At 47.7% G+C, this 57,538-nt stretch carries 55 protein-coding genes and 1 riboswitch (2 of these 56 cut by a window edge); of the genes, 19 read left to right on the top strand and 36 right to left on the bottom strand.

What is annotated here, in order from left to right; all coding sequences use genetic code 11:
* From ACYVEA_RS26235 to ACYVEA_RS26245, 3 genes are all read right to left on the bottom strand, one after another.
* A protein-coding gene (locus ACYVEA_RS26235) for an alkaline phosphatase family protein (protein WP_461116397.1) crosses the window boundary here: on the bottom strand, positions 1-171 show its beginning. 1,218 nt of this gene lie to the left of the window's left edge; 171 of the gene's 1,389 nt are visible here — the first part of the coding sequence; its start codon is at positions 169-171; its stop codon lies beyond the left edge, outside the window.
* 79 nt (positions 172-250) lie between these two features.
* On the bottom strand, positions 251-1,501 hold the full coding sequence (gene eboE, locus ACYVEA_RS26240; protein WP_461116398.1) for a metabolite traffic protein EboE: 1,251 nt from the start codon (positions 1,499-1,501) through the stop codon (positions 251-253).
* A 104-nt stretch (positions 1,502-1,605) separates the two neighbouring features.
* On the bottom strand, positions 1,606-2,769 hold the full coding sequence (locus tag ACYVEA_RS26245; protein WP_461116399.1) for a 3-dehydroquinate synthase: 1,164 nt from the start codon (positions 2,767-2,769) through the stop codon (positions 1,606-1,608).
* A gap of 207 nt (positions 2,770-2,976) precedes the next feature.
* Here ACYVEA_RS26245 and ACYVEA_RS26250 point away from each other — a divergent pair, with 207 nt between their 5' ends.
* From ACYVEA_RS26250 to ACYVEA_RS26265, 4 genes are all read left to right on the top strand, one after another.
* Positions 2,977-3,729 carry an SDR family NAD(P)-dependent oxidoreductase gene (locus ACYVEA_RS26250; RefSeq protein WP_461116400.1) on the top strand — a complete coding sequence of 251 codons (753 nt, stop codon included), beginning with the start codon at positions 2,977-2,979 and terminating at the stop codon, positions 3,727-3,729.
* Between the two features lie 72 nt (positions 3,730-3,801).
* Positions 3,802-4,503: a cytochrome c biogenesis protein CcsA gene (gene ccsA, locus ACYVEA_RS26255; protein ID WP_461116401.1), complete on the top strand. Its 702-nt coding sequence runs from the start codon at positions 3,802-3,804 to the stop codon at positions 4,501-4,503.
* A 12-nt stretch (positions 4,504-4,515) separates the two neighbouring features.
* Positions 4,516-4,662: a CcmD family protein gene (locus tag ACYVEA_RS26260; RefSeq protein WP_461116402.1), complete on the top strand. Its 147-nt coding sequence runs from the start codon at positions 4,516-4,518 to the stop codon at positions 4,660-4,662.
* Between the two features lie 11 nt (positions 4,663-4,673).
* The gene (locus tag ACYVEA_RS26265) at positions 4,674-5,423 is read left to right on the top strand and encodes a carboxypeptidase-like regulatory domain-containing protein (RefSeq protein WP_461116403.1); all 750 of its coding nucleotides are present in this window, start codon (positions 4,674-4,676) and stop codon (positions 5,421-5,423) included.
* Here the strand turns inward: ACYVEA_RS26265 and ACYVEA_RS26270 are convergent.
* The 4 genes from ACYVEA_RS26270 to ACYVEA_RS26285 all read right to left on the bottom strand — a co-directional run bounded on the left by ACYVEA_RS26270 (position 5,394) and on the right by ACYVEA_RS26285 (position 8,145).
* Positions 5,394-6,059: an alpha/beta hydrolase gene (locus ACYVEA_RS26270; RefSeq protein ID WP_461116404.1), complete on the bottom strand. Its 666-nt coding sequence runs from the start codon at positions 6,057-6,059 to the stop codon at positions 5,394-5,396. The genes ACYVEA_RS26265 and ACYVEA_RS26270 overlap by 30 nt on opposite strands.
* 13 nt (positions 6,060-6,072) lie before the next feature.
* Positions 6,073-6,582 (bottom strand): PaaI family thioesterase, encoded by a 510-nt coding sequence (locus tag ACYVEA_RS26275; protein ID WP_461116405.1) that lies wholly within the window; start codon positions 6,580-6,582, stop codon positions 6,073-6,075.
* Positions 6,583-6,626: 44 nt separating this feature from the next.
* Complete coding sequence (locus ACYVEA_RS26280) at positions 6,627-7,049, bottom strand: MarR family winged helix-turn-helix transcriptional regulator (protein ID WP_461116406.1); 423 nt, start codon at positions 7,047-7,049, stop codon at positions 6,627-6,629.
* Between the two features lie 118 nt (positions 7,050-7,167).
* Entirely contained in the window at positions 7,168-8,145 is a 978-nt protein-coding gene (locus ACYVEA_RS26285) for a Ppx/GppA phosphatase family protein (RefSeq protein ID WP_461116407.1), read from the bottom strand.
* Positions 8,146-8,203: 58 nt separating this feature from the next.
* Here ACYVEA_RS26285 and rpsU point away from each other — a divergent pair, with 58 nt between their 5' ends.
* The 3 genes from rpsU to ACYVEA_RS26300 all read left to right on the top strand — a co-directional run bounded on the left by rpsU (position 8,204) and on the right by ACYVEA_RS26300 (position 10,302).
* Positions 8,204-8,401, top strand: a complete 198-nt coding sequence (gene rpsU, locus ACYVEA_RS26290; RefSeq protein WP_093830837.1) for a 30S ribosomal protein S21 — start codon at positions 8,204-8,206, stop codon at positions 8,399-8,401.
* A 243-nt stretch (positions 8,402-8,644) separates the two neighbouring features.
* Entirely contained in the window at positions 8,645-9,547 is a 903-nt protein-coding gene (locus tag ACYVEA_RS26295) for a tyrosine-type recombinase/integrase (RefSeq protein ID WP_461116408.1), read from the top strand.
* Between the two features lie 80 nt (positions 9,548-9,627).
* On the top strand, positions 9,628-10,302 hold the full coding sequence (locus tag ACYVEA_RS26300; RefSeq protein WP_461116409.1) for an EboA domain-containing protein: 675 nt from the start codon (positions 9,628-9,630) through the stop codon (positions 10,300-10,302).
* 39 nt (positions 10,303-10,341) lie between these two features.
* Here the strand turns inward: ACYVEA_RS26300 and ACYVEA_RS26305 are convergent, their stop codons facing one another.
* Entirely contained in the window at positions 10,342-11,016 is a 675-nt protein-coding gene (locus ACYVEA_RS26305) for a porin family protein (RefSeq protein WP_461116410.1), read from the bottom strand.
* 5 nt (positions 11,017-11,021) lie between these two features.
* On the bottom strand, positions 11,022-11,690 hold the full coding sequence (locus tag ACYVEA_RS26310) for a DUF4136 domain-containing protein (RefSeq protein WP_461116411.1): 669 nt from the start codon (positions 11,688-11,690) through the stop codon (positions 11,022-11,024).
* 162 nt (positions 11,691-11,852) lie between these two features.
* Here ACYVEA_RS26310 and ACYVEA_RS26315 point away from each other — a divergent pair, with 162 nt between their 5' ends.
* Entirely contained in the window at positions 11,853-12,785 is a 933-nt protein-coding gene (locus tag ACYVEA_RS26315) for a TatD family hydrolase (RefSeq protein WP_461116412.1), read from the top strand.
* 85 nt (positions 12,786-12,870) lie between these two features.
* Positions 12,871-13,749, top strand: coding sequence for a UbiA-like protein EboC (gene eboC, locus ACYVEA_RS26320; protein ID WP_461116449.1), 879 nt, complete (start codon positions 12,871-12,873; stop codon positions 13,747-13,749).
* A gap of 75 nt (positions 13,750-13,824) precedes the next feature.
* Here the strand turns inward: eboC and ACYVEA_RS26325 are convergent, their stop codons facing one another.
* The 9 genes from ACYVEA_RS26325 to ACYVEA_RS26365 all read right to left on the bottom strand — a co-directional run bounded on the left by ACYVEA_RS26325 (position 13,825) and on the right by ACYVEA_RS26365 (position 20,979).
* Positions 13,825-14,256, bottom strand: coding sequence for a BrxA/BrxB family bacilliredoxin (locus ACYVEA_RS26325; RefSeq protein ID WP_093830848.1), 432 nt, complete (start codon positions 14,254-14,256; stop codon positions 13,825-13,827).
* A 97-nt stretch (positions 14,257-14,353) separates the two neighbouring features.
* The gene (locus ACYVEA_RS26330) at positions 14,354-14,665 is read right to left on the bottom strand and encodes a DUF59 domain-containing protein (RefSeq protein WP_461116413.1); all 312 of its coding nucleotides are present in this window, start codon (positions 14,663-14,665) and stop codon (positions 14,354-14,356) included.
* A gap of 12 nt (positions 14,666-14,677) precedes the next feature.
* The gene (locus ACYVEA_RS26335) at positions 14,678-15,112 is read right to left on the bottom strand and encodes a SufE family protein (RefSeq protein ID WP_461116414.1); all 435 of its coding nucleotides are present in this window, start codon (positions 15,110-15,112) and stop codon (positions 14,678-14,680) included.
* A gap of 1 nt (position 15,113) precedes the next feature.
* A complete protein-coding gene (locus ACYVEA_RS26340) occupies positions 15,114-15,308 on the bottom strand; it encodes a type II toxin-antitoxin system RelE/ParE family toxin (RefSeq protein ID WP_461116415.1) in 195 nt (64 codons plus the stop codon).
* 292 nt (positions 15,309-15,600) lie between these two features.
* Positions 15,601-16,839: a SufS family cysteine desulfurase gene (locus tag ACYVEA_RS26345; protein ID WP_461116416.1), complete on the bottom strand. Its 1,239-nt coding sequence runs from the start codon at positions 16,837-16,839 to the stop codon at positions 15,601-15,603.
* A 114-nt stretch (positions 16,840-16,953) separates the two neighbouring features.
* Positions 16,954-17,871: an esterase-like activity of phytase family protein gene (locus ACYVEA_RS26350; RefSeq protein ID WP_461116417.1), complete on the bottom strand. Its 918-nt coding sequence runs from the start codon at positions 17,869-17,871 to the stop codon at positions 16,954-16,956.
* A gap of 106 nt (positions 17,872-17,977) precedes the next feature.
* Positions 17,978-19,303, bottom strand: coding sequence for a Fe-S cluster assembly protein SufD (sufD, locus tag ACYVEA_RS26355; RefSeq protein WP_461116450.1), 1,326 nt, complete (start codon positions 19,301-19,303; stop codon positions 17,978-17,980).
* A gap of 82 nt (positions 19,304-19,385) precedes the next feature.
* Positions 19,386-20,135 (bottom strand): Fe-S cluster assembly ATPase SufC, encoded by a 750-nt coding sequence (sufC, locus tag ACYVEA_RS26360; protein WP_461116418.1) that lies wholly within the window; start codon positions 20,133-20,135, stop codon positions 19,386-19,388.
* A 130-nt stretch (positions 20,136-20,265) separates the two neighbouring features.
* Positions 20,266-20,979, bottom strand: a complete 714-nt coding sequence (locus ACYVEA_RS26365) for an SDR family oxidoreductase (protein ID WP_461116419.1) — start codon at positions 20,977-20,979, stop codon at positions 20,266-20,268.
* 235 nt (positions 20,980-21,214) lie between these two features.
* Between ACYVEA_RS26365 and ACYVEA_RS26370 the strand changes: the two genes are divergently transcribed.
* The gene (locus ACYVEA_RS26370; RefSeq protein WP_461116420.1) at positions 21,215-22,054 is read left to right on the top strand and encodes a porin family protein; all 840 of its coding nucleotides are present in this window, start codon (positions 21,215-21,217) and stop codon (positions 22,052-22,054) included.
* An 86-nt stretch (positions 22,055-22,140) separates the two neighbouring features.
* On the opposite strand, the gene ACYVEA_RS26375 is transcribed toward ACYVEA_RS26370, so the two are convergent.
* The 9 genes from ACYVEA_RS26375 to ACYVEA_RS26415 all read right to left on the bottom strand — a co-directional run bounded on the left by ACYVEA_RS26375 (position 22,141) and on the right by ACYVEA_RS26415 (position 37,219).
* Positions 22,141-22,863, bottom strand: coding sequence for a head GIN domain-containing protein (locus tag ACYVEA_RS26375; protein WP_461116421.1), 723 nt, complete (start codon positions 22,861-22,863; stop codon positions 22,141-22,143).
* A gap of 297 nt (positions 22,864-23,160) precedes the next feature.
* A complete protein-coding gene (locus tag ACYVEA_RS26380) occupies positions 23,161-23,370 on the bottom strand; it encodes a hypothetical protein (RefSeq protein WP_093830869.1) in 210 nt (69 codons plus the stop codon).
* A 46-nt stretch (positions 23,371-23,416) separates the two neighbouring features.
* Positions 23,417-23,893 carry a MarR family winged helix-turn-helix transcriptional regulator gene (locus ACYVEA_RS26385; protein WP_461116422.1) on the bottom strand — a complete coding sequence of 159 codons (477 nt, stop codon included), beginning with the start codon at positions 23,891-23,893 and terminating at the stop codon, positions 23,417-23,419.
* A 159-nt stretch (positions 23,894-24,052) separates the two neighbouring features.
* Positions 24,053-24,982 (bottom strand): citrulline utilization hydrolase CtlX, encoded by a 930-nt coding sequence (ctlX, locus tag ACYVEA_RS26390; RefSeq protein WP_461116423.1) that lies wholly within the window; start codon positions 24,980-24,982, stop codon positions 24,053-24,055.
* Positions 24,983-25,117: 135 nt separating this feature from the next.
* The gene (locus tag ACYVEA_RS26395; RefSeq protein ID WP_461116424.1) at positions 25,118-26,617 is read right to left on the bottom strand and encodes an arginine deiminase family protein; all 1,500 of its coding nucleotides are present in this window, start codon (positions 26,615-26,617) and stop codon (positions 25,118-25,120) included.
* Between the two features lie 221 nt (positions 26,618-26,838).
* Positions 26,839-28,338: a RagB/SusD family nutrient uptake outer membrane protein gene (locus ACYVEA_RS26400; protein ID WP_461116425.1), complete on the bottom strand. Its 1,500-nt coding sequence runs from the start codon at positions 28,336-28,338 to the stop codon at positions 26,839-26,841.
* Between the two features lie 20 nt (positions 28,339-28,358).
* Positions 28,359-31,556: a SusC/RagA family TonB-linked outer membrane protein gene (locus ACYVEA_RS26405; protein ID WP_461116426.1), complete on the bottom strand. Its 3,198-nt coding sequence runs from the start codon at positions 31,554-31,556 to the stop codon at positions 28,359-28,361.
* 880 nt (positions 31,557-32,436) lie between these two features.
* On the bottom strand, positions 32,437-34,047 hold the full coding sequence (locus tag ACYVEA_RS26410) for a RagB/SusD family nutrient uptake outer membrane protein (RefSeq protein ID WP_461116427.1): 1,611 nt from the start codon (positions 34,045-34,047) through the stop codon (positions 32,437-32,439).
* A gap of 13 nt (positions 34,048-34,060) precedes the next feature.
* On the bottom strand, positions 34,061-37,219 hold the full coding sequence (locus tag ACYVEA_RS26415) for a SusC/RagA family TonB-linked outer membrane protein (RefSeq protein WP_461116428.1): 3,159 nt from the start codon (positions 37,217-37,219) through the stop codon (positions 34,061-34,063).
* A 304-nt stretch (positions 37,220-37,523) separates the two neighbouring features.
* Here ACYVEA_RS26415 and ACYVEA_RS26420 point away from each other — a divergent pair, with 304 nt between their 5' ends.
* A complete protein-coding gene (locus ACYVEA_RS26420) occupies positions 37,524-38,882 on the top strand; it encodes an amidohydrolase (RefSeq protein WP_461116429.1) in 1,359 nt (452 codons plus the stop codon).
* A gap of 47 nt (positions 38,883-38,929) precedes the next feature.
* Here ACYVEA_RS26420 and ACYVEA_RS26425 read toward each other — a convergent pair whose 3' ends face one another.
* Both ACYVEA_RS26425 and ACYVEA_RS26430 read right to left on the bottom strand, forming a co-directional pair.
* A complete protein-coding gene (locus ACYVEA_RS26425; protein WP_461116430.1) occupies positions 38,930-39,835 on the bottom strand; it encodes a S66 peptidase family protein in 906 nt (301 codons plus the stop codon).
* A gap of 51 nt (positions 39,836-39,886) precedes the next feature.
* Positions 39,887-40,879, bottom strand: coding sequence for an ion channel (locus ACYVEA_RS26430; RefSeq protein ID WP_461116431.1), 993 nt, complete (start codon positions 40,877-40,879; stop codon positions 39,887-39,889).
* A gap of 112 nt (positions 40,880-40,991) precedes the next feature.
* Here ACYVEA_RS26430 and ACYVEA_RS26435 point away from each other — a divergent pair, with 112 nt between their 5' ends.
* The 3 genes from ACYVEA_RS26435 to ACYVEA_RS26445 all read left to right on the top strand — a co-directional run bounded on the left by ACYVEA_RS26435 (position 40,992) and on the right by ACYVEA_RS26445 (position 44,673).
* On the top strand, positions 40,992-42,593 hold the full coding sequence (locus tag ACYVEA_RS26435) for a Na+/H+ antiporter (protein ID WP_461116432.1): 1,602 nt from the start codon (positions 40,992-40,994) through the stop codon (positions 42,591-42,593).
* A gap of 308 nt (positions 42,594-42,901) precedes the next feature.
* Positions 42,902-43,906 carry a glycosyltransferase family 2 protein gene (locus tag ACYVEA_RS26440; protein WP_461116433.1) on the top strand — a complete coding sequence of 335 codons (1,005 nt, stop codon included), beginning with the start codon at positions 42,902-42,904 and terminating at the stop codon, positions 43,904-43,906.
* On the top strand, positions 43,852-44,673 hold the full coding sequence (locus tag ACYVEA_RS26445) for a polysaccharide deacetylase family protein (RefSeq protein ID WP_461116434.1): 822 nt from the start codon (positions 43,852-43,854) through the stop codon (positions 44,671-44,673). Before ACYVEA_RS26440 ends, ACYVEA_RS26445 begins: the two co-directional genes overlap by 55 nt.
* A gap of 71 nt (positions 44,674-44,744) precedes the next feature.
* On the opposite strand, the gene ACYVEA_RS26450 is transcribed toward ACYVEA_RS26445, so the two are convergent.
* The gene (locus tag ACYVEA_RS26450) at positions 44,745-45,071 is read right to left on the bottom strand and encodes a DciA family protein (RefSeq protein WP_093830891.1); all 327 of its coding nucleotides are present in this window, start codon (positions 45,069-45,071) and stop codon (positions 44,745-44,747) included.
* Positions 45,072-45,256: 185 nt separating this feature from the next.
* Positions 45,257-45,360: riboswitch (SAM riboswitch) on the top strand.
* A gap of 219 nt (positions 45,361-45,579) precedes the next feature.
* On the opposite strand from ACYVEA_RS26450, the gene ACYVEA_RS26455 reads away from it, so the two are divergent.
* The 4 genes from ACYVEA_RS26455 (at position 45,580) to ACYVEA_RS26470 (ending at position 49,485) form a co-directional block, all read left to right on the top strand.
* Complete coding sequence (locus tag ACYVEA_RS26455; protein WP_461116435.1) at positions 45,580-46,893, top strand: O-acetylhomoserine aminocarboxypropyltransferase/cysteine synthase family protein; 1,314 nt, start codon at positions 45,580-45,582, stop codon at positions 46,891-46,893.
* A gap of 93 nt (positions 46,894-46,986) precedes the next feature.
* The gene (locus tag ACYVEA_RS26460; protein ID WP_461116436.1) at positions 46,987-48,060 is read left to right on the top strand and encodes a homoserine O-acetyltransferase family protein; all 1,074 of its coding nucleotides are present in this window, start codon (positions 46,987-46,989) and stop codon (positions 48,058-48,060) included.
* Positions 48,061-48,089: 29 nt separating this feature from the next.
* Entirely contained in the window at positions 48,090-48,683 is a 594-nt protein-coding gene (locus tag ACYVEA_RS26465) for a GDSL-type esterase/lipase family protein (RefSeq protein ID WP_461116437.1), read from the top strand.
* Positions 48,684-48,756: 73 nt separating this feature from the next.
* Positions 48,757-49,485 (top strand): esterase family protein, encoded by a 729-nt coding sequence (locus ACYVEA_RS26470; RefSeq protein WP_461116438.1) that lies wholly within the window; start codon positions 48,757-48,759, stop codon positions 49,483-49,485.
* A gap of 66 nt (positions 49,486-49,551) precedes the next feature.
* Here the strand turns inward: ACYVEA_RS26470 and ACYVEA_RS26475 are convergent, their stop codons facing one another.
* From ACYVEA_RS26475 to ACYVEA_RS26500, 6 genes are all read right to left on the bottom strand, one after another.
* The gene (locus tag ACYVEA_RS26475; RefSeq protein WP_461116439.1) at positions 49,552-50,634 is read right to left on the bottom strand and encodes a lipase family protein; all 1,083 of its coding nucleotides are present in this window, start codon (positions 50,632-50,634) and stop codon (positions 49,552-49,554) included.
* 175 nt (positions 50,635-50,809) lie between these two features.
* Positions 50,810-51,994, bottom strand: a complete 1,185-nt coding sequence (locus ACYVEA_RS26480) for a glycoside hydrolase family 1 protein (RefSeq protein ID WP_461116440.1) — start codon at positions 51,992-51,994, stop codon at positions 50,810-50,812.
* A 139-nt stretch (positions 51,995-52,133) separates the two neighbouring features.
* On the bottom strand, positions 52,134-52,985 hold the full coding sequence (locus tag ACYVEA_RS26485; RefSeq protein ID WP_461116441.1) for a 5'-methylthioadenosine/adenosylhomocysteine nucleosidase: 852 nt from the start codon (positions 52,983-52,985) through the stop codon (positions 52,134-52,136).
* 18 nt (positions 52,986-53,003) lie between these two features.
* Positions 53,004-54,332 (bottom strand): NCS2 family permease, encoded by a 1,329-nt coding sequence (locus tag ACYVEA_RS26490; RefSeq protein WP_461116442.1) that lies wholly within the window; start codon positions 54,330-54,332, stop codon positions 53,004-53,006.
* 120 nt (positions 54,333-54,452) lie between these two features.
* Positions 54,453-55,184: a 6-phosphogluconolactonase gene (locus ACYVEA_RS26495; protein ID WP_461116443.1), complete on the bottom strand. Its 732-nt coding sequence runs from the start codon at positions 55,182-55,184 to the stop codon at positions 54,453-54,455.
* Between the two features lie 87 nt (positions 55,185-55,271).
* Positions 55,272-56,663, bottom strand: a complete 1,392-nt coding sequence (locus tag ACYVEA_RS26500; RefSeq protein WP_461116444.1) for an alkaline phosphatase D family protein — start codon at positions 56,661-56,663, stop codon at positions 55,272-55,274.
* A 42-nt stretch (positions 56,664-56,705) separates the two neighbouring features.
* On the opposite strand from ACYVEA_RS26500, the gene lysA reads away from it, so the two are divergent.
* On the top strand, positions 56,706-57,538 hold the 5' portion of the coding sequence (lysA, locus tag ACYVEA_RS26505) for a diaminopimelate decarboxylase (protein ID WP_461116445.1). Its footprint extends 421 nt past the window's final position; only the first 833 of its 1,254 coding nucleotides appear in the window; its start codon is at positions 56,706-56,708; its stop codon lies beyond the right edge, outside the window.

Raw genomic sequence — 57,538 nt, forward strand, 5'->3', positions numbered from 1 at the left:
GGGCCACTTCCCTGTTACGTAGGTCGATTGCACCGACGTTGTCAGGGCCGGAAGCATGGGGTCGATGGTAGCCTGATGCTTACTGGCAAACCACTGTTTCAGAAAAGGCGTGTGTTCGCCAATCAGCGAATAAGACAAGCCCACAACGTCGAGTACTACGGTCTTTTTCATAATGATGAATGATGAATAATGAATAATGAATAATGAATAATGAATGATGAAGTAAACCAGATCTGGTATTCATCATTCATCATTCATCATTCATCATTGATTTAAACACCCAGTTCATTTCTCGTTCGATCGAGTCAACTATATCTTTCTTTAAATCGTCGGGTAATACGCCCCACGTATAGGTTTCGACTTCAAGCTGGTTGGTGAAGTGCCGGTCGGCCTGTAATGTCAATACCTCACGAATATCGTCTTGTGTGGATTTCAATACGCCATAATCCGACACGAAAAGGGGTACGTGGAAATGCGCCCGCCATTCGGCATGTGTATCGTCCAGAGCTGCTAATGCTTCGGGTAAATCCGGAAAACGTAGCAGATCACCCTGTGTTGTCCGGGCCACGACCTGATGCAGATACGTTGGTTCGTTAAACTGCTCAAATGCCTGCTTCACGGCCTCGCGTCCTTCCGAATCAGTTGGAAATTCAGCTTTTAAAGCCGCGCTGACCTGAATTTTACCGACACGTAGTCCATATTTCTTAAGTTTATCCAGCACGTCGGCCGGGCGTTCGTAGCCAACGGCAAAATGGCAGACATCGTAGCATAACCGGACGTGTTCGCAGATGATGGCTTCGGCTTCTTCGTCCGTTAGGCCAAACTGCTCGCTCAATTGTTCGATGCCCATCGGTAATAAATAATCCGTAAACCAGGTAATGAACTCGTCGGCTGTTTCGATAACGCCGTCGGGTTCGGGTTCCAGATCGAGGTGCATCAACCGGTCGGTTTGTCGACGTAGGTGAATTAACTCAGCCACAACTTCGAGCACGTTTTGTGTCGTTTGCGAAAAAATATAATCGCGTGCTGCTGGTTGCTCCCACTCGAACCAATGGCGATAGGAGAGGGGCGACGTTGAAACGCCACCCTGAATGGCATTGCCCAAATCATCGACCGGCAATAAAACCGACAGGATTCGGAACAGGCGTTTGGTGTATTCAACCCGCGCTTCGGTTGTCCAGTCGGGTGCGTGTACCTGATCTTTTACAACCGTATCATGGAAACCACCGAACGGAAACCCGTTCATTGTGAAGACGTAACAGTCGTTTTGAGCCAGCCAGTGCTGAAATGCGACCAGGTTTTCGGGCAGTTCCAGTTCTTCGCTCGCTACATTGGAAAGGCGTAAGCCAAGGCCAAAGGACGTATCGGCGTCAGGTGCATCGGGCGATAACCGTCTCTTTAGTTCAGGAACCGCCTGCTGCAAAGCGGCAAAGTGATCGGCCCATGTTTCGCCCGCATGGATGTTGGTGCAATAACCGAGATGCCCTAGAGAAGTTTTCATAGAATTTTATTGAACACAGCGCCACGGAGAACACAGAGTTTTATCAATTTCTTTGTGTTCTCCGTGGCGCTGTGTTCAATAATAAAAGCGTTGATTAATAAAAACTAAACTGTAGTAGACAATTCATGTTCACGCAACGTAGCAATTGCCTGGCGAACGAGGTTGGCATCCATTTCGTGAACTTCTACACCCAGCCCAATATCTTTCAGCAACATAATGGTCAATTGTCCACCCAGATGCTCGCGGAATTCGGAAAGTCCCTTCAACACGCCTGCACTATTGTCAGCGTCGAGCATGGGTTGATACAAGGAAAAGCCGAGCGTACGGAGCGTCGTTAGAATACGGGTAGTGTCGGCGTCGGTAAGCCAGCCAAGTTGCTGGGAATAAAGGCTATCCAACGCAATGCCAATCGCTACGGCTTCGCCATGACGAAGCTCAAAGTTGGTCAACTGTTCGAGCTTGTGCGCGCTCCAGTGACCAAAGTCCAGCGGTCGTGAGGAGCCCATCTCGAATGGATCTCCACTCGAAATATGCTGTAGATGCATCTGGGCGCAACGGTGGATAAGATAGTGCATGGCGTCCATGTCGCGGGCAGCCAGCGCCTGCGCATTAGTTTCGATCCACTGGAAAAATGCTTTGTCTTTAATAAGCGCCACTTTAATGGCTTCGGAGATGCCCGCCCGCCAGTCACGATCATCGAGCGTCGTCAGGAACGTACTGTCGTTAAACACCGCAATGGGGGGGACGAACGTACCAAGGAAATTCTTTTTGCCTTTGTAGTTGACCCCATTCTTGACCCCAACACCCGAATCATTCTGCGATAGCACCGTCGTCGGAATGCGAATGTGGCGGATGCCCCGGTGCGAAATGGCAGCCGCATAGCCCACCATATCCAGCATCGATCCACCGCCAATGGCCGCTACGTAAGAGTGACGATCAATACCAAATGTATCCACCGCGTCCACGATTTTCTCGACAAATGCTGGATTGTTTTTGGCAATTTCGCCACCCGGAATGATCAGCACATCTGGCACAAGGTCAACAACATCAGCGTGTTGCGCAAAGTACGCCTTTATCTCAGCTACTAAACCAGGATGCGTGTCAACAACACCTGAGTCAATGACAACTAGGAGTTTTTTTTGCGTTGCGGAAGTGGCTTGTTGGTGAAAGAAATCGGCAAAAAGCGAATTTGTTGTATCGAAAAGTTTCTCGGTAAAAAAGACGTTGTATACGAATTGAACCGTGAAAGACTGCTGCAAATGGCTCATCTCATTATCATGTAAAAACTCAAAATTACCCAAAAAACACCAGTAGTGGCCAAAAAAGTCCACTGGATCAAACTCATTTACCAACACACCGTAGTGAAGAACGTTGCCGCCTGTTTTTCGACCTATTAGCCTGGCCCTGGCGAGTCAGGTTATTTGGGTTTATTAATCTGGTTATCTTTGCCCACTCATACGTTTTCACCCATTTTTATGTCTCGTATTGCACTCATCACTGGCGCTACGTCTGGCATTGGCCGCGCCACCGCCGAAGCCTTCGCCGATCTTGAATACCGTTTAATCCTTTGCGGCCGTCGGCAGGAGCGACTGGACGAACTAGAGGAACAACTAAGTCAGAAGACCGCCGTTACGACGCTCAACTTCGATGTGCGGGACTGGAGCGAGGTTAACGACGCCATCAGCACACTGCCCGAAGAATGGCAAGCCATTGATATTCTGCTCAATAATGCCGGAGGTGCCCGTGGCCTGTCGCCGATTCAGGAGGGTAATGTTGACGACTGGGACCAGATGATCGATGGCAATGTGCAGGGCGTTCTTTATGTATCGAAGGCTGTTATGCCCGGTATGGTCGCCCGGAAACGGGGCCACATTGTGAATCTGAGTTCGATTGCGGGCAAAGAAACATACGCGAATGGCGCGGTTTACTGCGCCAGCAAAGCGGCCGTTGAAGCGCTCAGTGCAGGCATGCGTCTTGATTTAACGCAACACGGCATTAAGGTAACGAACATTGCGCCCGGTGCTGTGGAGACCGAGTTCTCAATAGCCCGTTTCAACGGCGATACTGAGCGGGCTGCCAAGATATATCAGGGATTTACGCCCCTTACTGCCGAGGATATCGCCGATACGATTGTGTATGCCGTTACGGCTCCTGCTCACGTCACTATCGCTGATATGACGATTCTGGCTTCGGCACAGGCGGGCGCTATGACGATTCACCGGAAGTGAGTATGCGTTAGTTGGTAGACATCTTTATTGTTCATTATAAGCACAATAGGCGGTCATTCAAACGTCAGCTTTATGAGAAAACATTGGTGGAAAGCACTAACCGTTATTATTCTGGCGTATGTCTTTATCGCTGGTCTAATCCGTCCGGTTCCCAAATTGCCTATTTTACATGAAGCCATACGGAATACTTTTTTCCATCCACCCTTATGGATTGCCATGATGGTGATGTTATTTTTATCAACCATATTTTCGATCCGTTACCTTAGGAAAGGAAATAACGATGATGACATAATCGCCTACGAGTTTGTCTGCACAGCAATTTTATTTGGTGTGTTAGGCTGCATTACAGGCTCAGTATGGGCTTATTTTGCCTGGGGCGATTTATGGCCTAATGATCCCAAAACGAATGGCGTCGCCGTGGGTATGCTGCTGTATCTGGCTTATTTTGTGCTACGTGGCTCCTTCGACGACGACATGCGACGCGCCCGGATTTCGGCCGTTTATAACATATTTGCCTTCGCCGTTTTTATCCCCCTGATTCTTATTCTGCCCCGCTTAACCGATTCGCTGCACCCTGGAAATGGCGGTAATCCGGGTTTTAATCAATACGATTCAGACGCATCGATCAAGTCGATCATTCGGCCTGCTTTTGTTGGTTTTACGCTGCTGGGGCTTTGGATTACGCAGTTGCGCGTTCGGTTACGTCGGGTTGAAATTCATTTTGACGAGTTGGAAGAGAACGCAAAGCCAGTACTTGACAAAGAAGCTAATTAAACGCATTTGCTGATGGTTAATATTACGGAAGCCTTACGCAGTGACGGTAAATTATGGGTCGTCATCGTCGTCATTATGGTTGTATTGATAGGGTGGCTCTATTATTTACTGAAAATAGGCGGCCGAATTAATAAAGTGAGGAGGAGAAATGGGTTGTAATACATCGTTCCATGCCAAACAAACGAATCGAACTTGCCATTGCTGCGCCTTGTCAGCAGCGTTGGCAGGGCATGAAACCAAAAGAGTCAGGCCGTTTCTGCGATAGCTGCCAGAAAACGGTGGTGGACTTTACGGCTATGACCGATCAGCAGATTGGCGCTTATTTTTCTGACCAGCCAAAAAATGTGTGCGGTCGGTTTACGGCTGGTCAATTAAACCGGGACGTAGTACTTGCCCAAAATACCTCGAACAGTGGACTGAAACAGCGATGGCTTGGGCTTATGACAGCCGGACTACTAAGCTGGAGTTCAGCGCCCGGACAAACCACGCAATTGCCCGAACAAAATGTATTGATAAGTGAACGTGTTACGCCAGAATTACCCGCTCAAGATGGGCGTATAGAACAACACGAAACGACAGCAGCAAAAGATTCACTATGGGTAATTGAGGGCAAGGTGATCGCTGAGACAGATAAAGCGGCTTTGCCCGGCGTTCATATCATCGTGAAAGGTACGCAACAAGGTACGACAACTAATGAGAACGGAATCTTCAAACTAGCGCTGCCATCACCTAATAATCAGCTTATTTTAAGGATTGTATGGATTGGTTTTTTATCGCAGGAAATAGAAATTAGTCCAGCCCAGAAGTCACCATTATTAATTTCGCTCGCTGATGATACCACACTGCTAGGTGAGGTTGTCTGTACTCAAAAACCTACCTTCTTCCAAAGATTAAAGAATCGACTTCGTGCTAGCCATTAGGTGTTTCAATACGTCCGTTTCTACCTTATGTCCACCCTCAAAGGCCGTGAATTTCAGGTTTGGTACGTCGATTTGCAATCGGTTTAAGTAGGCACCAATATCGCTTAATTTTACTAAATATTCATCCTGCTTTCCGTAGACGTAGTGGCAATCAACGTCGGTCAGTTTAACCGGATCAATCATGTCGGTCAGGCCGTTGGGAAAGTAACCTGCCCATAAAATCAACCGATCAACGCGAATGTGACTGGCATTGAGCCAGCGGCAGGCCGTAGCAGCACCCTGCGAGAAACCCAGCAGCGAAATGTGAAATTCGGCTGGATCGCGGCCGTTCAGAACCAAGTCGAACAACGTATTCAGATACCCCAGAAAATCGTTGATTTCGTGCTCCCGATCCTCACGCGTCAGCCACGATGCGCCAATGCGATCGTATTCGCCGTTCAGATACAGCCGTGATAAACCTTCGGGTACAACGATCAGCGTTTGACCGTCGTCCATGTCCGAAAACTTACGGCTAAAGTATTTCGCCAGCTGCCCAAAACCATGTAGACAAAATGAAATGCTTTTGGTCTGGTCGGTCAGCTCGCCGATTGTATAATAACGGGCCGTGCGTTGAACGGTCAGATGGTGCTCAGTCATACCTACTGGGAGATTAGCCTTTCCACGGAAAAATCATGCAGGTTGTTGTCGCATGGGCGTAGAGTTTCCCCTGCTCATCTACGATTTTGCCCTCGGCTGTAGCAACGGATCGACCAGCGTGAACAATCGTGCCAATGGCCAGGACTTTGCCAGTTTTAACCGTTAGCGGACGAACGAGATTCACTTTCAGTTCGAGGGTCGTGTAGCCCATTCCGGCGGGTAGCGTTGAGTGAATGGCGCAGGCAAGTGCTGAATCGAGTATGGTACAAAACACCCCTCCGTGTACAGCACCAATAGGATTGTAGTGAAACTCCTGTGGTACAATCGAAAAAACGACTTTACCTTCTTCAACCGATTCAATGCCCATGTCGAGCGTATGGGCTATGGCGGGAGCCGGATATTTACCGGCCATCATTCCCTGCAAATACGCCATGCCCGACAACGTAGCGCCAACTTTAGCCCCAATCGTTTGATCTTCCCAAGAATAAGTACGTGTGCGGTGTTCCTGATCTATCTCGTTCATCGACATATAAAACTGGTTTAAACTGGTGTTTATGCGTCTGGCAGTTAGGGTAAAAAGGTAGCCAGCAACGTATCAGAAAAAATGGTCAGTCCATGAATGGCCTCGTCTCCGAGTTCCTCATGAACCTGCTGGTTCAGCGCTTTCCAGATTTTGTGGCATCGTTTGGCCAGGCGTGAACCGTCATCGGTCAAAAAAAGACCACTACGTAGATTGTCCGTGAGCCAGCCTTTTTTTTGCATTAACTGCACATCTCTGTTCATCGCCGACTTTTCAATTTGCAGCCGTTTCGATAACTCGCCCTGTCGGATACCAGGCTGCGCGAAAATGTGCATAAGCAGCCCGGCTTGTGCAAACGTGACGCCCTCGCTCGTGAAGGCACTATTGTAGCGACTCGTCACTATCCGTGCCAGCATACGCAGTCGGCCTGCAATGCAGGATGTTTGGATTAGACTAGGTGGCGTGTTCATACGGCGAAAGATACAAATCGAAGTTGTATATGCAACTTTTGCCAGCGGAAATAAGTGAGCAATCAACTGCCCGAAAGTTCAACGCTCCCGGGAAGTTCGTGCGCAATGGAAGTTATTTTTAAGCAGTTTTGTCCGATAAAGACGCCAAAACGCCTTCTTTCAAGGAGTATGTTGATGTTTTGATCTGCGAGATGCCGTAGGTTTTTAATACGTAATCAATCAGGCAAACGGCTACGACGATCATGTCGACGCGCAGTTCGATCATGCCGGGAATCTGCATCCGCTCGTCATGATTTTGGGTAGTCAGCAATTCGTAAGCACGATAAAACTCAGTGACAGGCAAGGTGAACGTAGTTTGTGCTGGATTGGGCAAATGGCCTTCCGTGTGCATAAACCACATGTCGACCAACGTATCGAACGAGCCCGAAGAGCCAACCAGAACCGTTGGCTGGTACTGGTGAATCGCATTGGCTAGCGGCAGCAATTGCTCCTGAAAATAATCATGCAGTCGCCGAATGCTGCCGGGATTTATAGGGTCGGAGCGGTCGGATTGCCGCACCACCGGCGTTTCCGGCATAAATCGTTCCATAAGCCGCTGCCCACCAATCTCGAAACTTTGTTTCCAGAATATCCGGGATTCGTTGCCTAAAATAAACTCGACGCTTCCTCCCCCAATGTCGATCACCAGACTGGTTGCGCTGCCTGTCTGACCGGTCAGTGCCCCGGCGGCCCGGATACCCTGATAGATGTAATCAGCCTCCTGATCGCCCGAAATGACAGTTATTGAAATGCCGGTTGCCTCCCGGACGCGCGCTATAAACTCAGCCTGATTACGAGCCACCCGAATCGCGCTTGTGCCAATGGCGATAACTTGTTCGGGATCTAGTGCGTATTGATCGAGTATTTGCCGGAAGTAGGTTAGGACGCTTAGCGCTCGGTTGATACCGTCTTCGGTAATAATGCCCTGATTGATACCCGCCATCCCGATTTTGGCAACCCGGCTTTCGCGGAAGAGCGTTGTATACGTATCACCGTTTCTTTCGGCAATAAATAGATGAAAAGTGTTGGTGCCTAAGTCAATAATGGCTTGTTTCATAGTCGCAAATCTATTACCTTTGCCGTCCGGTTTTTAGCTAAAACAGAAAATTTACAACATGCTTATCATTAACGTAAAAGACAACGAGTCGATTGACAAGGCCCTGAAACGCTTCAAGAAGAAATTCGAGAAGACGGGTGTGTTGCGGCAGTTGCGTTCGCGGACGGCTTTCCAGAAGCCATCAGTAAAGCGTCGCACCGAGATTATCAAAGCCACGTACAAAGAACGTATGTATGGCAATCACACCGAGCAATAGGCCGTCTGGTCTAGAACGTTCGGTAGTGAGCAGTTGGTCATAAATCGTTGAATGCGCAGTCAGCGATCTTTTTCCAGCAAAGACACGGGAGCAGCAAGCAGCTATGTTTGCTGCTTTTTTGTTGGTCAGAACCGTAATTTTTATGATTGCTATGAGTAGCATGATTAGATTTGATGGTGTTGCTACAAAACCAGGGAAATCATAGCAATCATAAAAATTACGGTTCTGACTTCCTTTAAGCCAATGAATCCCACAAATCCCGGTTCTGACTTCCTCCAGCACATTCGTTACGAAAAACGCCTGAGCCATCATACGGTAACGGCTTACGCCAACGACCTGGAACAGTTCAGTACGTTCCTGCTGGCAGAGTGTAATGTTTCGCAACCCGAACGGGCTGATTTTCGGCACATCCGGTCGTGGATTGTGAGCTTGATTGAGGGTGGAATAGATAAATCGTCGGTGAACCGGAAGATCGCTACGTTGCGGAATTTTTATGATTTCCTACTACGTCGGAAAGTGATTTCGCTTGATCCGATGACCAAGATTCAGGCGCTGAAAGCCAGTAAAAAACTGCCGCAATACGTAGAGGAAAAGCCGATGGAGATGTTGCTGAGTGACATCGAATTTCCTGACACATTTGAGGGATTACGGGACAAATTAGTCCTTGAATTACTATACGGAACCGGCATCCGGCTGAGTGAGCTAACGGGACTGAAAACGACTGACGTCAATCTCTACGACAAAACGATCATCGTGTTAGGCAAGCGCAACAAGCACCGCCTTATACCCCTTACCCAACCCCTGTTCGAGCTTATTAAGCAATATATTGACCTGAAAAACCAGGAGTTTTCGGGCGAGGACAGTGTCTATTTGATTGTAAGCGATAAGGGTATTCCAGCTTATCCGGTCCTGATTCAGCGCATTGTAAAACGACATCTTACGCTTGTCACGACGCTTGAAAAGAAAAGTCCTCACGTATTGCGTCACTCGTTTGCTACGCATTTGCTCAACCGGGGGGCCGACTTGAATGCTATTAAAGATTTGTTGGGACACAGTAGTTTGGCCGCCACCCAGATTTATACACATACGAGCCTGGAGCAGTTAAAGAAAACCTACGACCAGGCTCACCCAAAAGCAAAAAAGTAAATTCTAGCCTGGACGACGATGTCCGGGGTGATGTCAATTATTTCCTACCCGGACGTGGCCGTCCAGTTTATGCTTATCCGATGAATATTCTTTCTATGAGCCAAACGCTGTTCTATCTGATTGAGCAGCAGGCTGACTCCGAAAAAGCTGTTGCCTATCTTCGCCAGCAGACGGATGCGCTTCAACGTAATCCGCAAGTTGCTACGTTCTATCGGGTGTTTACGGCTATGCCGCGATTTGTAGGTAAACAACCCATCGATGTACCGGCGGATATGGACTTTGCCCTGAAACGGGTTCGGGCGGGGTTCTCGGTGACCAGCTGGACACTCGATCGTTTGGCGCGGGTTTGGTGGCTGCTCCAACTCCCTGCCGACGACAAATCATTTTATGTGAACACGATCAGCCAACTGTTTAAAGCGGGTGAACTGAACGAGTTGGTTGCCTTATATTCGGCTCTGCCCGTACTGGCTTATCCAGACGCCTGGTTATTTCAGGCCACCGAAGGCATTCGGAATAACATTGCCGATGTGCAATCGGCGATTATGCTTCACAATCCATACCCGGCAGATTACTTCGACGAAGCGGCCTGGAATCAGATGATTTTGAAAGCGTTTTTCACGGATAAAGACGTAACACAAATTAGTGGGCTGGACGAACGTAAAAACGCCCGACTCGCCCAAACGCTGGCAGATTATGCTGCCGAACGCCGGGCTGCCGGGCGTAGTTTGCCGCCTGCTATTGAGCTATTAATGTAATGCGGGTTTCCACGGCAACGGCTGACCGGCCGCGTTACATTAATAGAACCGGTACGAAATTCCCGCCGACAACATCAGCGATGGGGCGCTATTTTTCAATAGATCGTAATTGAAAAACACGTTCTGATATTGGGCCTGAATCTCGGCACCCAGGCCCTGCTCCCGTCTACCATAATATTTTAGACCAATGGCGGGAGCAATAGCGCCTTTAAAGCCCGTTTGCTTATCGGCCAGTGGCCCGAAGTAATTAGTGTAGTTGACAAAAGCACCACCACCTGCAAATTGTACATAAGGCCGAATAGCCGCTGCGTTATCGGCAAAATAATAGGAGAGCGAAACCATGGCTGGAATAACCGACAGCGTTCGGGTTTGTACCGCCGAAATATCCTGCCCAGAGTTGCCATCAGTATAGCTATAAATCTGTCGGTCAAGCCGTTGGTTGCTGTATTGGTAGCCTGTTTTCAGACCTATTGAAAATTGTTTGGGAAACAACCATTCACCATCCAGCGCTAAGTTGGTAGGCGATATCCGGTTGATGTACCCTTGCTGGCCGCCCATAGGGAAGGCGACACCATAACGAGCCGAAATATTGAATGTAACGTATTCCTGATACGGAGACGGAAATCCGTTATTCCCCATATTGTCGTTTTTATACTGTGCCCAGGCCGTTGTCGTTACCGCCAGAAGGGCAAATAGGGCTATTATCGATTTCATAATTCTTATTCAGTTGCCCGTAAATAAGGCGATTGATTGAAAATTGCCGTGATGGCTGTGTCTACACCTTGCACATCAGTAATGTCCGAACCGTGGATGGTCGCATCGTAAAGGACATTTAAGGGCTGTGGATTGGTGCCCGTACCAGTGGTTACCCTGTTTTTCAGGTCAACGATCTGAACCCGCCAATATTCATCCGACACTTGGTACGTGTAATATGATGGATAGTAGGGATAATAGCCACCGAATCCACCTAAACCTCCGCCCCAATAGCTTCCGTAATAGGAATATGGGTCAACGCCCACGCCAGTATACAGGTTCGTAACCCGAATAACGGCCACGCCTAAATCCGCTGGCTGTCCCGCGCTCACCCGCTGGAAGCCCCGACTGGTCATCGCGTTGGCTACGTTCGTCACAAAGCGACTTTCCAGCGAACCCAGCGAAGGCCGGTAACCATCATTCGATTCGATTACAACAGAATCGGGCAGACTGAACGTCTTGTATTGACTGAAATTAGTTGTGCGGTCGTAGTTCGTGATATAGACCTTGCTATCCTCGGGGCTAAGGTCGTTGATCGCCTTATCCTGACAGGCTGTTAGACCACCGCCGATGACTAAGGCTAGAACCACAAAATAGGCCCATCTCTTTTCTTTTAGTTGTTTACGCGTTTCCATAACTTAGAATGTTGTCTACTATCTATAAAACGAATAGACTAGTCTGAAGTTTGCCAAAACCGAATTAAATGTTGCTAAAAAATCGTGCGGGAAGGAGACATATTTTTATGGAACTTTGCTCCCCAATTCGCGTTTTTACAACGCCCTTAACGTAGCAGCATTATGGATTTTATGGATTCAATACGTGGTATGTCGTTTTTCGATATGCACGTTCATATGACGTCCCGTACAACAGACGATTATCAGGCGATGGCCGATGCAGGTGTGGTTGCCCTGATCGAACCGGCTTTCTGGTTAGGTCAGCCCCGCACCGGTGTTGACTCGTTCCGGGATTATTTTGCCAGCCTGGTGGGATGGGAGCGGTTTCGGGCGTCGCAGTTCGGGATTCGCCATTATTGTACGATTGGCCTGAATTCCAAAGAGGCCAACCAGGAAGAATTAGCCGAGCAGGTTATGGAAATCCTGCCCTTATTCATCTATAAAGAGGGCGTTGTTGGGGTGGGTGAAATTGGCTTTGATGACCAGACTGCTGCTGAGGAAAAATATTACCGGGCGCAGCTGGATTTAGCGAAAGAAGCGGGCTTACCCGTCCAGATTCACACGCCCCACCGGGACAAAAAGCAAGGTACCAGTCGCAGCATGGACATCGCGCTGGAACATGGATTGGAGCCAGGAATGGTAATTGTTGATCATAATAACGAAGAGACCGTACGTGAGGTACTGGACCGGGGGTTCTGGGCTGGCTTCACGATTTATCCATTTACCAAAATGGGGAACGAGCGCATGGTGGATATCGTAAAACAATATGGTCCCGAACGTATTATGATCAACTCCGCTGCCGACTGGGGTATCAGCGATCCACTGGCTGTTCCTAAAACAGCGGCTTTGATGAAGCAACGGGGTATTCCAGACGAAGCGATTCGGCTTGTTACGTTTACCAATGCCGTTACGGCTTTCGCCCAAAGTGGTCAACTTAGCCTCGAAGAGCTTATCCAGCCGGTGGGTATTGACCAGAGCCAACGCTACAATGGCAGTTCGGTACTACGTGGTGGACAGGCGCCAAGAGTAGATAAAGAATCAACGATTATTAAATAATAATGAACGAATGAAAGAGTGAATAGACCAGATGAAAATTCACTCTTTCATTCGTTCACCGCACCGGTGGACCGGTCTTTCGATCATGGAAATTAAGGCGCTTCTTTCCCTTACTCGCCCTGCTAATCTTGTTACGGCCATTGCTGACGTGCTAGCGGGAATGGCTATTGCGGGTTATTTCATGCTTCCTGAAATCGCTCCATCTCCGGTAGGCTGGCTCGCCCTGGCAACCGTTGGGTTGTATGGCGGGGGCGTTGTCTTCAACGATGTTTTTGATGCCGAGTTAGACGCCATTGAACGACCCGAGCGACCTATTCCGAGTGGGATTATTAGCAAAAGCACAGCTATTTTATTGGGAAGCGCTTTGCTGGCTGTTGGTATAGCTACGTCATTTCTCGTAAATCAGACAGCTGGTCTTCTGGCTATTGCCATCAGTGTAGCATCACTCGTGTATGACCGATTTGGAAAGCACCATAACTGGCTGGGCCCTGTTAACATGGGCCTCTGTCGGGGCCTGAACTTATTGCTGGGTGTTAGTGTATTGCCTGATCAGGTTATGCCCTGGGCATGGGTTGGATTGGTTCCGATTGCCTATATCGCAGCTATAACGATGATTAGCCGGGGGGAGGTGCATGGTGGCAGCCCCACTATACTACGTGTAGCTGGTCTGCTATATGCCCTTGTGATTGGATGCGTTGCAGCGCTGGCTCAACGGCAGCAGCAATTGGGAACCGCATTGCCTTTTCTTATTCTGTTTGGTTACTATATTTTTCCGCCACTCTGGCGAGCCGTAAAAGAGCCAATCGGTCCAAACATTGGCTTGGCTGTACGGGCGGGGGTGTTATCACTCATCGTCATGAATGCTGCCTGGGTGGCATCGTTCGCATCGTTCCCCTTAGCGATCCTGGTATTCTGTCTCTTACCACTCTCGCGATTGCTCGCGAAAATCTTTGCGGTAACGTAAAAAAAGTCGTCAGTCATGAGTTGATAGCTGCTAGTATTTTTATTAACGACTATCAACTCATGACTGACGACTTTTTTAGGCGTTCTGTGGCGTACAGAACTCTTCCAGCGCCATTTCGAGGTGCTGGGCAATCATCTGCGCCGAACGACCTTCAATATGGTGCCGCTCAATGAAATGTACTAGTTCGCCGTCTTTGAAAATGCCAATGGCAGGCGACGATGGAGGATAAGGAAGCAAATACTCACGCATTTTGGCGGTTGCGTCCAGATCACCACCCGCGAACACAGATACCATCTTATCTGGTTTTACGGGACTAGCGGCTAAAGCTGCTTTCACGCCCGGACGAGCTGCTCCAGCTGCACAACCGCATACTGAATTCACCACAACCAGCATGGTGCCTTCAGCATTTTCCATGGTATTCACTACGTCGTCGGCAGTGGTCAATTCTTCGAACCCAACACTGGTCAGGTCTTCCCGCATCGGGATAAGCAAATGAGGAGGATACATAATTTTAGTGATTAGTTAATAGTTGCTAGTCGTGAGCGGTTAGTTAATAATCCCTTTTTTACTGATTACTGTTGACTAACTACTACCGACTTAAGTTTTACATAAATCCAAGTTCCAATTTAGCTACCTCCGACATTAATTCGGTGGAGTAGGGGGGATCGAACGTTAGCTCAACACTTACATCATTGACACCCTCAATAGCCCGCACTTTATCTTCGATTTCGGCCGGAATTGAGCCGGCCGACGGACAGGAAGGCGAGGTGAGTGTCATCAGGATATACACGTTATTCACCGGGAATATCTTGATGTCGTAGATAAGTCCCAGCTCATATACGTCTACTGGGATTTCAGGGTCGTATACGCCCTTAAGCGCCAGTACCACCTGTTCTTTTAATTCTTCGTCTGTCATTTTCTTGCGTCATTAATGACTATTTTCTGATACGGAATAGGCCCGACCATAGGCTTTCATCCGTTCAATCATCGAAGCCAGCCCACCGGCCCGCAACGAGGTAATTAAGTTGCCCATGCCAACTCGCGGTATAAAATACAAATCAGCCTTGGCAATGTCTTCTGGTTTTTCACCTGACAATACTCGAATCAGCAAGCCGATCAAACCCTTTGAAATTTGGGCTGTTGGCTCGCTATCACCATAGAAATATAAACCATCGCCTTTTAACTCAGCATCTACCCACACTTTCGACTGACAACCCATAATCCGATTCTCATCTGTTTTAGACGATTCAGGCATGGGTGGCAATTTTTTACCTAAGTCAATGATGTACTGCGTTTTGTCGAGTTGGTCATCGAACAAATCGAACTCCTCAATGATCTCGTCCTGCTTTTCGTTGATTGTCATTCTAAATCTTACCTAAATGACCGGCTTGATGCCGAACACCAATAATCGTTATAGTATTGTTTAAGAAGATATAGAGTAAGCGATAATTTCCTACTAATATCTCTCTTAGATAACTAACTTCCTTTTCTGGAACCTTACGGCCCATCTCTGGAAATGACTCAAGCAAACCAAGTTTTTTGTCAAATCGTTTGACCAATTATCGACATAAGTTAGCGGAGAACGAGACAATTAATGCAGTACGTCACGTAGGTCTTCTTTTGCTTCGTCTGTTCAGATTATTGGCGTGCCTGAATCCATTCCTTCATATCCCGCATAACGTCTTCATTCTTGTGGCCTTTTCCTGGTCCAAGCTCTTCCATCGCTTTTCGTAGCGCTCAAGAATAATTAATCGCTCAACCACTTCGTCAAGAGATATCTTATCAGGTAATTGGCGAAAGGATTCAACAATGGCGGCAGTACTAATCATAAAAAAAACGGTTTAAACGTTTTTATAGCATCATTTTTTGAACCCGTCGCAGACCCTGCACGAGCCGGTCAATTTCGTCTCTGGTGTTATAAACCGCAAACGATGCCCGCGTAGTTCCGGCAATACCGAAGCGTTGCATGAGCGGCTGCGTGCAGTGGTGACCCGTTCGGACGGCGATACCCTGCTGGTCTAAGATTACACCCGTATCCTGGTGATGAATGCCATCCAGCACAAACGATATAACACCGATTTTATGCTTTGCCTGTCCGATGATGCGTAGCCCATTCAATTCACTGAGTTGTTCGTTGGCGTACTGAAGCAGGTCGTGTTCGTGAGCCGCAATATTCTCTTTACCCAAACCTGCCATGTAGGACAGCGCGGTTTTCGCGGCCACTACGTCGGCAATGTTGGGCGTACCGGCTTCAAATTTGTAGGGAATATCGTTGTAAGTTGTTTTGGCGAACGTAACCTCTTTGATCATTTCGCCCCCGCCCCGATAGGGAGGCATGGTATCCAGAATATCTTTCTTTCCGTACAAAACACCCATGCCCGTGGGACCGTAGAGTTTGTGGGCAGAAAGAACGTAGAAGTCGGCATCAAGTGCCTGCACGTCAATTTCGAGGTGCGAACTGGCTTGTGCGCCGTCGATCAGGACAACTGCACCAACTGCGTGCGCTTTGTCGATGATTGTTTTGACTGGGTTGATGGTGCCAAGCGAATTGGAGACGTGCACGCAGGAAACAAACCTGGTACGTTCGGATAAGAGCTTTTCGTAGGCATCAAGCAGTAACTCACCTTCGTCGTTTACCGGAATGACTTTCAGAATACATCCTTTTTCCTCGCACAGCATTTGCCAGGGAACGATGTTGGAGTGGTGCTCCATTGTTGAAATTAGTATCTCGTCTCCCTCTTTCAAAAACTGGCGGCCGTATGTTTGCGCCACTAGATTGATCCCATCCGTTGTGCCGTAGGTAAAGATGATTTCCTGCCAATGCTTTGCGTTCAAAAACTCCTGAAACGCCCGGCGGGATGCTTCAAATGCAGCCGTCGCCTGCTCAGCCAGATGATGAATACCCCGGTGAATATTTGCATTATACCCCTCATAATAACCGCTAAGCGCATTAATGACAGAAAGCGGTTTCTGGTTGGTCGCTGCATTATCGAAATATACCAGCGGACGCCCATTTATTTCCTGATGAAGTATGGGGAAGTCCTGGCGAATTTGCTGAATATCGAGGGTAGTGTCTATAGCCGATTGCATAACGTACTGGTATTGAAGAAATAAATTGCTCGTATCTCTACTTGAAAATTTATAGTGGAGATGGAGTACTTATATTGAAAACGTAAACGATGGGTGGTTAGGTTCGTATAAATCCTATCGCCTGCGCAAAACAATCACCTGATTTCGTAGGGTTCTGTTTCGACGGAAATTATCGTCGGCAACGAGGACCAATGTCTGTTTGGCCGCGTCGGCCCAGGCCATTGCTTCCAGATTGCAGGTAATACCGGGAAATTGTTGGGTAAAATCAAATGCCAGTTCTTTAGTTAACATATGCGTTGTCTCATTTGACGTTGCTACGTATAAATTGGCGGTAACCTGCTTTTTGACAGCATCATAACAGCGCTCCAGCACGAGTACCCGTTGGTCATCGATAGCCACTATCTCAGAGATACCGCCTAATAGCTCTTCGCCCTGTGTGAATGGACAGCGGTTTATAGGGTATTTATAGCGCTCAATGACCGGGTCTGGGGAAAGTGGGTCTGGATAGCGAAAAAACGTTATCGTATCCTGATTCATGCGGGTTTCGCCTTCCCAACCTGCTTCGGGCGCTACCCAGAGCGCACCCGAGGATGTTAACGCAATCCCTTCCAGTCCTTTGTTCGGGCCGGGTAGCGGCATTTTCAATAACACCTGATTTGTAGTATCACTAATTAATTTGCCGTATAGGAGGGACGTAGTGAATTCGTGTTCATCCGTCCAGAAATAAGTAGTTGCCTGAGCATTATAGCGAACACCTTCAAACCAAAAGGGCGTTTTCTGAGCCAATTTTAAGTGTGACTTGTCACCCAGATCACGGATAGTTCGAACGTTGTTGAAAATAAAATGCCAGCCCCTGTCACTAACGAAATGCCATTCTCCCGTGGTTGGTACAATCTCAAGCCCTGAAATGCCGCGCAGACTATCGCTGACAAATGGAATGGTAATCGAATCGCCTTCGAAGGTAAAGTCAATACGTTGCCCCAAGGCAAATCTGGTGATCAGACAAAAGGCAAGTAAATACACTATTCTCATAGATAGCTTACAGAATAACATCTACTCCTCTAGAAGCGAATCGGTCAGCCAAACAGTAAGGCAAACTGTTCAACTGACCGATATATTGATTGTATCGATGGGGAAATTACTTCATTAGCTTCTCTGTTACAACACGTTCCAGATAGTCACGGATAGACTGGATTTTGATCTGGCTCAATACGTCCTGTGAGAAAGCATAAAGCAGCAACGAACGGGCTTCATCCTTAGGGATACCCCGCGAGCGCATATAAAACAGCGCTTCGTCATTGAGTTTCCCCGTTGTAGTGCCGTGCGAACACTTTACGTCATCCGCAAAAATTTCCAGTTGAGGCTTGGTGTTCATCGAAGCCCCCGGCGACAGTACTACGTTCTTACACGACTGATACGCGTTCGTTTTTTGAGCGTCGGGCCGGACGAAAATCTTACCATTGAATACACCTGTACTATTATCGTCCAGAATCCCTTTGTAGAGTTCACTACTATACGAATTGGGCATAGCGTGATCGACAAGGGTATGGTTGTCAACGTGCTGACGGCCGTTGGGCATGTATAAACCATACATGAACGCTTCGGCATGTTGACCGTTGAGCACAATGTTCAGGTTGTTCCGAACGAAGTTTCCGTTGAGTGTTACGGTAGCCGAATAGAAGTGACTATTATCCGATTGGTTTACCTGCGTAGTGCCAATATGATACGCTTTTTCGGTTTCGTTCTGCACTTTGTAATACTGCATCCGGGCATCACGACTCAGGGCGATTTCCGTGACAACATTAACAAAACTTGACCGGTCGCCTAACGTTCTATACGCTTCGGCCACCATTACTTCGGCGTTTTTACCTACCGTAATAAGGTTACGTGGCTGAGCCGCAATATTTTTATCGCGGGCATCGGTAATGTAGCGCAGGATAATAGGTTGCTCGACGGTCATGTTATCAGGTACGCGTATCACCACCCCGTCGTTAGCCAGAGCGGTATTCAATGCCGTAAATGCATTCTCTTGATAGTCAGCGTAGCGGGCGAAGTGCGAGCCTATAAAATCGGGATCGGCTTTGATTGCTTCCGCAAAACTCGTGATCTGAACTTGCGACGCCGGGCTGATAATGCGTGAAAGCTCTGGCTGATACCGACCATTAACAATGTAAATAATATTGCCATCAAGGTTCGGAATTTCCAGCGGATTCAGATCATTGGCCGTCAGTGTGATCGTGTCATCCAGATCAAAGGCTTCTTTGAACAAGCCATTGACGTTCGAATACTTCCATTCTTCATGGCGGATCGTGGGGAAGCCCAACAGATCGAATTGCTTGAGCGCCGAGCGTCGGAGCTGATGAAATGGGGTTTTACTGGCCCCATTCATAAGCTCCTCATTGGTTCGGAAAGCAGCCAGCAACTGGTCTTTAAAATCGTTATAAGATGCGTAGGAGGGAGTCATCATTTTTAATGATAAATGATGAATGATAGATGATGAATGGTTCGTGCTGTGAATCATTCATCATCTATCATTCATCATTGATTTATATGGCTTCGGCTTTGAGCCAATCGTAGCCTTTTTCTTCCAGTTCCATCGCCAATTCTTTGGGACCAGACTTTACAATGCGACCATTGTACAATACATGTACATAATCGGGTACGATGTAATCCAGCAGTCGCTGATAGTGAGTTACCACAATTGTAGCCCGCTCTGGCGACCGGAGTTGATTAACACCGTCGGCCACGATACGTAGCGCGTCAATATCCAGACCCGAATCGGTCTCGTCCAAGATAGCCAGTTTGGGTTCAAGCATGGCCATTTGGAAGATCTCATTCCGCTTCTTTTCTCCTCCCGAGAAGCCTTCGTTCAACGACCGGCTCAGCAGAGACTGGTCGATATTAACGAGCTTCATCTTCTCCTTCATCAGTTTCAGAAACTGCACGGCATCAAGGGATTCCTGACCGCGATGTTTCCGAATTTCATTCAGCGCTGTTTTTAGAAAATTGGTCGTACTAACACCTGGAATCTCCACTGGATATTGAAAGGCCAGAAAAATACCTTCGGCTGCCCGCTCTTCAGGCGCTAATTCCAATAAATCTTTACCTTCGAACAACACGCTGCCGCCCGTTACTTCATACTCGGCGCGACCTGCCAGTACCGATGCCAATGTGCTCTTGCCGGCTCCGTTAGGACCCATAATCGCATGAACTTCACCGGCCCTGACTTCCAGATCAAGCCCCTTTAATATCTGTTTCTTGCCAATAAAGGCTTGTAAATTACTGATGGATAACATAATAGAGTATAGCGTACCGGCTAAATGAAGCCGCAAAGATAGCAGACTAAACAGTATCAGTCCTGATTAAATAACAAAATCGGGTACTTAAAAGTTGATGCGCTTCGCTTTATTCTCCGTTGCTAAAAGGCTACCAATCTACTTCCTGTTTATCATGCCAGAACTTTCCCGTTTCAGACTGGGGGGCATCCGTAGCCAACCATACAATTGTCTCGGCTCCTTTCTCAACAGGGCGAGAAGCATGAGCGCCACCCATATCAGTGCGAACCCAGCCCGGATCAACACAGTTAACAGCTATATTCTCTTTTTTAAGTGCACCCGCGAATTGTTTTGTCACGGCGTTCAGCGCGGTTTTGGAAATGCTGTAAGCTGGGGCATACGTATTCATTTGAGAGAGCGCACCGGCACCACTCGATACGTTGATGATGCGACCGCCATTAGGGCTCTTTTGCAGATGGGGCAGAAAATCCTGAATTACTAAAATGGGCCCGTTAACGTTCGATTTCAGGGTTCGGTCGAGCATTTCGGTGTTTAATTTCAGAATGTTTTCGCCATGATCTTCCAGAATGCCCGCGTTATTGATCAACACATCTAAATGATCTGCCTTTTGCGAGAACACACCACTGGCGTTTTTAATACTAACAGGATCTGTTACGTCGAGATGAATGAACGTGGATTCATAACCCTGCTGACAAAGCTCTTCCGAGGTTTCGCGACCTTTGGCCATATCGCGGGCGCCAATAAACACGGCAAAGCCGTGCTGTGCCAGCTGCCTGGCGATTTCTTTGCCTATGCCTTTGTTGGCACCGGTAATCAGAGCCGTGCGCTGGTGTTCGGTTTTCATGGCTGTTACGTAGTGAAAGGGGCGTTAACTTATTTTAACTTTTTGAGACTTCCCAAAGCAAGCAATGTACGATTGATGGGGCATAGCTCGTTGAAAGCCTGACATTCTAGTTACTTCACTTACCCATAAAATGTTTACAAATCAGACCGTATGATCAACTCGATGACCGTTTCCTAAGTGCTGTTATGAAGTTTTGTAGTTAAACGACTAATCTTACACAATTAATTTACCAACTATGAACCTAGTAAAATCGGTTTACTCTTTTCTGACTTTTATGATTTTATCGGTTGGCTTATCGTTCGCACAAACAAGTGGCACCACGACTAAGCCTATGGCAACGACCAGCACCAATCGTCAGCAGGAGCTTTATGATGAATATCATGGCATAACGAAAAAACCAGCTACGGGTGCGCCTTCTTCAACACCAGTGACAAATCGTGTTGACGCTCAGTCTCAGTCTACAAATTCGGGTACGTCACGGCCAACTGTAACAGGAACTGCCGGTCGGCCTGGAAAGACGTCGTCGAGCGAGTATGGTTCTACCCTCAGAATTGGTATACGTGGGGGCGTTACGCGAGTAATTTTTACGGAAAGTCAGCCACTCATCGACCCAGGTATTGGTTTTGTGGGAGGAGTAATGCTGAACGTCGGAAATGGCATGTTTTCATTCCAGCCCGAGGTAAATTATGCCCGCTATAATTTGAAAGTGCCCTTAGTTGCCGGGGGGAAGATAACAGCCGCTTTTGATCAAATTGAAGTGCCTTTATTTCTGAAAATAGCAACAGGGACCTATGCCGGACATCGTTTTTTCATAAACGTTGGACCGTACGGCTCTTATTTAGCTAGCAATAGTCTAAATGGCAAGAAAGAAGCGGTTGATAATTCAATAGATCGATTTCACTTTGGGGCAGCCGCCGGGATAGGAGCAGCCCTTAAAGCCGGACCAGGCCATGTTACCATTGAAGTGCGTGGCTTGTATTCATTTGATCGAATTGCAACGGGCTTTACGCCTAACATAAGACCGATACTGACACAAGGATCTATAGGTTACTCATTTCCCCTGGGCGGGCGGTAACCACAACTATTTCTCATAGAGTGGGTTTTTAGAATGGCGACGACCGTTGGGCGTCGCCATTTTTGTGTTCTGTGATATATCTTTACTTACTCCTGTTTCCGAATCTTGGACAGGCCCGACACGTCCTGCGATTTTACGGTTGGATTGCCGGTATAATTTATCGTGCTAACACCACTGGCCTCGGCCGATAATGTTTCGGTCACATGAATATCGGCCCGGCTGGCCCCGTCGAGTTGAATGGTGGCACGCGCAATGGTTAACTTATCCGCGCTTAGTTTACCGGCACCCGACAAATGAATATCCGCTTCAGTAGCGGTGCCCTGCAAATTGGCCTGAGAACCATCTTTCACGGTCAGAGCCAGTTTTTTGGTTGTGACAGGGGCCGTTAGGCGACTTCCCGTTTCGACGGTGGCGGTCAGATTGTCACTTTGAATCGGCAGAGTCGATTCGACGGAACAACCCGTACTGACCTCTACCTGATCAAGTTTTGCTACGTGAATGGTAACGGTGACGGTTTTCGTCTGGCTGAAGCTTTTATCCTTCTCCAGCATGATTGTCAATTCATTGTTTTTCACTTCTGTCACTACGTGTTTCAGGATATTGCTTTCGCCTTCCAATTCGGCTTTTGCAGGGTCGCCGGTTGTAATGCGCACCCGCATGCCAACGCGCACGGCCAGTTTATGGAACGTCGCCAGGTTGCGCTGCTGTTGCGTAACCTGGCCATTCCCTTCTATTTGACCCTGCGCATAGATTGACTGACTTAACGCAATTGTCAGAAAAATAAGGAAAGCTGTTTGTATAGATTTCATTGGTAAAAGGGATTTAACAGGTAGCCACTATTTAAGGATGATGCCGATCGCCGGGACGTTGCTTCGTCAGGCCAAGATACTAAAAATTGATCCGAAGCTGCGGACTGGCTTTCATGATCCTGATTGAGCAGGATAGTTCGGCGCATAAAAAAAGTGCTCGACATCGAGCACTTTCTAATTTTACGGTGTGGCTTTACTAATTGTAACGTAATTATATGGTTAAGAGTGAATTTCCAGATGTGTGAGTAAACAGGCTTGGGTCAATAAAGGAGGTGGAGCTTACGCCAAAAAAATATATTAAAAAAGTAGCTTCCAGCCGTTAAAGAACAGGTCTTTGCCAGGCTGTCCAGACCAATTATGAGGTTTGTCATCAATGTCGGATACAGATGCTTCTTTTTGCACAACAATGGCCGAAATGCCTTGCTTAGCCAACGACTGGCAGATTTCTTTTGTCGTGGCATTTCCTTTGCCTATCATCAGTCCTACGGTTTCCTCGTTCGTTTTCATCTTGTTGATTTTGTTGTATGTGCAAACAAATTTTACGGCAAATTTTTTATTCTCCCTCACCTAATGCCTGCGCAGCCTTGAATACCTGCTGCGTTAGCTGGCAAACGTCTTTTTCGCCAATTAGCTGAGAATAACGGGTACCTACGCGGTCCCAGGCTTCGCTAACTATGGGTTGCAAGGCTTCGCCTTCGGACGTTGGATAGATCAGTGTCTTCTTCCCTTCCGATTCGCGCCGGACCAACCGTTTTGATTCCAGTTTTTCCACCAACCGTGTAATCGTAGATGGTGTTAAATACAGCGTTTCGCTTAATTGCGATGGGCTGATTCCCGGTTGAGCAACTACTTCACACAACAAATAGGCGTGTGAGTAGCAGAGACCAAAGCGACCAAACTCTTCGTCACCGATGGCTGTGATAGCCCTGGCTAACGCGTTTGCCGAAAATAGTAAACAGGCACTGTAAGGCTTTGTATTCTTCGCTGTGCCAGCTACGCAATTCGCTTCCTTTACTAGTTCAGTTTCCATATTATGCTGACAAAGGTAAATGATGATATTTGTATGTGCAAGCAACAGCTAAAAAAAATAATCATGAAATAGAAAAAAACCAGGTGATTATAAAAAAGCCCTGCCTTTCAATCGAAGCAGGGCTTTTTTATAATCACCTGAAAAATATAAGCTGTCCTGTTATTTTAGGGGCAAATGCACCTCGGCTATCATACAGCGGGCCGAACCGCCACCATTTCCTTCAATGGTCGACAAGTCGAAGTGAAGTAACGTAGTGTAATCATCCAGCAGGTCAATCTGTTTTGGGGTTAGGGAGTTATAGGCACGGGTTGACATGACGAGTAATTTTTGTCCCTTCTTTGTCAGCACCATCAGCATGTTTCCGGCGAAACTGGCCATCTGCTCCAATGAAATATCAATTACCCGCTTGTTCAGTCCTTCCAATTCCTGCCGGACCATAAGCCGTTCGTCGGGATCACTAATAGCGGCCAGGCAGATGATCGCAAATGTATCGGCGATACACATCATCACATTGGTATGATAAATGGCCTGTCCGCTGGCATCAGCGGAGGAGAATGATACAGTCCGGTAACCCGTTTGACGGGCAAATTCGGCCAGTACGTCGGGGTGGGTGCGCGGTGAAAGACTGGCAAAAGCAACCCGGTTCATACGGTCGAGCACCAGGCTGCCGGTACCTTCCAGAAACTTCCCTTCCTGCTCAAAATGGGTCAGATCGATAATTCGGGCAACGTGAAAGCGCTGGCTAAGATCGTCGATAATATCCTGACGCCGTTCGAGTCGACGGTTTTCGGCCTGCATCGGGTACAGAACTACCGTACCGCTGGCGTGGAATGATATCCAGTTGTTCGGAAAAATCGAGTCGGGGGTATACGTATCAACGGTATCATCGTAAATCATTACGTCCACGCCCATAGCCTGGAGCTGATAGGTCATCTCATCGAATTCGCGCCGGGCATCTTCCTGTGCTACATCCTTCGTTTGCGCAGCTAGTTTACTGTCCTGAAACGCGTTTGAATCAGCCGTTTGCTCATTGAAACCGAATCGAACGGGACGAATCATCAAGATGCGGGATGTTGCTTGTGATTGCATAAGAGTTAGGTGTATATCGGCCAATCAGGCCAAATGGGTTAGCAAATTAACACCGATGTCCGAATTGTTCAACAATTCAATAAAAGACAGGTGAGGGACCTACAAGGTTTCCAAAGCCTTATAGGTCTGAGAATGTCATAGTTCATCTCGCAGCAATGGCAGGCTCATACAATGCGAGCCGCCCCTCGCCCGCGACAATTCAGCTGATGGAAGCATGATAAACGTATGCTGGATGGTTTCTGGTGACGATTCACCCTGTTCAAACCGTTCCAGCAATCTGGCGGCTCCAATGACCTCGAATCCAGCCTCCCGAAACGCATCGGCGGTTTTCTCGTTACGATCATAGCCTATGACGACGCCGTCTTTCAAGGCTAAGAGATTGCAGGAGTCCGTCCATTGCTCCCGCGCTCCGAACGGAAATTCGTTGTTGCCCGAATAAATGAACTGCACCGGTTCAGTAGCGCCCAAATCGTTTATACTGATGCCCGACAATAAATCTTCGAGGTTTTCAATCTCGATAGGTTTTTGCTCCTGACCTTTTGTAAACTGAAATATTTTTAACTCTTCCGACAGGTCTTTCGGCGCGAAGAAATGTAATACGTCCCGTTTTTTGGCTTCATCGCCGGTTCGGGCCAGTGAACCCAGTAGTACCCAAATATTACGTTTGACCTGCGTAAAGACCGTGTCAATATGCATATAATCGCGCTTCTTCGGGATTTTAATGATCGTTACTGTGTCCACCAGATCTTTGCTAAATACAAGCCGCATCACCTGTTGCGCTGCGTAGAGGGTAGTACGTTCACTGACACCAATTATCAGGTGCCGTTTGGCAATCATCATCACGTCGCCCCCTTCGAGTGTCGAACGGGTTACGTCGCGATTCGTGTCGGCATCGGATAGGAGGAAGGCGTGTTCATTGTCCGGGATTTCAATGATTTTGTCCTGATAATCGGCAAACAGCGGGTGATTGAAAAAGATATATTGGGTTAGTAAAGCCTCGCGGGTACGAGCTAGTTTTGCGGGTTTATTGAGCAGAATATGATCGTTGATGACAATGCCGATGTCGCGCGTGAAAATGAAATTTGGCAAAGGCGCAAATAACATTGTCAGGTTGGGCAGCGAGCCAGAAATCATGATTTTGGCCAGTTCAGTAGGCTCATACTGATTTAATTGCTGCTGGGTTCGGAACGACGTTCGCTCAATCCCGCAGATGGCGGCAATCAGACGCGTACGAATCACTTCATCAGCTAGAATATCAGATAACAAGCACTGGATATCAACCACCTTGTCCGATTTGAAATAGTCAGCGTGGTCGGGTTTGAAGAACGACCGATCCGAATCCGGCCCTATTTGGGTAATTTTTCCGCGCACTTTGTCGGGGTCTAGGAAGTACAGCAGAATTTTAACGTAGTAGTCGTATTCATCCCGGCGCATCATGTCCAGATGCACGATGTCCTCGAACAGCCAGTCCTGGGCTTTTGACGGCACAACTTTGCCCAATCCCCGGTCGGGGCTGTGAATAAGCAGCCGTTTGAGCGTGCCAATTTCAGAAGAAACATTGATGCGGCCTGATGTATCACCTTGCCCGGCAATAACGTGCCTATCGCTTTCGGTCAGTTGAGTTTCAGTTTTCATAAACATGATTGGAACGTAGCATACGAAGCAAGTTCACAACGGCAAGGTACGGGTTTAGGGCTGAAAAGAAATGGGTTTTACTGTTCGTAGGCTTCGACCAATCCATTATGTCAAGTCAGTGAAGCTTTCACGTTGGAAAGTAAATTTATGAATCGGATTTAACGAAAAAGAGGCTACCTCTTGCGAGATAACCTCTTTTTCCTGACTAGATAAATTTGAAATTAATTGTCCGTAGCTAGTTTATTCAACGCAAGTTCCGAAGCCGAAATTGGCCAGATATAACCATTGTCGGTTGGCGCTTTAGCCTGGGCTGTTCCTTTAGCCGGAATGGTTTGTAACAAACGCATAAGGTCGTTGTTACGTAGTCCTTCTCCCAGGAACTCAATACGACGTTCTGTTAGAATCGCATTGATCAGGTCCGTAGGGGAGGCAAAGCTGGCGGCTGTAAAGGTTGTCGTTGCATCCGACCGATTGCGTACTGCGTTTAACAACGCTACTGCCTGCGCATCTACTATATTACTCGTACGCACTTTGGCTTCAGCCAGATTCAATAGCACTTCGGCATAGCGAATTACAGGTACGTAATCCGTATACGGGCTGCCAGTCTTGTATTTATTAAGCCAGTTTTTAACGGTAGTTGTACCCGATTGCTTGATAAATGACCGGCGTTTATCGGTTGATTTCCAGCCCGTATTGGCAATAATCCCGTTAGGATTGAGCGAAAACTCTCCATTTCCAACCCCACCGTTGTCAGGTGTTGGGGAAAAGTAATAGGCCAATTGGTTCTGCGTACCTGGATTATCACCCGCGGTGTTTGTCATCGGCAGCGAGAAGATGGATTCTGGCGTAGTATACGTTGTGAAGACAGCCGTAATATCAGGCTGCAACGCATTCGCGACATTTGAAGGCGACGAGAATGGAGCCGTAGTGCTTACCATCTTGTTAGCCTCCGTAATTACACTGGCATAATTTTGCATGCTCAGATAAACGCGTGTTTTTAGCGCAATCGCCGTATTCTTGTGGGCACGGGTTACGTTGTCAGAAGCCGCCGTGTATTTTGATGGTAAGTCCGCTTCTGCTTCGTTCATATCTTTCAGAACTTGCGCATACACATCTGCTACTGAACTTCTTACCAAGTCGGACTGACCTGCGCCTTTAATACCTGAAAGGCGTAGCGGGAGACCCGGCTTGCTACCACTGCCGTCGGCATAAGGACGAGCATAAAACTGAAGCAGGCTATAGTAGACTAAGCCACGAATCAGTTTGGCTTCAGCTACGTACTGTTTTCCCAAATCGGCGCCTACTACTGTAGTGCCACCGGCGGCCATCCCGTCCAAAAAGATATTACACTTATTAATAGTCAAATAAGCGGCATTCCATAGCGTCGTAACAGCAGTTGCGCTATTGGTTGGGTTTTCAGCCCATACGTCAGAACCCGTAATGAGGTTATTGGTTTCGTTGATAAAATCTTCTCCACGAATATCGCCATATACTACGTAGCGACCTCCGTATAAATTACCATCTTTAAGACCGCCGATGTTGGTGGCATTGGCTGATCCGTAAAGCGACAGTAACTGTGTTTTTATGCGGCTGACTGTGCTAAACGCCGATGCATCTGATACTGACGTTTGTGGAATTGGACTAAGCAGATCCCGATTACAGGCGCTGAAGCCCCAGCTAATCAGGCATAAGGCTGCCGAATATATTATTTTCTTTTTCATAAAATCTTTGATGAAACGTATTAGAAGCCTGCGCGTAAACCAACTGTAATTGTGCGTGCGTTACCAATTGTGTTTCTATCGACACCTTGCGACGAAGTACTGTTGTTGCTACTGGCACCGTTTGACGATACTTCTGGATCTGGACCAGGGTATTTTGTGATGAGACCTAAGTTCTGACCACTCACGTAAATCCGCAAATTGCTGATTTTAGCTCTTGATGTTAGTGATGCGGGTAGCGTATAGCCTAAAGACAGCGTTCTGAGTCGCACGAAGTCACCTTTAAATACATTGATATCCAGAGGCATGGCTGAACCATTAGAAACGTTGTCGCCATAAACAGGCTTAGCATATTTCTTGCCGGTATCGCCTTCCTTCTGCCAGGCATCCGTCAGCACGTCTTTGGCATTGTTCCACCAGCGCTGGTCATGCAAACCGGCGTTGGTACCATAATACACGTAGAAGCCTAACTGATAGGTAAGCAAAACGCTCAGGTCAAAGTTTTTGTATTTGAATGTGTTATCCCAACCGCCGTATTGTTTTGGTAAAACGTTGGCATACATGACGCCATCTGTGGCCTGCGTAATAGCCGTTCCACCACTTGGGCTGATGTATTGAGTTTTGCCATCAGGAGTCGTCGAGTAAGCATATTGCTTTTGCGTGGGATCTGTGGTTGGTGGCACGTAGTACTGGTAATACACGTTCTGGCCTTGCGAGTTAACAAAAATCCGCTTTCCAGAGGCCGGGTCAACTCCGTTGGTACGAACCACCCAAAGCTGGCCTAATGAATACCCGGGAGCCGTTTGGTTTACCGTTTCACTCGTACCGCCACCGATACCCGTTTGGATGACGTTTAAGCCAGGAGCCAGCGAGGTAACCTCATTTTTGTTGAACGTAATATTGAAGTTTGAATTCCACTGGAAATCCTTCGTATTAAGAACGCGGGCGTTCAGCGACAACTCTACCCCTTTGTTATACATAGTACCAACGTTTTGAGGAGGGTTGGTTGGTAGCCCGGTTGATGAAGCCTGTGCTACGTACAGAATCAAGTTGTTGATGTCGTTTTTGTACCAGGCAAACTCACCCGTGATCCGATCGTTAAACAAACCGAAATTAAAACCAACATCTGTCTTCAAACTGGTTTCCCATTTCAGATTCGGGTTACCCACATTAGAGAAGTACAAGGTAGAATTACCACCGTATAAGCCAGAGGCATAAGTAGAGTAGGGAGTGTAGTCACCTATGCCACCAATGTTACCAACTTTACCATAGCTACCGCGTATTTTAAAGCTGCTGAACAGATTATCAAGGCGGGCTGCTTTCCAGAAGCCTTCCTGAGCGATTTCCCAACCTGCTGATGCGCCCCAGAAAATCCCTTTCTTCTCTCCTAATGCTGAATATTCGTCCTGACGAACATTACCGCTTAGAAAGTATTTTTCTTTATAGTTGTAATTTAATCGGCCAAAACCTGACAACAGATAGTTCTCGCCATATACCATACCTGTAGCGTTATTCGTTACCCAGCCGGCCTGAATCTGCGTATAAGCATCATCCGATAAGCCCTGGCGATTGATACCGTACGAATTTGAGGTACGCCGTTGTTGTTCCTGACCAACCAGCAAGCTCACATTGTGGCTACCCGCAAAAGTCCGATCGAACTGCGCTGTATTTGTCCATACCCAGGTTTTATTGGTTCCGCTGATAGCACTCCCATAGCCACTATAGCTGTAGCCATCTCCACCTTTAGGCGACCAGAAAAGATCATTATTAATTAGTAGATAATCTATACCGTAGGTGCTTCTCAGGGTAATCCAGTCCAGAGGCTTAAATTGTGCATAGACATTGGCCTGAATATGATTACTTTCTGCGTTGGAACGGTTATTGTCGAGGGTAACCACTGGATTATAATAGGACAATGAGCTTATTCCGCTGATGTTTGACGAACCAATGGCAGGCCCATTCGTATTGTACGTGCCATCATTATTATAAGGCGAAATGATGGGAGGAAGCACAATAGCCAAACGGCCTAAACCGCCAGTATTGTATGCTTCGCCATATAGCGAACCTGATGACGTAGCAGACAGGTTTTTCTCATTGGAATAAGAAATTTTACCCCCAACCGTGAATAGCTTGCTGAGCTTGCTGTCCATGTTGAATAAGGTATTGATCCGCTGAAAATCATTCTTCTTCAGAATACCCTGTTGATTCGAGTAACCAACTGAGAAATAGTAATTGGTTTTTTCGGAGCCGCCCGAGATGTTTACATTATGGCTATGGGAAACCCCCTGCCGATAAACCTGGTCATACCATTTCGTATCGATAGGGTTGCCATTGGCATCGTTTATCTGAGTATACTTAATGGCGCTGGCCGATGGGTTATTAGCAACGGCCTGCGTTTTGAAACTAATGTACTCCTGTGCATTCAGCAGCGATGGTAACCGATAGACGTTTGAAAAGCCTACCCACCCATCATAATTAACTTTAACGGCACCTGTTTTACCACGCTTGGTCGTGATAAATACTACGCCATTGGCCGCACGGCTACCATAGATCGCCGTTGCAGCTGCATCTTTTGCTACGTCCATGCTTTCAATATCATTCGGGTTGATACTGGCCAATGGGTTGGCAGGTGCGTTTGTCGATGAATAATCTCCTGTAAAGGCCGGAACGCCATCCACGATGATCAAAGGCTGAGAGCTAAGAGAGATAGAGTTTGTACCACGAATTCGGAAAACAGGCGGGTTGTTAAGTACACCGTTTGGAACCGTAATCTGAACACCTGCCGTACGACCAGCTAAACCGGCTTCAAAACTTTGAATAGGCATATTGGCAATGGTTGCCCCTTTCACAGAAGCAATGCTACCCGTAGCATCGCGCCGGGTCTGCGTGCCGTAGCCAACAACAACGACTTCGCTTAGTTGCTGAGCGTCGCCCACCAGCGCCACGTTAATAGTTGTCTGATTACCGACAGCAACTTCTTGATTTGTGTAGCCGATGAAGCTAAATACTAACCGGCCATTAGCCGGTGCGGTCAGTTTATAATTCCCCTGTGCATCTGTGTTTGTACCGCGATTAGCCCCTTTTACCTGCACAGTCACACCTGGCAGGGGTGATCCGTCGTCTGATGCAGTAACGCGACCGCTAACCGTTGCATCCTGCGCCAAAACTGGCAAGCAGCATATCAGTGAAAGCAACCAGCTCCCTAATAAAATTTTGCGCATAAGAACATATAAGTTAGAACATATAGTAAAATCCCGGAAGGGGAATACAAAGTTAAAGTAGAGGTAATAAATTACCATCATTTTAGTCTGATGTTTTTTGTAATATTCCGATACGGGGCAAAGTATATGGACTTTAGTTGCGTAGAAATAGTAACCGGGTTAGGTCTTACCTCTTGCCCCCCGATTGTAGTGCCCTAACAAGAGTAATTTGACGTGGATAAATGTTCTCCGTAAGGAATGTTATAGCGATTTTGCAGCACTGTTAGTTAAGCTAATAGATGAGAGAAAAACAGGCTTCGTTAGATTTAATATGCTTACTGTCAGTACATATAAGCCTTGTATAGCTTAGGGGAAAATCACTAATTTATATTCAAATGAGGTAATAAACTGTAGGTTATTAATACTTATTAGTTGAGGAATAATAGTCATTTAATTAAACATGACTCATATAATTTCTTGTACTTATAATTCAAAACTATCTTATAAAAGTTTTGTTTATTTTAATATTTTATTTTATAAATTAGACCTTTGGCAAAATAATTACTTTTGGAAAAATTGGATAATTTCTGGAAAATTACTTAGTAGTATAAACGTTATTTACTTATTATTTAGGATCTCCTGCTGGTTTAATTGGCGCATAAAAAACAGGGCTTTTAAGCTTCTCATCCAATGTGACAGTTGATTTTAAATGCAGTTGATGAGTCTTAAGTAAACTAATTAAGCGCAATCAGTACAGACAAGATTATCTACATGAGTGTGCTCATTTCATTAGCTTATAAACAGGTTGCTGATCTTGCCTTTGAGCAGGGTTGGCGAAAAATTGCTATAAACAAAAAGCCCTTCAATTTCTTGAAGGGCTTTCGCAAATAGTTAAAAACGCTTAGTAGTTTGGGTTCTGCTGCGCTCTCAGTGTTGGATTGATCGATATTTCAGACGTTGGAATCGGCCATAAAAACCGATAATCACTGTACGGTATAGCGGCAATAATAGGCGTAAGCATAGGACGAGTTGTCAGATCATAGCTGGTAGCTTTGATTTGTGAGACATCGATTTTAGCTGGTATGCCACCTGTTGAATATTTTGTATCCAGCGATAACCGGTGAATATCCGGCCAGCGACGACCTTCCCCCGCAAATTCAATCCGACGCTCATTCAGAATAGCCTGGATAAGATCAGCTGGCGCGGTTGTAAAACGTTCAGCGGCAGGCACAGACCGGTTACGAACAGCATTCAGCAATAAAAATGCCTGAGCTGTTGTGTTTTGACGAGCATAAGCTTCGGCTACGTTCAACAATACTTCAGGATAGCGCAAAATAGGAGCCCAGTCGGCCCGGGTCGTATACTGACGGTATTTGTAGTTGAAATAGAAAGGATAGCTTCCTGTCGATTGTTTCACTTGTAATAGCGTCCGACGCGTATCGCCTGTTACCCAGAACGGAGCGTTATACAGGTTTGGGCTTGTGGCTACCAGATCCCGACCACCCAGCGATACCGGGCCTAACATACCCGGCAAAGCACCATTTGTACCTCCATTGGACGTTGCGCTGTTGGCAATCGAGAAAATGGATTCTGTATTGGCCTGATAGCTGGTAAACGGTGTTTCTGGACTAGCTTCCAGTTTGTAGCTACCAATCGGGCTGGTGAATGTACCAGTTGTAGCAGCAGTGCCTAGCTTGGTGCCTTCCGTAACAACGCCTGCCCAATCCTGCATGTGGAGTTTAATGCGGGTTTTAAGGGCAATCGCTGCGCCAGAGGTAGCCCGGGCAATACCATTAGCTGCACCAGTGCCTGATCGGGTAGCCGGTAAGTTAGCTTCGGCAAAATCCAGGTCAGCTAGTATTTTAGCATAGGTTTGCGCTACGGTTCCACGATCCTGAGCCAGCCCTTCCTGTACAGACGTTGTCGATGTGATGGCTTTTTCCCGATAGGGAACACCAGGTTTTGATCCGGCACCGTCAGCAAACGGACGGGAAAAGTGGAGCAGTAATTCATGATGCGAAAGGGCGCGTAGAAAGCGTCCTTCTGCTTCATACTGGGTGGCTACTACTGGTGTAATAATGCCGCTCGTTCCCGCTTTGCTAACCCCGTCGATCAAGACATTGGTTTGGTTGATCAAGGCGTACAACTGCTCCCAAAGGTTGACGTTGTTTGCCGATGTGGTGTTGTAGGTTGCCCGATACGTAATATCGTAGAAAGCCTGCAAATTCACCATATCTTCTCCGCGCATTTCATCTTGCTCAATGGCCGCAGCGCCAAACGGATAGCCACGACCGGCCCCACCATTATATAAACCGACAGCCGCTGCCTGGTATACCCCATTGGCAACCAATTCAATGCTGTTGGGCGAGGTAAACGCCGTCGTTTCCGAAAGAGAAGCTAAGGGGTTGAGCTCAGTATAGTTTTTGCAGGAAGAAACCAGCAACAATGCACCCAGCAAGGTACCCGTTGCCACTTGTCCCAAGCGTAATGGACTTTTTCGTGCTTTTTTCATTGATGTCTGTTAATTAGAAGTTCAGATTAAGCCCCACGGTGTAGGTACGTGGAACCGGATTTGTGCGGTTGTCAAGGCCAGGCTGAGCGTTAGCCGCCAGGTTCGACGTTGTAATGCCGTTCAATTCCGGATCAAGACCTTTGTATTTGGTGAATACGTGGGCATTTTGTACCTGAACATAGATACGGAAGGTGTTCGCTTTAATCTTGTTACGAAGTGCAGTTGGCAGTGTATATCCCAGGCTGATGTTCTGAACGCGGAGGAACTTGCCATCTTCCAGGAAGCGGCTGTTCAGACTGCCCGTTTGTAGTACGTTGGCATCGGAGTTGAAGTATAACTTTGGTACGTCGGTCACCTGACCATCGGTGGTCCAGCGGTTTAACAACTCCCGGCCTGCATTGGCAAATACCTGGTTGTTCAACTGCTCTTGGCGCGTGATATTGTAGATCTTGTTGCCACCCGCAAATGTCAGGAACAACGATGCATCGAAATTGCCAAAGTTGAACGAGTTGTTGAACCCACCATACCAGGTTGGGTTACCAACACCAAGAACTTTTTTGTCATTCTGCGTTAATGCAGCCGCTGCTGTTGTTACGTTGCTTGGATTAGCAGGATCGTAAGCAGCCCAGGCGAAGTTGTTGGTTGCCGTTACAACTTTACCAATCAGGTACTGAACCTGCGACCCATCAGCTTTTTCGAAGATTGGGTTACCATTCGAGGCATTCACCCCACGACTTACGTAGCCAAAAAACGAACCGATTGCTTCACCTTCGCGTAAAATATTGTAGGCTGATGGAATATCGTTGCCATTCACCAACTGCAGAATTTTGTTGTGCACAAACGTCAGGTTGAAGTTGGTACGCCACGAAAAATTATTCCGCTGGAAGTTGACGGTACTTACCGAGAATTCAAATCCCTGGTTTTTCATTTTACCAATGTTCTGAGCAATGGTATTAATGTTAGCCCCTGCACCTGGTACGCCCAGTGACGGTGGTGTTGGTGCCTGAAGGATCAGATTATCGATATTGTTCCGGAAATATTCAGCTGTGATGCTGATGCGGTTGGAGAAGAACGAAGCGTCTACACCAAAGTTAACCTTGTTGCTGGTTTCGAATTTCAGGTTGTTGTTACCCACCTGGTTGTAGCGAATACCGTTTTGATCACCGTATTGCGTAGCGGCAAAAATACCAGCATACGGGTAGTTGCCGATATCGACGTTACCCACCTGAGCATATCCACCCCGCAGTTTCAATTCGTTGATGAAGGAAACCGATTTCAGGAAGCTTTCTTCCGATAAACGCCAGCCGAGTGATATCCCTGGTAACGTAGCTGCCTGATTACCGATAGGAAGCGACGAAATTTTGTCCTGCCGAACAGTAGCACTAATCAGGTACCGGTCTCCGTAGGAGTAGTTGGCGCGGGCGAAGTACGATTCAAACGCCCGTTGGTTGGCCGTACCGTAAATCTGCTGGTTGGTCAGAGAGCCCGTGATGATGTTGCCATTCGTACCGAAGTATTTATCAGACAGACCGTATCCATAAGACTCAAAATACCGGGAAGTCGTCTTTTGAAGTTCGTATCCAACGACAGCGCCAATCTTGTGCTGACCTAACGTACGATTAAAGCTCAACGTGTTCTGCCAGTTATACCGGAACTGAGGGCTATACGTCTGATCGACCGAACCTTTGATTGAAACGCCATCGCCATGATCCGGATTCTGGTAGACAAAATCTTCGTTGCTTAGGTAGTTGATGCCAATTTGTGATTTGGCATTTAAGCCTTTTACGATTTCAACATCTACGTAAGCATTACCCGTTAAATTGAGGTTCTGGTTTTTGTAGATATTGTTGTCCAGAATGAACTTCTGGTTGGTATAATTACCGTAAATAGCCCGCGTGTTGGAACCCCGGCCCAGGCTCTGCGCTTCGATGTTGTATGAACCATCCGGAAACTGAACAGCTACGTTCGGGAACGCGTAGATAGCCCCTGCAATGTTGCCTGACAGGGCGTTTGTGCCCTGGTTCAACCCTGTGTTGGTCGTATGCGTAACAAAGGCGTTCATGCCAAACGTTACTTTATCCTTGAACGCTTTCTGATCGACCCGCGCCCGGAAGCTGTATTTTGTCTGGTTGTTGGCCGCTACGTTGCCTTCCAGATTAGCATACCCTAACGAGAAATAATAATTCGTTTGGTCGGTAGCCCCACTGAACGACAGTGCATGGTTTTGCTGGAAGCCTTTGCGCAGGATAACGTCCTGCCAGTTGGTATCGTAGTTCTGTCCTGTAGCCGTATTCGACGTTGGAAAAGCGGCAGCTGCTAAGCCAGCATTCGTCAATTTTTCGTTCGCAACGGTGATGAACTCATTTGCGTTCATCAGGTCAAAGCGCTTCGATGGTTCAGCCACGGCGAGCCAACCGTCGTACGAAACACGGGGAGCTCCTTTCTTACCTTTCTTGGTCGTGATCAGAATGACTCCGTTGGCAGCTCGTGAACCATAAATAGCTGTAGCCGATCCATCTTTCAACACTTCAACACTCTCAATATCGTTAGGGTTGATATCGCCAAGTGGGTTATATGGGTTGCTTGTTGAAGCGCCCTGGTTTCCTGTGATATATGGAAGGCCATCAACTACGTAGAGCGGATCGGCACCATTCGAAATGGAGTTTGTACCCCGTATCCGTACGGTAGCTGCCTGGCCCAGCATACCGCCAGGCACAGAAGCCTGCACACCAGCCACCTGGCCTTGTAAGTATTTGTCGAAGCTTGGTACGGCAATGTTTTTGAAGCCGTCGCCTTTGATGGTCCCAACAGAACCTGTTACATCCCGGCGCTGCTGCGTGCCATAACCCGTCACAACGACTTCGCTTAGTTGTTGTGAATCACCAACCAGCGCGACGTTGATTGTCGTACGGTTGCCAATAATGGCTTCCTGGTTAGTGTAGCCGATATAGCTAAATACCAGGGTGCCATTAGCGGGTGCGTTCAGGCGGTAATTTCCCTGTACATCTGAGGTTGTACCACGAGTGGTACCTTTAACTTGTATGGTTACGCCTGGCAGGGCGGAACCGTCATCTGATGAAGTGACACGACCACTCACTGCTACGTCCTGTGCCAAAACGGGCAAACAAAACAGTAGCGAAAGCAGCCAACTGCCTAATAAAATTTTCCGCATTTGTTAGTAGAGATTAAAGAAGCATTAAAAATCAGAAAATAGGGAACAAATATACACTGTGATAGCTGATTTTGTACTTTAAAGGAAAAAGTTTTTTGTAGTCTTTTCGCTAATTTGTTGAAATTGTAAAATATAAGTTTACTGTATAATTTGCCTAAATATCACATTTACGCAATATGTTGTAATGTAGAAAACTATTAATTGAAATATAAAAATACAAATTTTGATTTGATCAGTACTTTATTCTGTATATAGTGTAAATTGCTTACCGGTATAACATACAGCCTTAAAATTGAACAATTTTATGAAAAAACACTCTGTTGGCATCAGTCTGATAGCGTCTGGCTACCTGGTTATTCAAACAGCCTTCGGACAAACGACTTCCCTAAACGCCCGAATGGATAAAACAGCTGAAAGCCTTGAGAAAAAAGTAGTCGCCTGGCGCCGGGATATTCACCAGCATCCCGAACTAGGGAATCGGGAGTTTCAGACGGCGACTAAAGTGGCGGCTCACCTTCAGTCACTTGGTATGGAAGTGAAAACGGGTGTTGGTAAAACGGGCGTCGTTGGCCTTCTTAAAGGAGGTAAACCTGGTCCAGTTGTCGCCCTGCGCGCAGATATGGATGGCTTGCCTGTGACAGAGCGTGGAGATTTAGCGTTTAAGTCGGAAGCTAGAACCGAATATAATGGGCAGCAGACGGGTATCATGCATGCCTGTGGACACGATACACACGTAGCGATATTAATGGGTGTGGCGGAAGTGCTAGCCTCGGTTAAAAGTGACCTGCGCGGTACGGTTAAGTTCATTTTTCAACCCGCTGAAGAAGGAGCCCCTGCCGGTGAAGAAGGTGGCGCTAAACTGATGATTAAAGAAGGCGTATTGGAAAATCCGAAGGTGGACGCCATTTTCGGGCTGCACATTAATTCACAAACCGAAGTTGGTACGATCAAATACCGGCCCGGTGCAACGATGGCTGCTGTAGATTCATACGCCATTAAAATTAAGGGGAAACAAACGCACGGTGCGTCTCCCTGGTCGGGAGTGGACCCCATTGTTACGTCAGCACAGGTTGTAATGGGCCTGCAAACCATAGTCAGTCGCAATGTTACCCTGACTGACGATGCCGCGGTTGTATCGATTGGTGCGTTGCATGGTGGCATTCGGACTAATATTATCCCGGAAGAAACCGACATGATTGGTACGATCCGTACGTTCAGCCCGCAAGCGCAGCAACTGGTTCACCGACGTATCAACGAAATTGCTACGAACATTGCCGAAAGCGCAGGGGCCAAAGCAGACGTGACCATTAACGTTGGTTGCCCGGTTACCTATAACGACCCTAAATTGACCGATCAGATGGAGCCCACGCTCGAAGCTGTAGCGGGTAAGGGAAATGTTAAACTGACACCAGCCGTGACAGGTGCTGAGGATTTTGCGTTCTATCAGGAAAAAGTACCCGGTTTCTTTTTCTTTCTGGGTGGTATGGCGAAAGGGAAAAAAGCAGAAGAGGCTGCTCCACACCACACACCTGATTTCCAGATCGACGAAGGTGGTTTTGTATTGGGCGTGAAATCACTCTGCCACCTGACCACTGATTATATGGAACTGGCCAACAAGGGTGTAGCCGTTAAAGAGCTTACCGCCAATGTGCACGGAAAATAACATTTAAATGCAGAGGCACAGAGACTAACAACGCTGTGCCTCTGCATTTAAATAAAATTAATACGTCCCGTTTTTTTCTGAACAGCTAACTCAACTGTTTGTCCAATGGGTAGAGCCAGATTGTAGTTAACATGCCCGGCCGGAAAATCGAACAGAACAGGGTAATCATAGTCTGCAACGGCGTCGGAAATAATTTCATAGGAATCTTTCCCAAAAGGTAACGACAGATTTCCGCGCATATCCGTAAACTGACCTACTACCAGGCCTGCCAACCTGGCCAGTCGCCCCGCCCGACGAAGTTGGGTCATCATTCGGTCAAGGGAAAAAAGCGTTTCATCAATATCTTCAATAAACAGAATTTTTCCGTTGAAATCTACGTCCGTTGGTGTACCAATCGAGTTGCTGAGCATGGTTAGATTTCCACCTACCAGATGACCTTGTGCCCGGCCTAAACGATTAAGTGGGTAGGCTGATACTGTATAATGCGTTGGCGATTCACCAAACAACCATTGCCGTAGGGACTCCAGCGCATCGGCCCGGTCGGGGTCACCAAATTGACGGGGCATAAGCCCGTGTAGACTGGTAAGGCCATGATTATATAATAAACTCAGAAGCACCGTTACGTCGCTAAACCCCACAAGCCATTTTGGATTGGCCTGTAAACCAAATAGGTCCAGATCATCGGCGATACGATAACAGCCATAGCCACCACGAGCCGCAAACACAGCCCGAATAGCAGGATCGTCGAAAAACCGTTGAAGGTCGGCTCGGCGGAGGTCATCGGAGCCGGCAAAAGGCCCCTTTATAGCATGCAAACTATCACCTTCAACTACATTAAGGTGCCAGACATTGCGTAGAATATGCAGACCATCGGCGAGTTCTGAGTAGGGAAACCAACTGGCGGGTGCCACAATGGCAACCGTATCGCCGGGGCGCAGAAAAGGAGGGAGCATTCAGAAAATAGTTATCAATAAATAAGTATTGGTGCCGGTTGTCACATCGACTCAGTTTAGCTCAACTTCTTCGGTTTCGTCGAGTTTATTCAGGTCGATTATCGTCTGCTGATCGTCAGTATAGATAGGTCGAAATTTATGGCCCCAAAGTATTTCATCGTAGCGATAGGAAAAACGAGTATGGACGCTTTGGACGAACGTATCATCTAAAGCCTGTAATGAAATCAAAAACTCGGCGTCCGATTGTTCGAGTTCTTCGGGCGTACAGCCATAGAGTGGACTTTTTTCTGTAATCGGGTGAACCAACGTCCAGTTTGCTGGAAAAAAAGCCACTTTATTTCGTTCCAGGTTGAGTCCGTAATATCGCCGGTAAAGTGTACCATCGGGTTTAGGCTCCAGTCGTGACATAGAGACCGTCATTTCCAGGTTGATCAGTTGATTATCCCGTGTATTAATAATCCGAAACATCCAGGCGTTCACATCTAAATAAGGCGCGAAGACCGATCGGCGCGAAAAGCGGATATGGGCCACCGGGCGCGAAAACCGACCATAAAGTAGGCCCGTTGCCAGCGCAAACGCCAATAAACCAATCATCGACTCAAAAGCCGCAATGGAACTGGTCAGGAAACTATTGGGCGAAATATGGCCATAACCCACCGTTGTGAGGGTTTGCGAACTGAAAAAGAAACATTTCCAGAATGGACCATTCAGGATTTTGTCATCAATACCGATAAGCGTTCTTGCATCCGCTAGCATATAAATGCCTGCGAATAGTGTATTTGTAAACACATATGCCGCTAAAAGCCAGAAAAAAAAATTCGCCCAACTCATGGTAATAAGTCGATTATAGATATTTAATCGATCCCAGAGGGTGCCATTAGCCCGGGCAATATTAATGGTGCCATTCTGATTGACCAGCCGAGAGCTTGAATCGGTTAGTTTTGTGCCGAAACCAAGATCACTACGTCGTTCTTCCTGTTCGACTAATTGGCTGCTTTTAGGAGCCTTGTTAAAAAGACGACGTTTTGTCGGATTTGGATTCATAGTCGGACGATTGGTAGTGTATGATGAATAGCTTGGTTAACAAAGTTATCGCAAATTTGCCAACCAACCTCTTTGTCACGTAGCCTGACGTATACTTGATTTTATTTACTTTATGAGTCCGATTGAAAGCGTAACGGGTCTGCTTGGCTTAACAACATTACTGGCGGTTATATCGCGTCGATTGCGTATTTCCTTCCCTATTCTACTGGTCCTCACTGGCTTGTTTATTGGGTGGATACCGGGCTTGCCTCCCATTATTTTATCTCCCGACGTCGTTTTTCTGATTTTTTTGCCTCCCTTGCTCTATGCGGCCGCCTGGCAAATCGATAATGTGGAGTTAAAGCTTTATAGTCGCTCGGTGTCGTTTCTGGCGATTGGCCTTGTCTTGTTTACTTCTACCGTTATTGCCTGGGTAGCCCACACCTGGATTCCAGGCTTTTCATGGGCGCAGGGGTATCTGCTCGGTGCTATAGTCGCGCCACCCGACGCTGTAGCGGCCTCTTCAGTAACCAAAGGGCTGAATATTCCAAAGCGCATTACGACGATTCTGGAAGGGGAAAGTTTAGTAAATGACGCCACCAGTTTGATTATTTACCGCTACGGATTAGTCGCCATTCTGACGAGCCAGTTTTCCCTATGGAAAGCTGGTCTTCAGTTTGTTGGGATTGCCCTCGCCAGTGTTGCGTTAGGATTGGTAATCGGCTGGATCATGATGCGGGTGCATCAGGCCATTAACAAAGACAGTGTTATCAACACGGCCGTAACCTTGCTGATACCTTATGGGTGCTACCTGATCGCCGAAGAGCTTCACATTTCGGGCGTACTCGTGGTGGTCACGGTTGGACTGTTTCTGTCGGCCCGCAGTGGCGAAATATTTACGTATCAAACCCGGTTGCAAACGAATTCCGTTTGGGCCGTTGTTGTCTTTTTGCTTAATAGCCTGGTATTTATATTGATTGGCCTGCAACTTCCCACCATCGTATCCGAATTGAATGGCTATACACTTCCTGAGTCGGTCACGTATGCGCTGCTCATCAGTGCTGTGGCCATTGTAAGCCGGATTGTCTGGGTTTTTCCCGGCGCTTATTTACCTCGCTTGCTAAGCGCAGGCATTCGGAAACGGGAAGCAAAGCCTTCCTGGCAACAAGTGTCTGTTCTGAGTTGGGCGGGTATGCGGGGCGTTGTATCGCTGGCAGGTGCGCTGGCATTGCCGCTTACAATGCCTAATGGACAGACGTTTCCGGGCCGCGACTTAATCCTGTTTATTACGTTCGGGGTTATTTTCTGTACGTTAGTCTTCCAGGGGCTGACGTTGCCCGTATTGATTGACGAGCTGAATGTGCGGGAGACGGTCGATGAGAAGCAGGAAGAACGCAAACTTCGCCGAAAAATGGCGCAACAGGCTATCACACACTTAGAAGCGAACCACTCGGCCGGGTCCGTTCATGATGACGTACTGAATTACGTCAAAAACACATACGAACTACGTATTAATGAACTAAATGGCATGCTTCGGGCGAACAGTTTATCCGAACGGCCGACCGAACTGTACCAGCAAGCTATTCGACTTCAATTAGAGCTATTATCTATAGAACGGACTGTGCTGAGTGAGCAGCGTTCGGGCAGCCTGCTGGACGATGAAATCCTTCGTAAACTGGAACAGGAATTGGATTTAGAGGCAGCCCGCCTTTCCCTGGTGCAACCATCTGTATGATGTAAGAATCTTAGCTAGATCATATAGTAATTAATTAGAACGTATGAGTTTTAACTTTCTACGCCTGTTGCGTAGTGTCTACAGAGATTCAATTATCAGGAAGTGGTTTGGTGTTTATTAGTGAATAAAATAAGGTTGACTATAGTAAACTATGATAACTGATTGATTTTTAGTTTATAGTATGTGCGGTAGATATAGTACTTATTTAATTTCGTAAAATAGTGATGAGTTATTAGGTATATATACTTATATTTAACCGGAATTTTACAAAGGACTCTCCGTAACTGTGTCTATATAACAATTAGAGCATGAAATTTCATTCAGGTATGATTAGTTTGGTCGTACCAGCTTTCAACGAAGAAGAAACTTTACCTGTACTCGTGCATCGGCTCATGGCCGTTATGAAGCGGTATGAATCCTACGAAATCCTGATTGTTGATGACGGCAGCTCCGACCAGACTCGTCATGTGCTGAGGGAGTTGAGTAAAGAATACCCAGTTGTACGATTCATTTCGTTTTCGCGAAATTTTGGCCACCAGATGGCACTGCGAGCCGGCTATGATAACGCTCGTGGAGACGCTGTCATCTGCCTGGATGCCGATCTTCAGCATCCACCGGAACTGATCCCAACGCTGATTGCCAAGTGGCGGGAAGGCTACGAAGTGGTGTATACCGTTCGTGCGCCAGATCCTAAACTGTCTTTTTTTAAACGAACGACCTCAAAGTACTTCTACCGACTACTACGTAGTGCGTCGAATCTTGACATTGAAGATGGCGCGGCCGATTTCCGCTTGCTCGATCGGAAAGTGGTGGATACAATCAAGCAGTTTAAAGAAAATGATCTGTTCCTGCGTGGGGCTATTTCATGGGTAGGGTTCCGACAGTGCCGTGTACTTTACGAACCAGCCGCTCGATACGCTGGTCGCTCGAAATATTCATTCCGAAAAATGCTTCAACTGGCTGCAATGGGCATTACGTCCTTTTCGACACGGCCTTTGTACATGTCGGTACTGTTAGGTTTTATCATGTTTATGTTTGCCAGTTTGTTCGGGCTGGAGACTATGTATGAGCATTTCTTTACAAATGCAACTGTATCGGGCTGGACAACATTGGTATTGCTTACGGTGCTTATTGGGGGCGTTCAGTTTATCATGATCGGGATTATCGGCGTATATTTGGGCAAAACGTTTGTTGAGGTAAAAGGCAGGCCAGCCTATATTATCGGCGATACGAGCGAGATTGAGGAGACTGTAACATCATGGCAAGCCCAAACAAGCAAGGAAGACGAGATATTTTATTCACCGTTGATGTAGAAGAGTTTGATACAGCGCTTGAATTCGGCCACAATATTCCCCTGAGTGAGCAAGTGGCCGTTTCAACGCGTGGATTAATAGCACTCGCTGAACGGTTTGACGCAATCGACGCCCGTACTACCTTATTTACGACGGCTAACTACGCACTTCACGAAACAGAGCTTATTCGGAAGCTGGCTCGAAGACACGAAATCGCGTCGCACGGCTATTACCATACTACATTCGAACCGGCTGATTTACTCAAATCCCGGCTGACATTAGAAGAGGTACTGAATCGGCCGATAACGGGCTTTCGTCGCGCACGGATGGGCTTTGTTGATCCAAATGACCTGCAGCAGGCTGGGTATCACTATAACTCATCTTTGCATCCAACCTGGTTGCCAGGTCGTTATAATCACTGGGGAGAACCACGGCGTCCGTTTCAGGAAATGGGTGTCTGGCAAATTCCGGCTTCGGTTACCCCCCGACTACGTTTACCGCTGTTCTGGTTAAGTCTGAAAAATTTTCCATTCGCTTTCTATAAGCAACTTTGCCGCCAAACGCTGCAAACGGATGGTTTCCTGAACCTATATGTTCATCCCTGGGAATTCACGGATTTAGCGGGCTATGAAAAGATTCCGGCCTATGTGCGACGACATTCGAAAGACCAGTTACTCGACCGCGTCGAAAATTTACTCCGTTATCTGAAGCCGCTCGGCGAGTTCACCACAATGGGTGAGTTTTCAAAAAAGCTGGACCAGCATAGTGCCGCTGTTCAAATCGCTTGATAAACTTACTAGTACTCAACAAAAAAGGTCATGGCTACGTAGTCATGACCTTTTTTGTTGAGTACTGATGATCAGATAAAAATGACGTCCTCAATGACATCGGTGCCCATATCTTTATTCACTAGCTGAATAAGTTTTTGCTTGGCGTTAACGAGTTCGTTCCGTAGCGGAGCCGACGCAATTTCAATATGAAGTTTACGATCGCGTACATAAAGCCGGTTTGTACGGGAGGCAATAGCAGGACCCATCATCCGTCCCCAAAACGCTTCAAGGTAGGTTTCGTTAAAGCGGGTCTGAAGTTGATACGTCTTGAGCAACTGATTAATCGCGTCTTTTAAGGACGTAACTCCGGCTACCCGGGTAGCATTTTCGCGATTGTAGCGGTACGGCTGATTCATGAAGTCGGTGTCTTATCACAAAAGTAAACAATGAATCGACGTAACAAATGACCGGTTGCCAGACGAAGCAAAAAAAATCCAGGCTAGAAAAAACAGAGCGTGTTTGGATTCACGCCGTCTGACTAGTATACTTGCGCCATCAAGTCAATTGCTACGCGTCTATTTTTCGATCACCGACGCGCATTGATTTATAAAGAAGCGGGGAGAGATCAGGCTCTGTGAACCGCTGGCAACCTACCACACGGCAAGGTGCTAACTCCTGCCTAAAGCTATTTAGGGCCTATAAATCTAAACTTACATGCACTACAATCAGCGCTGTATGCCCAATAGGGCCTGCTAAGCAATCTTCAACCACCACGAAAGCCGGGAGGGTTTGTCGTGTGTCTGGCTATTTATCGTCAGTGGCCTGTCTTTTGTAAAAGATGTGGCTGCCAGGAGTAGTCAGCTTCCAGGCTTTCTGCCAGAATGAATGCCAATCACTTATTCCTAACAATTAACGATAAAACTCATGTCTGAACTTCATTTCGATACGCTCCAGCTACACGCTGGTCAGGAGCCCGATTCAGCTACCAACGCGCGGGCCGTCCCTATTTATCAAACGACCTCCTTTGTATTTAACGATTCGGCGCACGGAGCTGACTTGTTTGCACTAAAGGCATTTGGAAATATTTACAGCCGCATCATGAATCCTACGTCCGACGTGTTTGAGAAGCGCATTGCGGCTCTGGAAGGTGGTGTGGCAGCGCTGGCGGTAGCTTCAGGCCAGGCGGCTCAGTTCATTGCGTTGAGTAACATTCTGGGCGCAGGCGATAACTTTATTACGACTTCATTTCTATACGGCGGTACATACAACCAGTTTAAGGTCCAATTTAAGCGCCTGGGTATCGAAGCGCGGTTTGCTAAAGGGAGTGATCCCAGCGCGTTTGCTCAATTGATTGACGAAAAAACAAAAGCGATTTACCTCGAAACGATTGGGAATCCTGAATTCAATATTCCAGACTTTGATGCATTTGCCGCTCTTGCCAAAGAACATGATTTACCACTTATCGTAGACAATACGTTTGGGGCAGGGGGCTATCTCTTCCGGCCACTCGAACACGGGGCAGCTGTTGTAGTCGAATCGGCAACAAAGTGGATCGGCGGTCATGGTACGAGCATAGGGGGCGTAATTGTAGATGGCGGTAACTACAACTGGGGTAATGGCAAGTTCCCCCAGTTTAGTGAACCATCAGAAGGGTATCATGGCTTGGTGTTCAGCGACGTATTTGGCGTTGGTGGGCCGTTTGGTAATATTCAGTTCATCATCCGGGCTCGTGTTGAAGGGCTGCGTGATTTTGGTCCGGCCATTAGCCCCTTTAATTCATTCCTGCTGTTGCAAGGGGTAGAAACACTTTCGTTACGTGTGGATAGAACGGTTCAGAATGCGCTGGCACTGGCCCAATGGCTCGAACAGCATGAACAGGTTGAAGCCGTAAAGTATCCGGGTCTGGAAAGTAGCCCCTATCATGATCTGGCAAAAAAATATTTAAAACGGGGGTTTGGTGGCGTGCTTACGTTCAAAGTGAAAGGTGGCAAAGATGCGGCTGACCTGTTTGTCAACAGTTTGAAACTAGTGAGCCACTTGGCCAACGTTGGCGATGCAAAAACACTCATTATCCACCCGGCAGCGACAACACACCAGCAACTAAGCGAACAGGAGCAAGCCAGCGCCGGGGTTGAGTCGGGCGTTTTACGTGTTTCGGCAGGCATCGAATATTTTGATGATATCAAAGCTGATTTCGAGCAGGCCTTTGCTGCCATTACCGAACCAGTTCTAACGTAGTTTTCGGGTTGGTTAACGGTTTGGGTTTATGGTCGGCATTCATGACACGTGCCGATCATAAACCAAAGATCGAAAACCGTAAACATTTTTTAATTGAGCCTCCAATATTTTGATTATAAATATTCGTTCCCGCTCGAATCGGGGGCGAGTCTGCCGGGTTTTCGGCTAGCCTATACCACACGTGGTACGCTTAACCAATCCAACCTCGAAACGGGTGAGCGGTCAAATGTTGTGTGGGTATGCCATGCCCTGACGGGAAACGCCGATGTCGGTGACTGGTGGGGCGGTATGGTTGGTGCGGGGAAATATTTCGATCCCGAGCGGGATTTTATTGTCTGCGCCAACGTATTAGGATCGTGTTATGGCTCTACAGGACCACTGTCCATAAACCCCGCGACTGGAAAGCCGTTTCATCATGACTTTCCCGCTATTACGATTCGTGATATGGTTGGGGCGCTGGATTTACTACGTCAGGAGCTGGGTATTGAAAAAATTCATACCTGCATTGGCGGCTCGGTTGGTGGTGAACAGGCTGTTGAGTGGGCTATTTTGCAACCGGACCTTATTGAGAATCTGGTGTTGATTGCCGCCAGTGCTATGGCTTCGCCCTGGTGTATAGCTTTCAACGAAGCACAACGGATGGCTATTGAAGCCGACCCCACCTGGGCCGAACAACGTGATGATGCAGGGCTGGCAGGGATGAAAGCAGCACGGGCGATGGCTATGATTTCATACCGGAATTATGATACGTATGGCTTTACTCAGGCGCTTGATAATAACGAACAACTGGATGGTTATAAAGCCGCTGGTTACCAACGGTACCAGGGAGAGAAACTGGTTGACCGCTTCAATGCGTTCACGTACTGGATACTCTCGAAAGTAATGGATTCGCATAATGTTGGCCGCAATCGGGGCAGTATTCCCAATGCACTTGGACAGATCAGGGCCCGAACATTGGTTGTTGGTATTCGCTCTGACCTGCTTTTTCCCCCCTCGGAACAGCAGTTTCTGGCCCGCCATATTCCAGAGGCAGCCTATGAAGAAATAGATTCACTTTACGGACACGACGGCTTTCTTATTGAATTCCGGCCGCTGGCCGGAATTATTCGCAAATGGATGGCGACCGCAAGTTCGCCGAATGTATCGCATCGACTAAGCCTGAAATAATTGGCTGTTAGTACGTTAAATAGTCAAGTATGGTTTGGTATGAAGCCGAAGTTCGGCAATTAGAAAACAGATTAGCTACGTTGCCACCGGTTACAGACAGAGTGGTTTTCTATGGTAGTTCCTCCATTCGTCTCTGGTTGGCGCTGGATCAGGATTTTCCTCAAATCAATTCGCTCAATTTAGGCTTTGGTGGCTCGACACTAGCTGCCTGTGCATGGTTTTTCGAGCGACTGATTGTTCCGGCAAACCCTAAGTCTATTGTGTTTTATGCGGGTGACAACGATCTTGGGGATGGTCGGCATCCTGAAGAGGTGTATCTCTTTTTTTGTGCGTTTGCCGAAAAACTACGTAGCACACTGCCTGATGTACCGCTAGCTTTTTTGTCCATTAAAGTCAGTCCTGCCCGCTGGAATATTGCTCAGGAAATACAACACGCCAACGAATTGATACGTGGCGAACTCGCTAAAAACACGAATTATCAATACATTGACATGACCTCGCCCTTACTTAGCAGCAACGGGAAGCCACGTCAGGAATTTTTTGAGCCTGATGGCTTGCACTTGAGCCCGGCCGGTTACCGAGCCTGGCAGCAGCAATTGGTACGAGAGGCCCGGATTTTTTAACGATTTGTTTATCTAGCTTTTGTAGAATTTAAGCCCAAATGTTGCAACTTCACTGCTCACTAACGCTATTGTTATGCACCGTGAGTATCATAAATGGTTTAGCCCGAACCTGAATCGTGATATGGAGTTACTTATATTTGGTCACGCAGGAGCCCGGGTTCTGGTTTTCCCGACTCGGCGCGGACGATTTCATGAGTACGAAGATTTGGGCCTTGTCAGCGCGTTGACGGAGCAACTGGAGAATGGGTGGCTTCAGCTTTTTTGCGTAGATAGTGTGGATCGGGAAAGTGTCTACAATCGATACACAACTCCTCAGAACCGCATTCGTCGGCATGGGCAGTATGAGCGGTATATTCTGGATGAAGTCTTGCCGTTTTCCCGGTCAAAAAACTCGCAGCCGTTTATGATTTCGCATGGTTGCAGCCTGGGTGCATATCATGCGGTGAACATCGCTCTCCGACATCCGCAATGGTTTGATAAAATAGTGGCGTTCAGTGGTCGCTATAACTTGTCGGAGCCGGTGGCAGAATTTCGCGGTTTATTCGACGATTATTACGACGAGGAAATTTACTTCCATAGCCCCAATCACTTCCTGCCGAATCTAGCCGACAGTGCCGTTCTAGAGCATTTGCGTCGATTGAAAATCGTAATGACAATCGGCAGTGAAGACCCGTTTATGGACAGCAACGTTAGCTTGAGCGCGTCATTTGCCTCCAAGAACATTACCCATGAAATGCATGTCTGGAATGGTCGGGCTCATGAGTCAAACGACTGGCAGAAAATGGTGCAGCTTTATCTCTAATAGGGCATAACTGACTGAAATTCAGTAGATTAGATAGGTATTTTCGATCTGTTAAATCCAGACGTGTCAAGGCAATTTCTCCGCCAGGTATAAATAAGGTGGATGAAAATGGTGAATAAAAACGTTTTCTTTACTGTCCGGATACTTTTTAAAATAGTCGCTATCTCCTAGTAATACGATAGTTGAACCGGTTCGAACGTAGTCACTGCTATTATAATAGTCGGGTGGTACGTAACCGTTCAGATTTTTGCTAACCGTTTTAGAGGCCAGCTTGCCCAAATACTGCTGGTAATTTTTCTGGGCTTTCAGCGCTGGTTTACTCAGGCTGTTATACGCGTATTTGAGGGCTATACGATTCAGCAGTTTCTGTTTTTTTATCATGGCTGGCGCCCCCGTAAATGGATTGGTTGGGTTAAAATCATTGACCGTCTGTACCGTTAAAGGTACTTCTGGCACCCAGTCGGCTGAGTTGACGACATTATACCCCCAGCCTCCTTGCGTAGCGGCTTCATACTCATACGCATACGGTAGGTTTCCAGGTTTCGGGCCTGCGCTGCAATACGTCTTGAAACGAATATCGGTGGGGATTCGGGCCTGTTTTTGCAGATTCTTCAGGTGAGATGTCAGCAGGAAAGCAATGGCCCCGCCCTGGCTGTGCCCCATAATGAGCATGTCTTTAATGCCTGCTTTGTAGCAGGAGTCAATTTTTGGCAGAATATCCTTGGCCAGAAAAGCCATGGTCACTAACCAGCCCACATGAACAGCAGCCCGGGGACTTGTTGCCAGTTCATACGTAAATTTTTCGGTATCGCTAAGCTGGATTTCGCCTTTTGCCGGCACCATGGCCGCGTAAAAATTGCCCAGCCAGCTAACGCTGCTCTTGGTAGTTCCCCGAAGGCTGATAACCGCAACCCCTTGATTATCGGCCCACAAATCCCACACGTTCTCCAGCCCAACGATGGGCGAGCGATAGATGAATTTGAATTGCCGGGGAGCCGGAAATGCATTGATATAAGTAGAGTCTCCAAACCGTGCCGATACCTTCAGAAGCTCGATATATTCGGCTTTGTCAAAACCCGGTTTAAGCTTCTGCCCAACCAGCGCAAAGGGTAAAAGTAGCAGAGCGATAACGGTCATGAAGTATTTCATAAGCATACCTGGTTATAAGAGTGTCTAAGCCTAATGTTACTCCGTGCCAATACCTGAGCTTATAGTCGGGTTACCCAAAATAGGTATTTGTTTGCTCCATTGCTTTGACAAAATCACAGTTGTACCGGCTATTTTTGTTGAACCACTGCTGCTGAGCTTGATTTGGCAAGGATAGCTAAACAGGTAGAAAATGGGCATTAACCACTACGTTCTGTGCCCGTAGCAAGGCATTCGCATAGGGTTCATACAGCACTCTGCCGGGTGGATCGGTCGAAAGATCGGCATCCCACAGACCCGCCCGATGCCATTGATCAGTATGGTCCCAATCGGGCCGATCAATAATTGGGTATAAACATACGCCTAAAAGTGGTACGCCAGCTTGTAAAACCGCAGCACATTCGCGACCAATCATCTCAATCCAGACTGGCCGATCTATTCCAGGGTGGCTGGTTTCTGTTAACACAATGGGTTTTTTATAACGCCGGTACGCTGTCATCAGAAGCTGCCGGAACGGTGACCAGCGCGGGTCAGGAACCCTATCATTCCAGCCCAGAAATTGACCTGTACCGTTAATCCATTGATTGTTGTAATAGTAATTGAAGCCGAGCAGGTCGAGGTATTTGGGTGAGCCGCCTAATTCCGGAGCAATGTACCCCGCCAGCATATCAACCGATTGAAACTGATTTTCGTCGGCGATGGCGGCCGCTGTAATCTGGTCCCTGGTGGCATTTACAGGTGGGACCATATGCACCAGCGGTTCGGTCGTTAAAATGCGAATAGTTGGATCAATTTCCCGCATGGCCGCTACCCCCTCAATGTACGCCCGCATAAGTCCGAGTTTTACTTCCCAGCCCTGTTTCGTACAATAGGGTGACGTACCGCGTGCGTCGCCCCCCAGCCACGACATAAAGCTAACTTCGTTAATGGGCGTTACGATCAACGTTTCATGAGGATATCGGTCACGGTAAAAGCGAACAAATGCCCGGCACAGAGCAGCAAACCGACGGGCAAACATCGGATGCAAGGGCGTTAGATCGTCGGGATACCCAAAGTGACAGAGATCCCATATTTGCTGAATGCCGTGGCGATGACCGACCGTCAGCATGTGCTCAACCGTGCTCCAGTCGTATTGATAGGCCGTTTTTTCAACCTGGCTCCACCGAATGCCTTCCCGAACGGTTCGGATATTGAACGGATTCAATCGTTCGTAATCTGTTTCGAGAAGTTGTAAATGTCCGGTCAGCGGTAGAAAATCAACGCGGTTACCAAAACAGTTGAGTTGATCTGTGCATTCAAAACCAGCCCACCAGAACGATTGAAACGGATTGGTTTGTGGAGAAGTATCTGTGTCGAGTAGCAAATGTAATGTGTTTAGTAGTAACTAAATATGACTGAAAAAAGGGCCAGGATGTTTGACTGTCTGTGAGGTAACGGAGATTTTAAGCTTTTCTGTTCGTGCATTTCAGCGGATTGCCGTAATGCCTGAAACGCTACGTATGTCACAACGCTTTAATAAGCGCGATGACTACATTGGCCGAGTTTCGGGCAGCCGTGGGATAAAATTTGTCGTAGGCAATGTGTGCTTCCGCATCAGCGCGGTCGCTCAGGCTACGGATAATCAGGTGTGGTACCTGAAGTTGATAACATACCTGCGCCACGGCTGCACCTTCCATTTCGGTAGCGTCGGCCCCAAAATCAGCTCGAAGACTTTTTCCTTTATCCGACGAAGCGACAAAGACATCGCCCGTAACGACCGTACCCGTCATTACCTTGACTGGCCGGTCCGAAACCCCGCCCGATGCCAGCGGAATACCTTCTAACGGGACACGTTTCACTACGTTCTCGGCCAGATGTAGCAGCACTGAGTCGGCCAGAAAATAGACCGGGTTAAACTCTTTGGTGATTGCATTGCGAGTTTGCCTGGTTGGTGTGTTTTTATCGGTAATGGAGCCATAATCATGGTGAGCTGTTCGGCTGGCAATAACAATGTCGCCTGGTTGAAGAGCTGGATTGGTGCCGCCTGCAATGCCCGTGAACAACACCCGGGCTGGCCGGAAATGGTCAAGCATCAGGGCTGTCGTCATCGCGGCATTAACTTTGCCGATGCCAGTTTCTGCGACCACAACTCGCTGTTTACCAATACGTCCAGTTGTAAAGGATATACCATCAACGATAACGTTTTTAGGCTTATGCATAGCTTTTTTAACTAACGATACCTCCGCGCCAAAAGCGCCTAACAAACCCGTGATGGAGCGAGGTTTGTACCGCTGGGCAAAAGTGAGAGAGGGAAGGAGTACCGCAACGGCGGTTGAAAGAGTGAAAAAAGAAGCAATCAGGAACAGTTTTCTCATTATAAATTAATCTTAAGATCAATGACCAGCCGTCAAGGCCAATACGCAAAATACGTCGACAATCCATAAGCCAAGGGGCACTTCCCGGCTTTTACCCACCGCCACTTTTATGACCGTCCACGACAGAAATCCCCAAATTAGGCCCTGGGTTATGGAATAGCTAAAGGGAATCAGCACGAGCGCCAGAAACGCGGGCAACGCATCGTCTAACTTGTCCCACTGTATGCGCGTAACAGGCTTCATCATAAAGGCCCCAACCAGCACGAGAGCCGGAGCGGTGGCAATGGATGGAATAACAGATAAGACCGGAGAAAGAAACAGAAATGGCAAAAAACAGCAACCCGCTACTACCGCCGTTAACCCCGTACGACCGCCCTGCGCAATCCCCACCGCCGACTCGATATAAGCCGTTCCGGGACTCGTGCCTAGAAACCCCGCCAACGTAGTAGACACGGCGTCGGTCAGGAGGGAGCGGTTCAGGTTGCGCGGTTGCCCATCGGCATCATGTAAGTTCCCCGCTTCCGCGACGCCCACAAACGTGGACAGGCTGTCGAACAGGTCTGTGAAGGCAAAGGCAAAAATGACCGGCCAGAGCGACCATTGCAGCGACCCCATCAGATCCAGTTTGCCAATCAACGAGAAGTCGGGTGCCGCCAGAACGCCCTGAAAATTCACCAGTGTTTTCTGCCCGAAATTAACGGCCGATGCATCGCCCCAGTACCGGCCAATGGGCCAGGCCGCTAGCGTAGTTAGCACAATACCGATAATAATGGCGCCGGGTACGTCGCGTACGACTAATACACTCGTTAGTAGCAAACCGAAAATAAACGTTAGTACAATGGGATCATTAAAGGTGGCAATACTGACTAACGTGGCTGGATTTGCAATAATGAACTTCGCATTCTCGAAACCAATCAACGTAATAAATAACCCAATACCTGCCGAAACCGCGTAACGTATTGGCACTGGAATTGTCCGCACAATAGCCGAACGGACATTCAGGAGCGACATGACGAGAAATAGCACACCCGCCCAGAACACCGCTCCGAGGGCAACTTCGGGTCGTAGTCCCATCCCTTTGACCGCCGTGAACGTGAAAAACGCATTCATGCCCATGCCCGGCGCCACAACAATCGGGTTGCGGGCGTAGAGGCCCATCATGAGACTGCAAAAAAAGGAGAGTAAGACCGTAGCAGTGAGTACGCCACTAAACGGTAATCCGGCCTGACTCAAGATCGCCGGATTGACAACGATGATATACATCGTGGCCAGAAACGTTGAAATACCGGCTAAAACCTCCGTATGTCGGGAGACAACAGGAACCGCTGGAGAGGAAGAAGTAGTCAATAGTGTTTGCCGTTTGTTGATATAGCACCTCAAAATGAGGTATATACAGACTATTCGCAGGAGTTTCTTGTTAAGAAACTCCTGCGAATAGCTTCAAACTACGAACTTCAGGCCACAATCTCAAAAATTGGTCAGGAAACTTCCGGCGGCTTCGTCTATCCAAACCTGCCCGTTCGCGTGCGTTTGCATAATACTGGCGGGGACCTGCTCTGTAACCGGGCCTTTCAGCGCGTCACGTAGCACAAGTGCTTTCTTCTCTCCACTGACCAGCAAGATCACCTCTTTGGCTTCCGTCAGATGACGTAAACCGAGCGTAATGCCCTGGCTCAGCGCGGTTTCTTTCGCGAAATATTTCTGCCCAACCGTTATGGTGCTTTCGGCTAATTCAGACACGTGGCAGCCCAGTTTAAAGGACGTACCGGGTTCATTCAGCGCAATATGTCCATTCATGCCCATGCCCACGAGCAGCAAATCCAATCCACCCCGAGAATCAATAACAGCATCTATACGGGCGCACTCAGCCCCAAGATCATCCGCTTTGGCATCGAAAACATGAATCTGATCCGGGCGCAAATTCAGTGGCGTGAACAGGTCGCGAAACACGTAATTGGAACAACTACCAACATCCTCGGGGCCAAAGCCAACCCATTCGTCTAAGCCCACGAATGTACATTGGCTCACATCGACGCGCTCATCCTGCGCAAGCTTGACAAACTGACGAAATGTTTCGACGGGCGTATCGCCCGATGCAAGACAGAGCAAGGCATCGGGTTTCTGGTTGATGATGGCGGCAATGTGCTCAGCCGTGTACTTTGATAACGTATTGTAATCGGGAAATTGATGGATGGTCATGGAGACTTAAATTATCGCCGGGTTAAAACCCAGCGCAGATGACTCAAAATGACTTGCACCGGGTTTTAACCCGGTGAGACTAGTGCATTATTTCAACTCACTCGCCTTAATATCGCGGCTCCAGCGTTCGGTGCCTTTCTGGTCATACACCTTGATAGTCAGTAGTCTGTCTTTTAAGGGGCCGCTAATGTTCAGAAGACCAAAATTTCGTTCCGTTACTACTGTATTTTCTACATAGGTAGGCTGTTTCAGCTCATCGGCGCGAGGTTGGGCAACGGAGGACGTCAGGGGTGAGATGGTCAAATCATACAGCGGATACGTACCAGACCGATCCAATTTGTGTAAAATCGAATGATGTCGATCGCCGGTGATGAACAGCACGCCCGGAATTTTGGCGTCGGTAATGGCTTTCAGCAGACGGTCGCGCTCGGTGCCGTAGATCGAATAATTTTCAAAGGCTTTGGTCGGATTGATAATCTGCCCGCCCGATACAATGAACTTAAACGTTGCCTGACTGAACGTTAGCGCGTCAACCAGCCATTGCATTTGTTTTTCACCGTAATACGCTTTCTCGGGACCGTCGGGCATATCGTTGGGTGCGCGGAACGTCCGATCATCAAGCAGAAAAAACTGGCAATCATTCCAGAAGAACGTACCGGCGCACCCTTCGGGGAAAATATAATTCGGGTTCGTCCAGAACAGCTTGAACGCTTCGAGCGTGACCGGTTTCAGCCAGTAAGACCGATCAGCATCATTTGGGCCGTAATCGTGATCATCCCACAGGGCATAATTATGCGTATTGGCCAGCAACGGCTGCATTTCGGGCAACGAACGCGTATGTGTGTAACGCCGGAGAACACCCGTCCGGCTGTTCCAGTCCACCTCGCGGGTGTACGTATTGTCGCCGGACCAGATCATAAAATCAGGTTTCTGCGCCGATATTGCCGAAAAAATTTCGTAGCCTCCACCATAGGGTTTGCCAGGGCGATCTACCTCAGGTTCGTTGACGTATGTGCAGCTTCCGACGGCGAAGCGAAACGCCGGTGGGTCCACCCGCCACTGCCACAGGCTTTGGGTTTGGAACTGAGTCGGGTAGGGCAGGCTCACCTTTCTGTCCGCTACCAACACGTCGTACTCGTACTTTTTTCCGGGTTCCACCTTGTCGGCGAGCAGGTGGGCTGTAAAAACCGTTTGCCGGTTCGTAAAGACTTCGTTGGTTAAATAAGCCGGTGTCGGTTTGCCAACCTCATGGTATCGAATCTGGACTTTGGCGGCTTTTTTGGTCTGCACCCAGAGCTTCACTTCGCGCATGTCTGAATACCCCACCATTGGTCCGGCCTGAAGTACAGACGGGTTAGTTTTGGTTGAAGGCGCATCTGACGGATCGATTCTCAGCGGAACAAGCTGAGGCTTTTGGCCAAATGATGAATAGATGCTTAAAAGAGTAAGCATCAGGAAGTAAGAACGAATCTTGTACATGGTGGAAAGATGGCGTAATTTTGCGGCTCGTTTACTGAAAATATGCAGCTCTCAAACCAACGATACACAATTCAGGGTGTTGATGTACTGGCCATTGCCGACGAATTTGGCTTACCAGCCTATGTTTATGACGCCGACAAAATTATCGAAAAAATCGGCTTGCTCCGGTCATCTTTCAGCGGGGTTAACCTAAAGATTAAATATGCCGCTAAAGCGCTGACCAACGTATCAATTCTGAAATTAATGCGGCAGCAGGGCGTCGAAATGGATTCGGTGTCAGTCAATGAAGCGCGGTTGGGCATGTTGGCAGGCTTTGAGCCGGGCCAGATTATGTTTACACCCAGTGGCGTATCGTTCGAGGAAATCCGCGAAGCCGTTGATATGGGCTTACAATTGAACGTGGACAGCCTGCCCTTGCTGGAGTGGGTTGGGCAAACCTACGGCAGTCAGGTCCCGGTTAGTATTCGTATCAATCCGCACATCAGCGAGGGCGGCAATATCAAAATTTCGACGGGTCATGCCGATTCCAAATTCGGTATTTCCATTCTACAACGGCCTGATATGCTTGCCATTGTCGAAAAATATCAGATTCCAGTTGCTGGATTACATATTCACACGGGTTCAGATTTCAAGAATGCCAACGCTTTTTTGAAAGGGGCCGACGTTCTGTTTGACCTCGCCACCGATTATCCCGATCTTACTTTTATTGACTTTGGCAGCGGCTTCAAAGTTGCTTACAAAGAAGGTGACCACATAACCGATATAGCAGAACTGGGTCGTCAGGTGTCAGAAGCTTTCCAGAATTTTTGTCAGCAATACGGTCGCGATCTGGAATTATGGTTCGAGCCGGGTAAGTTTTTAGTAAGCGAAAGCGG

It is taken from the genome of Spirosoma jeollabukense (genome assembly GCF_054777855.1).

Excerpts from the sequence above, each read along its gene's own strand:
- ACYVEA_RS26300 (WP_461116409.1), top strand. The coding sequence starts at position 9,628 with ATGAATATTCTTTCTATGAGCCAAACGCTGTTCTATCTGATTGAGCAG.
- ACYVEA_RS26270 (WP_461116404.1), bottom strand. The coding sequence starts at position 6,059 with ATGACTGAGCACCATCTGACCGTTCAACGCACGGCCCGTTATTATACA.
- ACYVEA_RS26305 (WP_461116410.1), bottom strand. The coding sequence starts at position 11,016 with ATGAAATCGATAATAGCCCTATTTGCCCTTCTGGCGGTAACGACAACG.
- ACYVEA_RS26265 (WP_461116403.1), top strand. The coding sequence starts at position 4,674 with ATGCCAAACAAACGAATCGAACTTGCCATTGCTGCGCCTTGTCAGCAG.
- ACYVEA_RS26455 (WP_461116435.1), top strand. The coding sequence starts at position 45,580 with ATGTCTGAACTTCATTTCGATACGCTCCAGCTACACGCTGGTCAGGAG.
- ACYVEA_RS26335 (WP_461116414.1), bottom strand. The coding sequence starts at position 15,112 with ATGACAATCAACGAAAAGCAGGACGAGATCATTGAGGAGTTCGATTTG.
- ACYVEA_RS26425 (WP_461116430.1), bottom strand. The coding sequence starts at position 39,835 with ATGCTCCCTCCTTTTCTGCGCCCCGGCGATACGGTTGCCATTGTGGCA.
- ctlX (WP_461116423.1), bottom strand. The coding sequence starts at position 24,982 with ATGCAATCACAAGCAACATCCCGCATCTTGATGATTCGTCCCGTTCGA.
- ACYVEA_RS26285 (WP_461116407.1), bottom strand. The coding sequence starts at position 8,145 with ATGAAACAAGCCATTATTGACTTAGGCACCAACACTTTTCATCTATTT.
- ACYVEA_RS26470 (WP_461116438.1), top strand. The coding sequence starts at position 48,757 with ATGCACCGTGAGTATCATAAATGGTTTAGCCCGAACCTGAATCGTGAT.
- ACYVEA_RS26475 (WP_461116439.1), bottom strand. The coding sequence starts at position 50,634 with ATGAAATACTTCATGACCGTTATCGCTCTGCTACTTTTACCCTTTGCG.
- ACYVEA_RS26275 (WP_461116405.1), bottom strand. The coding sequence starts at position 6,582 with ATGAACGAGATAGATCAGGAACACCGCACACGTACTTATTCTTGGGAA.
- ACYVEA_RS26395 (WP_461116424.1), bottom strand. The coding sequence starts at position 26,617 with ATGAAAACTGAAACTCAACTGACCGAAAGCGATAGGCACGTTATTGCC.
- ACYVEA_RS26385 (WP_461116422.1), bottom strand. The coding sequence starts at position 23,893 with ATGGAAACTGAACTAGTAAAGGAAGCGAATTGCGTAGCTGGCACAGCG.
- ACYVEA_RS26380 (WP_093830869.1), bottom strand. The coding sequence starts at position 23,370 with ATGAAAACGAACGAGGAAACCGTAGGACTGATGATAGGCAAAGGAAAT.
- ACYVEA_RS26435 (WP_461116432.1), top strand. The coding sequence starts at position 40,992 with ATGAGTCCGATTGAAAGCGTAACGGGTCTGCTTGGCTTAACAACATTA.
- ccsA (WP_461116401.1), top strand. The coding sequence starts at position 3,802 with ATGAGAAAACATTGGTGGAAAGCACTAACCGTTATTATTCTGGCGTAT.
- ACYVEA_RS26260 (WP_461116402.1), top strand. The coding sequence starts at position 4,516 with ATGGTTAATATTACGGAAGCCTTACGCAGTGACGGTAAATTATGGGTC.
- ACYVEA_RS26500 (WP_461116444.1), bottom strand. The coding sequence starts at position 56,663 with ATGTACAAGATTCGTTCTTACTTCCTGATGCTTACTCTTTTAAGCATC.
- ACYVEA_RS26495 (WP_461116443.1), bottom strand. The coding sequence starts at position 55,184 with ATGACCATCCATCAATTTCCCGATTACAATACGTTATCAAAGTACACG.
- ACYVEA_RS26405 (WP_461116426.1), bottom strand. The coding sequence starts at position 31,556 with ATGCGCAAAATTTTATTAGGGAGCTGGTTGCTTTCACTGATATGCTGC.
- ACYVEA_RS26345 (WP_461116416.1), bottom strand. The coding sequence starts at position 16,839 with ATGCAATCGGCTATAGACACTACCCTCGATATTCAGCAAATTCGCCAG.
- ACYVEA_RS26430 (WP_461116431.1), bottom strand. The coding sequence starts at position 40,879 with ATGAATCCAAATCCGACAAAACGTCGTCTTTTTAACAAGGCTCCTAAA.
- ACYVEA_RS26365 (WP_461116419.1), bottom strand. The coding sequence starts at position 20,979 with ATGAAAACCGAACACCAGCGCACGGCTCTGATTACCGGTGCCAACAAA.
- ACYVEA_RS26350 (WP_461116417.1), bottom strand. The coding sequence starts at position 17,871 with ATGAGAATAGTGTATTTACTTGCCTTTTGTCTGATCACCAGATTTGCC.
- sufC (WP_461116418.1), bottom strand. The coding sequence starts at position 20,135 with ATGTTATCCATCAGTAATTTACAAGCCTTTATTGGCAAGAAACAGATA.
- ACYVEA_RS26245 (WP_461116399.1), bottom strand. The coding sequence starts at position 2,769 with ATGAGCCATTTGCAGCAGTCTTTCACGGTTCAATTCGTATACAACGTC.
- ACYVEA_RS26410 (WP_461116427.1), bottom strand. The coding sequence starts at position 34,047 with ATGAAAAAAGCACGAAAAAGTCCATTACGCTTGGGACAAGTGGCAACG.
- ACYVEA_RS26375 (WP_461116421.1), bottom strand. The coding sequence starts at position 22,863 with ATGAAATCTATACAAACAGCTTTCCTTATTTTTCTGACAATTGCGTTA.
- eboE (WP_461116398.1), bottom strand. The coding sequence starts at position 1,501 with ATGAAAACTTCTCTAGGGCATCTCGGTTATTGCACCAACATCCATGCG.
- ACYVEA_RS26280 (WP_461116406.1), bottom strand. The coding sequence starts at position 7,049 with ATGAACACGCCACCTAGTCTAATCCAAACATCCTGCATTGCAGGCCGA.
- ACYVEA_RS26325 (WP_093830848.1), bottom strand. The coding sequence starts at position 14,256 with ATGTATCCTCCTCATTTGCTTATCCCGATGCGGGAAGACCTGACCAGT.
- ACYVEA_RS26485 (WP_461116441.1), bottom strand. The coding sequence starts at position 52,985 with ATGAGAAAACTGTTCCTGATTGCTTCTTTTTTCACTCTTTCAACCGCC.
- ACYVEA_RS26440 (WP_461116433.1), top strand. The coding sequence starts at position 42,902 with ATGAAATTTCATTCAGGTATGATTAGTTTGGTCGTACCAGCTTTCAAC.
- eboC (WP_461116449.1), top strand. The coding sequence starts at position 12,871 with ATGGAAATTAAGGCGCTTCTTTCCCTTACTCGCCCTGCTAATCTTGTT.
- ACYVEA_RS26310 (WP_461116411.1), bottom strand. The coding sequence starts at position 11,690 with ATGGAAACGCGTAAACAACTAAAAGAAAAGAGATGGGCCTATTTTGTG.
- ACYVEA_RS26450 (WP_093830891.1), bottom strand. The coding sequence starts at position 45,071 with ATGAATCAGCCGTACCGCTACAATCGCGAAAATGCTACCCGGGTAGCC.
- rpsU (WP_093830837.1), top strand. The coding sequence starts at position 8,204 with ATGCTTATCATTAACGTAAAAGACAACGAGTCGATTGACAAGGCCCTG.
- ACYVEA_RS26370 (WP_461116420.1), top strand. The coding sequence starts at position 21,215 with ATGAACCTAGTAAAATCGGTTTACTCTTTTCTGACTTTTATGATTTTA.
- ACYVEA_RS26250 (WP_461116400.1), top strand. The coding sequence starts at position 2,977 with ATGTCTCGTATTGCACTCATCACTGGCGCTACGTCTGGCATTGGCCGC.
- ACYVEA_RS26445 (WP_461116434.1), top strand. The coding sequence starts at position 43,852 with ATGGCAAGCCCAAACAAGCAAGGAAGACGAGATATTTTATTCACCGTT.
- sufD (WP_461116450.1), bottom strand. The coding sequence starts at position 19,303 with ATGACTCCCTCCTACGCATCTTATAACGATTTTAAAGACCAGTTGCTG.
- ACYVEA_RS26315 (WP_461116412.1), top strand. The coding sequence starts at position 11,853 with ATGGATTTTATGGATTCAATACGTGGTATGTCGTTTTTCGATATGCAC.
- ACYVEA_RS26400 (WP_461116425.1), bottom strand. The coding sequence starts at position 28,338 with ATGAAAAAGAAAATAATATATTCGGCAGCCTTATGCCTGATTAGCTGG.
- ACYVEA_RS26415 (WP_461116428.1), bottom strand. The coding sequence starts at position 37,219 with ATGCGGAAAATTTTATTAGGCAGTTGGCTGCTTTCGCTACTGTTTTGT.
- ACYVEA_RS26465 (WP_461116437.1), top strand. The coding sequence starts at position 48,090 with ATGGTTTGGTATGAAGCCGAAGTTCGGCAATTAGAAAACAGATTAGCT.
- ACYVEA_RS26295 (WP_461116408.1), top strand. The coding sequence starts at position 8,645 with ATGAATCCCACAAATCCCGGTTCTGACTTCCTCCAGCACATTCGTTAC.
- ACYVEA_RS26420 (WP_461116429.1), top strand. The coding sequence starts at position 37,524 with ATGAAAAAACACTCTGTTGGCATCAGTCTGATAGCGTCTGGCTACCTG.
- ACYVEA_RS26330 (WP_461116413.1), bottom strand. The coding sequence starts at position 14,665 with ATGACAGACGAAGAATTAAAAGAACAGGTGGTACTGGCGCTTAAGGGC.